This window comes from Nocardia gamkensis NBRC 108242 (genome assembly GCF_001612985.1).
Classification (GTDB): domain Bacteria; phylum Actinomycetota; class Actinomycetes; order Mycobacteriales; family Mycobacteriaceae; genus Nocardia; species Nocardia gamkensis.
In genome coordinates, this window is the sequence record NZ_BDBM01000031.1 from 57,204 (window position 1) to 108,483 (window position 51,280).

The following is a 51,280-nucleotide window of genomic DNA, read 5'->3' on the forward strand; positions in this document are numbered from 1 at the left end:
ATCACGTTCCATAGGGGTGAGGCGGAAGGGATCCACTCGATCGCAGAAGAGGAGGGGTTCCTCGGCTGTGACGCAGTTCTTTCCAGTTTCACCTACTACTACACCTTTCACGACCGGCCTTCTCTCCACCGCGCCGTATTCGACGTTCTCGGAACCGGCGGTAGATGGGCATTCAACCTGACCAAGTATCTCGGTGAGATCAGAATCGCGGGAAACGAATACAATGAATTCGGCAAGATTTATGTCGACCAGCTCAAGGCTACCGTTGCGCGTCATGGTATCGATCCCGGTATCCGGAACGACGAGTCATCCGGTCAGTTCACGGATACGGCATGGGAAGCGGCGGAGTTACAAGCGGCCGGATTCGTCGACGTCGAGATCGAGGCCTGGCCATTACCATTGACTCCTAGTCAAGCATTTCGCTTCACACTCGATGGTTTCTATAGTCATGGATCGCGAGTCACCTTTCTGCCGGCGCTGATGAACGTACCGATCGGCAAACGCATCGCGCTCATGCAGGAAGCTCTTGCCGACTGCGCGGACGAGCTCGACTCCCACTCTGCCCCGTATGACTCCCACTCTGCCCCGTATATAGCCAATTTCGTCGCCCGCCGTCCTGAAATTCATGGCGACGCGGCCCGATCCGAATGAGATTTTCCGCAGCCGTGCGAACCATCATCGCGGCGGGCAGCCGAACAGCGAACCGGCATCACCCTCGCCCGCGTGCAAGCCATAGCCGAACAGCTGCGGCACCCTCGAGATCGACGACCGCTGCGGGATCCGGTTCGGATCGCATCCGAAGCGGTACGAGCTATCAGCAGGATTGAACGGCCGATTACTGATCGACGCATGCGGCCATCCGTGCCCGAAATGCGGGTGGCGCGAACGTTTCCGCGTGGGCGCGGACGATGTGCGGGTCGTAATGGGCGGTGTCGAAGTCGGCCATTGCCGCGGCCAGGCGTGTGACGACGTCCGGATCGGCGCCCGGAGCGATGTGTTCGCCGGTCGTGCCCGGTCGTACCGTGTCGAGCGCGCCGCCTGCGCCGATGGCGATCACCGGGGTACCGCAGGCCATGGCTTCTACCGGGACGATGCCGAAGTCTTCCACGCCGGGCATGAGGAGGGCTCGGCAGCGTTGGTACATCTCCCGCAGGATGTCGGTAGAGGTGGCGCCCAGAAAAGTTGTCTCGGGTCCGGCGAGGGCTTCGAGCTGAGGCCGGAAGCGTCCGCCGCCCAGCACGACCAGCCGTACGCCGGCCAGTTGCGCGGCTCGTATGGCGAGATCGGCGCGTTTGTAGGGAACGAGGCGACCGGCGCAGAGAAAGAAGTCCTCCCGGGCACGTGTGGGATCAGGGGCGAAACGGTCGACATCGACGGGGGGATTGATCACGGTGGCGGTCAGGCCCCACCAGTCGCGGATCCGGTCGGCGACGGCGGTCGAATTGGCGATCACGCGGGTCAGGCGCGGCGCGGCTCGCAGTTCTGTGCGGCGGGCCAGTGCGCCCAGGGCGCCGAGGGCGAACTGGCCGGCCCGTCCGCCGGCTTCGCGGATGCGGAACTCTCGATCCCAGGCCCATCGCGCGGGGCTGTGCACATAGGCGATCACGGGCGCGTCGGTGGCCAATGCGGCCTGTGTGGCGAACGAGTGGTGGCTGACGACCACGGCGTCATAGCCCCGCAACGGCATACGACGCAGGGAACTGGGGACGAACGGCAGCAGCGGGGCGTGCCGACCGCGGGTCATCGTGTGGGCGCGGGAGAGCCAGGTGTCGTGGACATGCCGGACGGGCGGGCGGATTCCGTCCGGCGTGACGATCGGGGCGTAGATGTCCGCGCCGGGCCAGGTGCGGGCGAACTCGCCCACGACGGCTTCGGATCCGCCGAATTCGGTGAACCGTTCGTGGACGATGGCGATGCGGGGTGTGGTCATCGAGATGTGCTCGTTTCGATCAGCCGCGGTGCGGCGGTGCGGCGAATCGCGGGAGCGACCGATCGTCCGCGCAGCAGTCCGTCGACGGTGCCGCGTTCGAGGGCGGTCCGGTACACCTCGGCCGCGGCCGCGCAAGCCGACAGGGTGGTGGCGATCGCGTCGTGATCGTGTGCCGCCGAGGTGACGAAGGATTGCCCGAGTACTCCGCGTTGGAGCAGTTCTTGCAGGAACAATGTGCGGAATGCCTGGCTGGGTTTTCCGTGGGAATCGAGGGTTTCGAAGATGAGACAGGAGGAGCGACCGCGGACCCGGAGGTGATCACCGATGCCGAGTTCGTCTGCCAGCGCGGCGAATCCGGTCGCCAATGCGGCGCCGGCCGATTCCATACGGGAGATCGGTTCGCCGGTCCGGTAGGCCGCGGCGACCGCGCGGAAGGCCGCGAGCCCGCTGGTTTCCGGGCCGTGCGTGGTGGACAGCAGGAAGACGCGGTCGGCGCCGGTGCGCAGGCCGCCCCGCTCGAGGTATTCGCGTCGCCCGGCGAGCGCCGAGATGGGGAATCCGTTACCCATGGCCTTGCCCCAACAAGACAGGTCGGGAGTCACGCCGTAAACGGATTGCGCGCCGCCTGCGGCCCAGCGGAATCCGGTGATCATCTCGTCGAAAACCAGCAAGGTGCCGTGCCGATCGCACAGCGCGCGTACCGCTCGGAGGTAGCCGGGCTCGGGTTCCGCCGTTGCGGTGGCCGCCTCCATGACGACCGCGGCCACGCTGTCGCCCGCCAGGACCGCGGCGAGAGCGTCGACGTCGTTGTAGGGGAACCGGACGATATCGGCGCCGACATGATCGGGGATGCCCGCCGACATCGGTGTCGTCGCGATGAACCAGTCGTCGACCGAGAAGAACGGCTGCTCGCAGACGGCGATCCGCCGGCGGCCGGACACGGCCCGGGACAGCCGGACGGCGGCGGTGGTCGCATCCGAGCCGTTCTTGGCGAACTTGACCATGTCCGCACCGGGAACGAGGTCCAGGAAGTCCTCGGCCGCGAGCAGTTCCAGTTCGGTCGGCCTGCTGAAGTTCACTCCGTCGGCGATCGTGGTCGTCACGGCGTCCAGAACCGGTGCGTAGGCATGGCCGAGGGTGACCGAACGTAAGCCCATTCCGTATTCGACATACTGGTTGCCGTCGGCGTCCCACACGCGGCATCCGTTGCCTCGCACCAGTATCGGCGCCATGTGCTCGGGGTACTGGTCGGCTCCGCGGGCATAGGTGTGAGCGCCGCCGGGCACCAGGTCGTGCAGCCGACGCTGCAGCGCATTGCTGCGGGCGAACCCGCGGTGCGGTGGGACGTCGGGGTGCAGGTTCATCTGGTGCTCCGTATGCGGTGCGGGCGGGATACCGGCAGGAAGCCGGGATAGCAGAGCGGTGCCGGCGAAGTGTCGGACGGGGATACGCTCCGGCGTCGAGCGGATCGCGAGACCGGCCGGAGGCGTTGTGGTCGTGCGTCGGGATGCACCCGGTCGCCGAACTCACGGACTCGGCCCTCCACGGGTCGGTTCGTCATCGGGGGCAGCCGTGCCGGCCGGATGACTGTACGCCCAGAGGTCGTGGTCGCCACGGGGTCCGAAGACATCGAGGTGCCCGCGCATCCGCCCCTCCTCGGCGAACCCGGCCGCGGCGACCGCGGCCGCGGCGGCCGGGTCGGATACCGGGATCGCGGTGGCGATGCGGAGGATTCCGAGCCGTTCGGTCGCATGGTGCACCAGCAGGCGGAGCACACGTGCGCGGAGTTCCGGGCGGGCCGAGGCATCGGTCCAGACGCTGAGCCGGACGTTGCGATCGAACATGTCCAGCCCGTGCAGCCGGGCTTCCCCAGCGAAGCGGCCGTCGTCGAGGATCGTCAGCGTCAGCCCCGGCCGGGAGCGCAGGCCGGGCCTGGCTTCGGCGAGTTCGGCCAGCCAGTGGCGCAGGGAATGCCGGCGCAGCCAGGCGGCGGGTGACATGTGCGGATCACGTGCCAGCGTCACACGGTTGCGGATACGGGCAGCGCGGCGCTGCCGGAAGTCGGAGACACGGCGTGATCGCACCAGCACCCCGCCGCGGTCATCGGAGTCGGTGATTGCGATGGCGGCGCTGCCCCGCACCCACCGGAACACTCGCCGCAATCGGGATAGCTCGTACCTCAGACGGGCAGCCGCGATGCTCATGGGGGGCGGCCCATGCGGGACGGCAGAGGCGGCGGGCAGTCGCGTCGTCGTCGGGTGGCGGCGCTGGCGGTCCAGATGGACGGCGGTGAACCCGCGGTCGGGCCGATCCGCGCGGGTCACCGCCCACAGCTCGTGGTCGCGGCGTGCGCCACCGGAATCGAAATAGGTGCGCATCCGGGCTTCGTACCGCAGGCCCGCCGCGGCCGCGATCTTGGCCGCGGCGATGTTGCCGGGCGCGATCGGTGCGCTGATTCGCATGAGGCCGAGGCTGTCGAATCCGAAGTCCGTCATCATGGTCAGGGCGAGGGCGCCGATACCGCCGCCCGCGACGGCGGAGCCGGTCCAGATGCCGAGTTCGGCGCTGCCCGCCGCCACTTCGATCGAGGCCAGTTCGACCTGTCCGGCGAACCGACCGGCCACCTCGATGACCATGCTCATCCGCCGCCCGGCGCGTGCGTCGGCCCGGTTGTCGAGGCATTCCCGCACCCAGTGGCGGGCGGTGTGGCGGGCGGGCCATTCCTGTTCCGAGCTGACCCAGTAGGGCTCGATGATCGCGCGGTCACGGAGCCGGATCCGCCGCCACTCCGTGAAATCGTCGAAGCGCGGCGGTCGCAACCGCACCGCCGTACCGAGGGGACCGGTGACGGTCGGCGGCGCTTCGATGCGGCGGTGCCGTGTTCGGGTCATGCGCCGGGACGCTTCCTGCCGAGCGCTACCGTGCTCAGCTTCCCGTCGTCGGAGACGGTGAGCCGCCAGTATCCGCCGTCGGGCGCCTTGAGCACGGGACCGTTGTCGGCGTGCTCGCAGACCCAGGTTCCGTCGGCGGTCACCGCCGCGCGGACGGCGCCGTCGCTGCTCTGTGCCTGGAACACGTCCGCGCCGTGCGGCCCCGCTTGGGACACCACGGTGCCGGTGAAGCGCGGAGTGCGCATGCCCTTGCGGCCCATGACGTTCCAGCCGGTCGGAAACGTCTCGACGGGGATATCGTCGGTGATCCCGGAGATCAATCCGACCGCGGTGCCTTCCGGACAGCCGACGGGATCCACGCGTACCGGGATGCCCGGCGGCCGCGACTCCGCGTCGAAGATCACGTTCGCCAGATACGGCTGTCGGCAGTAGTTCAGTTCGAGTCCGACCGAACGGGCCGCGACCTTCGCGTTGACCATGCCGAACTGCGCGGGACCGCCGCGCCCGTTCTCGCCGACCGACAGGGCGACCTCGGCTCCTTCGAACCACACGTTGGTCAGCCACCAGTCGTTGGCGGCGCCGTCGACCCGCAGGTGGCGGTCGGTGGTGAGCGGGTTCTGGTCGGAGACGAATTCGACGTTGGTGAGTGCCAGCCCGGCGTTGTGGTCGTTGCCGGTGCCGAGGACGCCGGTGTGATTGCTGGTGAACTTCGAGGAGGTGACGTAGTTCTGGATGCAGGATGTGGTCAGCCCGATCCCGAAGTTGTTGATATCGCAGTTGATGAAGGCGGTGCCGCCGGTGTTGTCGCGCAACACGACGCCGCGCTGGGTCAGGTACTGCGGATGGTTGTCGCTGAGGTGGTTGCCGCGCAGTACCACCGCGTCGAAGGAGCAGCGAAAGCATTCCGACAGCTCCACCGCGGTCGAGCCGGGACCTGTGGTGAAGATCCCGAGCCTGGCGAACCGGACCCGGCTGCGCTTGCGCAGCCGCACCAGAGTGCCGTTGCCCGCGTAGACGATCGTGGTGACGTCGGCGCCGTCGCCGAGAATCGTGGCATAGTCCGGCAGATCGGGCATCGACTCGACCCGGTAGTGCCCGGCGGGCAGGTAGAGCACCAGCGGGCCGTCCGGGTCCTTGGCCACGGCTGCGGCCAAAGCCTTGGTGTCGTCGGCGATGCCGTCTCCGACGGCTCCGAAGTCTCGGACGTTGCGCGCCGCAGGCGCATCGGTGGTGGGGGACCGGAACTGCGGGTCGTCCGGCTCGGCTGTGGTGCAAGCGGCTGCGATCGGAAGTACGGCCGCCGCACCCAGAGTCGCGGCGAGCAAGCGGCGCCGCCGGAGAATGTCGTCGCTCATACCCTCAACCATCCCACCAGTCGGTCTGCCGTCGATCCGGGCGTGTGGTAGCCGATCACGCCGGTCGGCCCGGACGTGCCGAACGCGGTCAGGGCGGTACGCAGCTGCGGTTCGGTGAGTCTGCCGAGATCGGCGACGCCGAGGACGGCATCGGACAACGGCGCCACGGTGACCGCGTCGGCGGCACAACCGACCGGTGCGGTCTCGATGACCACGCGGTAGTAGCGCTCGCGCAGATCGGCGATGAGATGGGCGAAGTGTTCCGAGGCGATCAGGTCGGAGGTGTCCGGCTCGATGTGCCCGATCGGCAGCACCGCGACCCCGGTCCCGCCCCAGTCCTGGGTGATCGCCCGGTCCAGCGGTACGCCGCCGCGCAACAACGTCGTGAGGCCTGGACCGGGCACCGTGCCGGAGCTTCCGTCGCCGGAGGTGTCGGCGTCGACGAGGATCACCGGATGACCGGCATCGGCGAAGGCCAGCGCCAGGGTGTGCGCCACCTTCGATTGTGATCGGTCGGTGAGGCTGGTGCATTCGATGGTCTGGGCGCCCCGCAGGTGATTGCGCAGTCGCCGGGCCGCCTCAGAGGTGGATTCTCCGTGGTCGAAGGTGGCGACCACCGGCACCGGCGCGACCTCGGCGAGGTTGCTACTGGTGCGGATACGCCGGTCGGTGCGTTCACGCAGAAATGCGGCTGCGAAGCCGAGCAACAGTCCACCGAACAAGCCCATGGCGACGAACCGGCTCGTGCCGGGGCCGGACGGAGCGGCCGGTAGTCGGGCACGGTCGACGACCGAGACGCGGGCGGCGGGAGCAGCGCCGGTTTCGATGGATTCGAGACTGTCGACCAGAACACGGAACTGGGCGACCGTGGCGTCGGTGAGATCACGTGCCCGCTGCGCGGTGGGCGCGGAGACCGCGATCTCCAGGATCGTGCTGGCGGGCGGCGACGAGGCGGTGATCCGGCCGCGGAACTCCTCCGGCGATTCCGTCAGCCCTTGGTCGTGGACGACCCGCTCGGCGACCGCGGCGCTGGTGGCCAGTTCGAGATAGGACCGCACGCGCTGCTGGGCCGCCAGGCCACCCTGGTAGGAGTCGTTGACCGAGGTACCGGTGGCCATCGAGACGTACATGGTGCTGCTGGCCACGTATGTCACGGCGCGGGAGGAGGCGTACCAGACGCCGGCCACCGTGACGGTCAGCGCGATCGCGGCGATCAGCACCCACCGCCGCCGGACGATGTGCCAGATATCGATCAAACCCATGAATTGCGACCTCATGTCTTCGTAACTGCTGAAGCGTGCGCCGGTGCCGGGAGCGGCGTCGGGCGGCGGCGGAATTCCGTGACGATCAGATGGACGAACCAGGCGAGCACGGCCGACTGCGCGAATTTGCCGAGATTCTCGAAGCTGCCGAGGATGCCGCGTTCGAACAGGGTGGAGGCGCCGGTGATCGCGAGCCCCAACACCAGGACGGGGAAGTACCGCGAATACAGCGATCGCTCCCAGGCGAGCAGCAGCAGGAAGGTGAACACCACGGCGACGACCACGCCCGCCTCGCCGCCGAACAGATAGCCTTCGTTGACGTTGCCCTCCGCGAGGGACACCGACACGGTGCTCATATCCACCGACGCGCCACGCACGTCGTTCGCCCAGGCCGTGCCGGATTGGAGCTTCTCGGCGCCGAGCACCTGCGCCGGGATCAGGCTGAGGCTCGCGTGGTGCAGTACTTCGCCGGGGGACAACCAGCCGCCCGGGCCGACGAAGTAGGCATCGGTGGCGGCTTCGAGCAGGTCGAAGCGCCGCAGGATACTCAGGAACGGCCGGACGTCGTCCGGGTAGCGGGAGTCGACGACGGTGGCGTCGAGCGCGGCCGTGCCGGAGTTCTTGAACGACTGCAGCCAGCCGAATCCGGCGACGCCGAGAACGCCGATCAGCGCCACACCGATGGTGGTGCGCCGGTTCCAGCCGAGCATCGAAAACCGTACGGCCAGAGCGAGTGCGGCGGCGAGGATCGGTGTCTTGGACTGCACGGCCGACGACCAGTACAGTTCGCCCGCGAACAGCGCGCCGAGCACCAGCGCCGTGGTCTGCGGCCGGGCCGGTCTGAGGAAGACGATCATCCCGAGCGCCGCGATCCCGGCGAATGTGGCGACAAAACTGAGCAGGGGGTTGCCGCTGCTGACCTCACCGGCAGCGCCCAGCGATCCGGTGGCCACCGAGGCCGCCCGGCCCAACAGCCCGAGGGCGTAGAGCACCAGCAGCGTCGGCATCACGTCGGAGTCCGCGACCGCGGCCGGGACGGGGCGAGGCGGGTGCCGACGCCGCCAGAGCGCGTAACCGATCACCAGCAGCGCGTAACACCACAAGCCGAGCACGACGTGGTCGAGCACCAGACCGATTCCGCGGTCGTACCCCAGACCAGCCAGCCGGGGGTCGGAGATGTTGTCGCCGTAAGACGGGTCCGGCTGCACCGCGAGCAGCACCAGCGGCCGCGCCACGTAGGACAGCGACCAGAAAAGGGCCTGCGCGATGAAGAACACGCGGGCGATGCCGGGAACCCACAGTGCGGCCGCGGCGACCGTGATCAATGCGGCCGCGACGGCGGCTATATCGGTGTAGGCGTTCAGTTCGCGACCTCCGCGGCGAGGCCGACGATCTGCCGGGCGCGATCCACGTAACGATGCCCCCCGGCGACGATCCGCCGGTGCCCGGCCGCCGCGACCTCTGCCGCCTGCTCCGGATGGGCGGCAACCCAATCGAGAACCGAGACAAGCTCGTCGGTGCTGTCGAACAGGAAGCACTCGACGGTGTCGCGCAGCAGGTCGGCGTGTTCGCCGGTGCGTTCACCGACGAACAATCCACCGGCCGCGGGCACCTCGAAGGTACGGCAGGTGTGGGTGTCGCGGTTGCCGGAGTTCAGCAGCACCAGATTGGCTGTCACCTCGGCGATCGCGGCCGAATACCCGGGACCGTACACCGCGCCGCCGACGACGGCGCGGGTGGTGCGCAACTCCGGAACCCGGCGCCAGCCGGGGCCGCGGACCAGCAGGCGCGGTCCGTAGCGGCGTGCCAGGGACGCCAGTTCGGCGCGGCGGCCGGGCCGGCACACTCCGATGAAACCGACCAGGTAGTCACCGGCGCCGCGGCGCGCCGCCGGATGATGCCAGGCCGGGTCGTAAGCGCTGAGTACGAAACCGGCCTGCGCGCCACGCGCCCGCAACTCCGGCACGTTGTGCTGTTTGGTGGTGACGATCAGGTCCCAGCCGGGTTCCGCGGCCAGGTAGGCGTCGGTGAGGTTCTCGGGGTTGGACACGTCATCGGGGCTGTAGTGCACATGCAGTGCGGCGGGCAGGTCGAGCAGTCGCTGCTGGTCCAGATGAATCCCCTTGAACACGAACAGCATGTCGGGCCGGAACGTGGCAGCGTTGCGTTCGATCCGGGTGTGAACTCGTTCGACCGTGCGACGGTCGCGCCGACCGGTCGCCTTCGCGTACACCCACGGTGGCGAGAACCTGGCCGGGAGGGTCACCGGTGTGGAGTCGACCACGAGCACGTCGTGCCCGGCCTGCCGGAAGCCGTCGGCCAGCGAGCGTGCGTTGCTGCCGAGCCAGTCGTCGCCGACGAACAGAATTCTCATGGTCAGGTTTCCTTCCGGGGCACGATAGGCAGCGGCACGGTGTCGGCTTCGGCGTGGTCGCGGCGGGCCAGGAACCGCATCCGCAGCAGATGCCAGGTGGCGACGGTGATTTCGGCCAGCAGCAGGCCGTAGACCAAGGTGTGCACCGAGCGGGTCCAGACGGTCAGCAGCAACGCCCCGATGGCGACGAGAGTCCCGAGCAGCGCGCCGATCAGTACCCCGGTGGTGTCCTGGCGCACCGGCAAGATGGCCGTGGTGATGAACGAGGTGACCGTCGTGGCGGGCAGGATCATCGCCTCGATTCGCAACAGACCGGTGGACGCGGCGAATTCGGCACCGAAGACCAGCCGGATCAGCAGGGGCGCGGCCAGCCAGACGCCAGCAGAAGCGAGTGCGGCGACGGCGACGGTGACGGCCAGCGCCTGCGTGCTGTACCGCCAGAACCCGAGATGGTCGCCGCGTCGAGCCATGCGTGGCAACAGCGCGAAGCCGATGGCGTCGAGCAGTGATTGGACCGCGCGCACCAGGCGGTCGCCGGCCGAGTACAAGCCCAGCGAGACGGCGTCGAGCACGGCCGAGTACAGCGTCGCCGCACCCTGCCCGTAGCCGGTGACCAGCAACCGGGAGACGAACACCGGCACGCTGCGGCGCAGCACGACGCCGTAGTAGCGGGGACGGGCCGGTGACCCGTACCGGCGCCAGGCATCCCACCATGTCAGTGCCACCGTCGGCACGGAGGACAGCAATAGGCACAGCAAGGCGACGTGCGGGTTCGGCAGTTGCGGAAGCAGGCCCACGAGCAGCCCGAGATAGCACAGCCGTCCGATGCTCTGATACGCGGCGGAGGTGCCGAACCGCCCCTCACCGATCAGCAGCCAGTCCTCCGACAGGGACCAGAAGCCACCGACGAACAGGCCGAGCAGCACCATCTGCGCGGCTTCGGGCACGCGCACGGCAAAGGCTACGGCGAGCGCGACGCCGAACAGCGTCGCCGTGGCGAGGCGGATGGCCAGGTAATCGCCACGCAGCTGGTTCATCTCCCGGAACCGGGTGTCCTTGCGCGCGTTGATCTCCGGCACGCGGGCGGACAGGAACTGCGTGACTCCCAGATCCACGACGAGCGAGCCGATGAAGTAGGCCGACATGCCGATGGCGAGCAGGCCGAGGCCGTGGGCGCCGAGCACCCGGGCGATCAGCGGCACGGTGACGACCGTGACGATGTACTGACCGTATCTGCCGAAACTCACCAGTGCGATATCGCCGAGTACCTCGAACCGGCTCGGCTTGCTGTGCGCGCCACCACCGCCCGGCCCGCGAGCCCCGTCGGTGCGACGGTGCACCCCGCCGGGAGGCCGGGGCAGTTCGACCCGAGGGAAGACGTCGGTGGTCAGCGTGGCGAGGTAGTCGGGTTCGGTCACGGCGGCGCCACCTCGTCGAGGAAGCGGGTGACCACGCGTGCCGTGGTGCCGATGTCGAAGTCGCGGGCGCGGTCGGCGCCTGCGGCGGCGATCCGGGCGCGCGCGGCCGGATCGCCGAGCAGTTCGGTGAGAGCCGTGGTGAGCGCGGCTTCGTCACCGGCGGGCACCAGCCGGCCGGTACGCCCGTCGGCGATGATCTCGGCCGGGCCGCCGGGCACCGTCGCGATCACCGCGCAGCCCGCGGCCATACCTTCCACCACCACCTGCCCGAACGGCTCGGGCAGCACCGAGCAGTGCACGAGCACGTCGGCCTCGGCGAGGTAACGGTCGGGGTCGTCGACGTGACCGGTGAAGGTCACGGCCAAACCGAGTTCGTCGGCGAGTCGTTCCAGGTACTGCCGGAACGGCTGTTCATCGAAGAACGTCCCGCCGACGAGATACACCGCGGCGGGCCGGGTGGGCACCGTCGCCAAAGCTCGCAGGAACACGTCCTGACCTTTCCAGGGGCTCAGCCGTCCCACGACGACTACGACCGCCTCGGCCGCCGCACGGCCGCGCGGCGGCGGCGGTACGGCGGGCAGGGCGACACCCGGATAGGCGACGGCCACCGGGATACGCGAGGGCAGCGTGTCACGGGTGCCGTGACTGTTGGCGAGCAGTCCCCGGCAGACCAGGGCGGCCAGCAGCCGGATGGTGGTGGCCGGGAGCAAACCGAAGTAGTCCCGGGACACTCGGTCGTGGACCTGCCAGACGAGCGGCACCCGCGCGCGGCGGGCCGCAACCGCTCCCAGCACGAGCGCTTTGCTGCTCTCCGCGACCAATACCCGAGCGCCCAGCTCGCGGACCACGCCTCCGATCGTCCAGCCCAGCCGCAGCAGCGCGAGAAACCCGGTGATCAGCCGCAACGGACCGGATGCTGTGGTCATCGCCCGGCTGTCGAATCGGCCTGTCACCACACGGGTTTCGATCCCGGCGTCGCGGGCACGGGCCATCACCGGGCCGTCCTCGGTACACACCAGCGCCACTTCGGTGCCCTGCGTCCGCAGTGTGCGCAGCAGCCGCAGGGTGGCCAATTCGGCCCCGGAGGGCGCGGCGGTGTGGCCGAGGAAGACGGCGGGCCCACTCATGCGAACTCCCGGTACAGCGCCGCGTGCCGCCGTGCGGCGACCTGCCAGCTGAAGGTCTCCGCGTGGGCGCGGCATTGCGCCGGTGTGGGCCGACCGCCTGCGATCGCCGCGCTGATCCGAGCCGCGAGCGCGGTGGGGTCGCTGGGCGGCACGATCAGCGACGGATCCAGGCCCTGCACGGCGTCGGGCAAACCGCCGCACCGGGTGACCACCGGCGCTCGGCCCGCGGCGAGGGACTCGAGGGCGATCAGGCCGAATCCCTCGAGGGCTATGGTCGGCACCACGGTGAGCGCGGCGGAGGTGTAGCGCACGGCGAGTTCCTGGTCGGGAATCCGGCCGGTGAACTCGACGCTGCCGTCGAGCCCACTCTCGGTGGCTCCGCGCCGGAGATCCGCCTCGGCGCTGCCGGTTCCGACGATGACCAGACGCGCCTCCGGGTGCTCGGCGAGCACGCCGGGCCACGCGCGCAGCAACACATCGATGCCCATCCGGCGCTCCAGCCGCCGCACACACAAGACGACCGGCGGGGACCCGGGGACCGGGGCGGGACGGAACCGGGTGAGATCGACCCCGGGCGCGATCACCTCGATGCGATCGGGCGCAATGCGGTAGTTGTCGCACAGGACGTCGCGAAAGTGTTCGGAGAGCACGACAAAACGATCCGCGCAAACGTATCGCAAACGTTCGATGAGGTATTTGGCGAAGGCTGTGACGGGATGCTGTCCGTGCATTCGGCTTTCCGCCGCCCACGGGCCGTGGAAATGCACGACGAGTGGTAGCCGTCGACCCCGCCGGTCCCGGGCGGCCGGGCCGTAGAGGCAGAAGTGGCGATCCACGACCGTGCCGCGGTCCAAGGCATCGCGAGCGCAGAACGCGGTGCGGGCGCGGCGCAGTGTCGAGCCGCCGACCGGCCCCCACGACCGGGTCCCGCCATGCGTCCGGTCGGGCGGGCCGAACGCGGCGGCCGACATCGAAATCCCTGGAACGTCCAGCAAAGCGCCGTGCAAGTCCGTGAAATATCGGCCAAGGCCGCCGGGCGCGGCGCCGAACCATTCCGATCCGGTCATGTGCACCCGCACCGCGCCGGAAGCGCTCGTCATGACGCGATCCCTTCGTCCCGTTCGCCGGACCGCGGAGTCGTCCGCCGAACTCGTTCACGGCCGGAAAGTATAAGGCTGCCCACCGAATTCATGTTCATGCTGGTCGCGCAGATGTGCGGTAACCGATATCCAGCACTGGGAATTCCGCATCCAGATGCCAACTCGCGGTGAAATGTGGCATAGTTTCGGCAATTACGAGGCAATGTGCGATCGAGATTCTGGCAAAGGGGCAGCTCGGGATGCGGAAACTGTCGGTGTGCGTGCCGGCCTACAACGCGGAAAGAACTCTGTCCGCGACCCTGGACTCGGTGCTGGCCCAAGATCTCGATTTCGAAGTCGTGATCCTGGACAACGCGAGCACCGACCGCACCGGTGACATCGCGCGAGCGCGGCGCGACCCGCGCGTGCGTGTGCTGCGCAACGATCGGGTACTGCCGATCGGCGCGAATTGGGACCGGGCGATCCGGGAATCCACCGGGGACCTCGTGAAGGTGGTCTGCGCCGACGACATCCTGCGTCCCGGCGCCCTCGCCGCGCAGTCGACGGAGTTCGACGACAACGCGGTCGCGTTGTGCGCGGGCAGATTCGACGTGATCGACGAGTCCGGCGACATCCTCGAGACCGGACTGGGGCTGCCGCAGCTGGTCGGCAGGCACGGCAGCCGCCGACTGGCCCGGGTGATCGTGCGTCGCGGACCGGCCGACTTCGGCCCCACCGCGGCCGCCATGTTCCGGCGCGCCGACTACGACGCCGTCGGCGGACTGCGCGGCGACCTCGTATTCCCGATGGATGTGGACCTGTTCGCCCGCGTCGGCAGCCGCGGCGCTTTCGTCGGGCTCGGCGACATCGTGGCCGCGTGGCGGAACTCCTCGTTCAACCTGTGCAGTCGCACGTCGACCCGTAGCAAGCTCACCGAGCAGCTGCGATTCCATCATCGCCTCGGCGCCGATCACCCGGACCTCGTGCGTCCGGCCGACGTGCTGGCTGGTGATCTGCGTCTGGTCCGGGCGTTGGGGACGCGGCTGCGGGTGCGCGCGCGGGGCATGGTCGGCCGCTGAGACAGCCACGACCATCGGCGCGGTGGCCGGTTCGACCGAGTAAGCCGGCGCGTGCGGCCGGAGTCGGCGCATCCGAGGGGTGGTATTCATGGGTACGGCTGTCTTTCGCTTGTGAACTGCTAGCCGGGGCGGACCGGGGGTGTGGCTGTCGGGATGAAGTCACAGGGTGGGGGTTCCGTCGTCCACATCTCCTTTTCTGGGTCCGCGGGGATCGTCCACGAACCAGCGACCGTCGAGTTCTGGAAGTCCGGTCGACACTTCATCCAGTAGGTCGGGCAGCGTCAACAGCACCCGGTCGGGTGCTGCCGCGATCAGATCCTGCGGGCTGATGATCGGGATGTCGGTGCCCGGCATCCGGCGTCCCCGTTTGGCGGGCGCGGCGTCGGCGACTCCGGCGACAAGTCTCCGGTGCGCACCGGCCAGCGACAGCAGGGCAACCGCCCGGGACGCGGCGCCGTAGGCGTAGACGCGCTGTCCGGCCGCGGCCGCATCGATCAGCCAGTTCCGCAGCGCGCGCACATGGTCGTCCACGAACCGCTGGAGTCGGTGCAGCGATTCCGGGGTGATGAGTTCGCGTTCGCGGGCCAGGATCTCCCGCACGGTGCGGTCCGGCTCGGTAGGGCCGCGCCGAGCTGCTACCAGCACCGTCCCGCCGTAGAGGTCGAACTCCCACGCGGTGGTCACGCCCATGCCAGCGGCGGTGAGCGCCAGGCTCAGCGCATGCAGGGAGTAGTACGCGAAATGCCCGTGCCGCAACGCGTTCCACTGCCGTTGTGCCACGATGGCGGCCAGCGAGTGGAACTGCAGCAAGAGCAGACCGTCCGGTGCGGTGGCCGCGGCGCGTGCGGCGAACGCGGCCCGCTGGTCGGGTTCGTGCATGATGCCGAAACAGTCCACGACCAGGTCCGCCCGCGCCGCGTCGGCTTCGGCGCAGCCACGCTCGGCCAGCAAAGGCAGCCAGGAACCACCGTGCGGACTACCGAACTCGATCACCGTGCGCCCGCGCAGCAGACCGGCCGCGTCGACCCGGGCAATCGCATCGGCCGCTTGGTCGCGCAGGGCCCGCGGCTCCACACCACGGGGTTCGGCGGCCACGGTGTCGTCTTCGGCGAGCTGTGCCAGCTCGCAGTGCCGGCACCGCACCATCCGCAGCGGGTGCGTGGTCTCCGCCGGTGTGACCGGCAGTCCCGCGGGCGGGAAATCATCGGCTGCGGGCACCGTCCCGAGATCGAGGACGGTGTGCAGAACGGCGCCGGAGCAGGCGCGGCAGCGGCCGGTCATGACACGATGTCGGTGTGCGTATCGAGCAGACCGACCTGGTCGACGTGGTGGTGCTGGTCCCAGCGCCCGTCCGGGACGACCGGGGCCTGTTCACCCGGACCTTCGATGCCGCGGAATTCGACTCCTATCTGGGGATTCCGGGGATCTCGGCCGGTTTCGTGCAGGACTCGCAGTCCCGGTCGCGCCGCGGGGTCGTGCGCGGCATGCACGGCCGGTCCGGGCGCGGGGAGGCCAAACTGGTCCGCTGCGCACACGGCGCGGTGCATGACGTGCTGGTCGACATCCGGCCGTCGTCGCCGACGTTCGGCCGGACGCAGGCGTTCCGGCTCGACGACGAGGAGTTCCGGCACCTGTACGTGCCACCGGGCTTTCTGCACGGATTCCAAGCACTCACCGACACCGCCGATGTGTGCTACCGCATCGATCGGCCGCACGATCCTGCCGAGGATCTCGGCGTCGCCTTCGACGATCCGGACTTGGCGATCGCCTGGCCGCTGCCGGTGACGGCGGTGTCGGATCGCGACGCGAACGCCGGACGATGGAGCCATCTGCGGGCTATCCTGTCACCGGCGCGGTGACCGCACGCAGTCGCGGGTCCAGAGCGCCGGACGCACGCAGCCGCTGCAGCCGCGCGAGCCGGGTGAATCGCTGGGAGAAGGCATCTCGGGTGAGGCCACGCTCGGTGTACTCGCGGTAGAGTTCGGCGGCGCCGTCAGGCACCGACCACTGCGCCTCGAAACCGAGCACTGCGCGGGCGGCGGAGAAGTCGACCCGGTAGGAGCGGGGGTCGGCGCCGGTCTCCCCGGTGATCAGCAGTCGCGACCCCGGCACGGTGGCCACCACCGACTCGGCGATCTCGGCCACGGTGAGGTTGTTTCGCTCCGTGCCGATGTTGAACGCCTGGCCGGCGACGGCCGACGCCGGTGCGGTGAGGCAGCGTTCGAAGGCCGCCGCGATGTCGCGGGCGTGGACCAGCGGCCGCCAGGGCGTGCCGTCGGAGAGCACCTTGACCGTACCGGTGAGCACGGCGTATCCGACGAGGTTGTTGAGCACGATGTCGGCGCGAGGACGAGGGGAGAATCCGAACGCGGTGGCATTGCGGAGGAAGACGGGAACGAAGTCGTCGTCGGCCAGCGCCGCGACATCGTCTTCGACGCGCACCTTCGACTCGGCGTAGGGGGTGATCGGCCGCAGCGGCGCCGACTCGGTCACCAGTTCGTCTCCCGCTGCACCGTACACCGAGCAGGTGGAGGCGTACAGGAACCGGGACACACCGGCTTCTTTCGCGAGCCGAGCCAGACGCACCGAGGCGCGATGGTTGATCTCGTGGGTGACTTCCGGCGCGAGCGCGCCCAGGGGATCATTGGACAGCGCGGCGAGATGGACGACCGCATCGATGCCGCGGAAGGCGTCGATCTCCACCGATCGCAGGTCGAGGCGCAGGCCCTCCGGGTCGCCGGCGAACTCACCGAGCAGGCAGTCGGCGAACCAGCCCGTGTCGAGCCCGACGACCTCGTGCCCGGCGGCTTGCAGTATCGGAACCATGACGGTGCCCAGGTATCCTTGATGCCCGGTGACCAGGACTCGCATCGTTGTCACTCCTTTTCCCATGAGATGACGGCCTTGTCCACCACGAAGGCTTCGGCGTACTCGGTGCGGCACTGCACGCCGCGGATCCGCGCGGACGCCAGGAACGCGGTTTCGTCGAACCAGTCGCGACCGGTCTGCGACGGGTAATGCCGGTGCAACAGTTGTGATTTCCGCTGGACCAGTTCCGCGTCGACCGGGTGGAATACGGTCGGCGCCGGTGTGTCGACCTCCGCCTTGAGGATCTCGTAGCCGAGGATCAGGTGGTCGCGGAACTCGGTCGGCACCAGCTTCGCGAGCGTGCGGTGATCCTGGTGCGCGTCGCCCGGTTGCGGGGCGAACACCAGGTCCGGTTCACCCGCACGGCGAAACTCCGCTACGGCCGTCTTGATCCGATCCCAGTGCGCCGGCGCGCGTCCGTCCGGGACGTCGAGCACCGTCAACTCCGGTGTCCGTCCCGCACAGAAGGCGGTGAGCGCTGCCCGTTCCTCTCGTTCGCGCTCGGTGCCTGCGCCGGACAGGACCAGCGCGCGCACCCGCATACCCGGATGGGCACGGGTCAGCGACAGCAGCGTGGCTCCCATGCCGATCGGGATGTCATCGCAGTGCGCGCCGAGCAGGGCGATCTCGGCGGGCCGTGGGGAAAGCAGAGCGATCACTGCTCCCACACCATCCATGGCCGGTGTCCGCTGCGGTAGGCCGCATCGAGTTCGGCGCGCTCCTTGAAAGTATCTGCCGGCTTCCAGAATCCGTCGTGGCGGTAGCCGAACAACCGGCCCTGGCCCGCGAGCGTCCCGCAGGCGTCTTCCACCAGATCGCCACCTGGTGGCAGCAGGTCGAATATCTCCCGGCCGAGCACGAAGTAGCCGCCGTTCTCCCACAGGGGCATACGCGCCACGGGAACGATGTCCTTGACCTCGCCGGTAGCACTGAGGTCCACGCAGTGGAACGACGATTGGGGTGGCACCACCAGCAGAGATGCCGCGGCCCCCGAAGCGTGGAACTGGGTGATCATCTCGTCCAGGGGAGCGTCGGTGAGGACGTCGGCGTAGTTGGCCAGGAAGTACTGGTCGTCACCGAGGTGCTCACGCACCCGGCGCAATCGCTCGCCGATGGCCGACTCCACGCCGGTATCGACAAAGGTGATCGTCCAGTCGTCGATATCGCTGCCGAGCAATTCGACCCGGCCGTTGCGGATCACGAAGTCGTTGGAGGCCGACTCGCGGTAGCCGAGGAAGAAATTCTTGATGTGCTCGGCGCCGTATCCGAGGCACAGGATGAATTCGGTGTGACCGTAGTGCGCGTAGTACCGCATCACGTGCCAGAGCAAGGGGCGGGGGCCGACGAGTTGCATCGGCTTGGGCACCATGTCATCGGTGCTGCCGCGCATGCGCATGCCGTAGCCACCGCAGAACAGGACGACTTTCATCGGCGCCGGTTTCCTTTCGACTCGGCTCCGGCCGGCACGGTCGGGGCCGGGGACGCCGGGTCGACCACGTGCAGCTCGGGCAAGGGATAAGCGAGCCGGCCGCCCCACTCGGCGACATGCCGCAGCTGTGCGGTGATCTCGTGCTCGAGATTCCAGGGCAGCACCACGACCACGTCCGGACGATCGGCGTCGAGCCGCGACGGCGGGTGGATCGGGATTCGCGTTCCTGGCGTGAATCTGCCGTGTTTGTAGGGATTGCGGTCGACGGTGTACTCGAGTAGGTCGGGCCGGATCCCGCAATAGTTGAGCAGTGTGTTGCCCTTGCCCGGCGCACCGTATCCGACGACGCGTTTGCGCCGGCGTCGGCAGTCGAGCAGGAACCCGAGCAGCTCATGCCGCACGGACTCGGTGCGCCGGCGCAGCGATGTGTAGCCGTCCGCCGAGTGCAGTCCCGCAGACCGCTCGAGGTCGAGCACGTCCCGCACCCGGTCGCTCACCGCCGCCACGGCGGCATCGGGCCGCACCCACAGCCGGATCGACCCGCCGTGCGTCGGCAGCTGATCGACATCGACCACGGTCAATCCCGCGACAGCGAGCGCACGTTGCGCCGAAAGCACGGTGTAGTACTGGAAATGCTCGTGGTAGATGGTGTCGAATTGGCCGAGTCCGACCAAGTTCAGCGCATGGTGCACCTCGATGGTCAGCATGCCGTCGTCCGCCAGCAGGATGCGTAGCGCACGGGTGAATCCGCGCAGATCCGGGATATGGGCATAGACGTTGTTGGCGACCACAAGATCCGCGGGGCCGTGTTCGGCACGGATCCGGCCAGCCGAATCCTCGTCGAGGAAGGTGGTTTCGGTGGGTACGCCCGACTCGCGAGCCGCTGTTCCGACGTTGACCGAGGGCTCGATGCCCAGGCATCGGATGTCGCGGTCTACGACGTGGCGGAGCAGGTATCCGTCATTGCTGGCGACCTCCACCACGAAGGAGTCCCTGCCCAGCCCCAGCCGGGCGGCCGCGGTGTCGACGAACTCGCCCGCGTGGCGGACCCAGCTGTCGGAGTAGGAGGAGAAGTAGGCGTATTCGGTGAAGGTCTCCTCCGGTGTGATCAGCGCCGGAATCTGCAGCAGCAGGCAGTCGGCGCACACCCGCAAATGCAAAGGGTAGGTCGGCTCGGGCAGGTCGAGCTGGTCGGCGGCGAGGAACGATTCGCACGGCGGCGTGGCGCCGAGATCCACAACGCTGGACAGTCTGCCGGAGTCACAGAGTCGACAGCGCACAGATCCGATCCTTTGCTCGAAACGTCCCGGCCCCGTCGGACCGCCTGTCGCGGCGCACGGAGCATGAGCTGCCCGGCGTATCACGAGATGCGCGCGACGAGAACGTCATTCGTGGTACGGGCCGCACTGTCGCGACCGTCAGCGTACCGACGGCAATATCGGATGGATTACACATCCGCGTTACAAACTGTGATATAGGGCACATTACATATTCACCTTCATGGTGTTATTCCAGATGGGTATCGAGATCGGTCGCCGGGGGGATTCGGATCAGTTAACATCCCGATCACGCTGCTTCGCGCATACATTTGATCGGCGAGAGACGTTGTGACACTTGCCGATCAAATGCCGATGAAGCGCTCGGTAGAGGCGGTCGGGACGCTGCCGGGAAAGACGATCTCCGGATCAGGTAGCAATTCCACCGTTGCCCCAGGAGGGGTGTTTTCTTGATGAAATCGAAGGCTGTCCCGGAATGGACTGGGACCGCCGAAATCCCACGATCCTTCGCGGTCCCGCCGGATACCGTCTCGACCCGCAAGGCCTGGCGATCGGAGTACGTACGCCATCTCGCCATCACCGATTTCGCCGCCGTATCCATCGCTGTGGGGAGTGCGCAGCTGATCCGTTTCAATGGGGGCGGCGCTCCGCCGCTGGCCTGGGAGGGGCCGTATCGGGTCGGTTACACGATGGTTTCCGGGGCGCTGGTCGTGGGCTGGTTCGCGATCCTCGGTAGTGCGGGCAGCCGTGCGCCGCAGCTGGTCGGCAGCGGTGTCGAGGAATTCCGGCGGCTGATGTCGGCGACGATGCACCTGTTCGGCGTACTGGCATTCACGTCACTGGCACTCGAAATCAAGTTCGCCCGAGGATATCTCGCGATCGCCTTTCCGGCGGGTGTGCTCGCGGTGGTCGGTGGACGACTGTGGTGGCGCCACCAGCTTGCCAGGGCACGCCGCCGGGGATGCCATCGTTCGGCCGTACTCGTGGTCGGTACGGCCGAAGCGGCCGCCGCGATGTCCGCGGCGTTCGCCACAGACCCGGGTGCCGGGTACAACGTGGTGGGTGCCTGCGTGCCTGGTGGGCAATCAGGCGATACGCCGCTGGCGTACGCCGGCGGCACGGTGGCGGTCGTCGGTGACGACAGCGCCGTGCTGCGAGCGGTCCTGCACACCCACGCCGACACTGTCGCCATCGGTCCCACCCGGCATCTCGGGCCGACCGAGCTGCGCAGGCTGGCGTGGGAACTCGACGCGCTGGGAGTCGAGTTCATGCTGGCGCCAGGGGCGATCGACATCGCCATATCCCGGCTCACCAATCGGCAGGTCGCGGGAATGCCGATGATGCACATCGCCGAACCGCAGTACGAGCGGGCTCGGTCGGTCAGCAAAACGGCCTTCGACATCGGCTTCGCGACGATGTGCCTGCTGTTGCTGCTGCCGGTGTTCCTCGCGATCGCGATCGCTGTGAAGACTACCAGCCGCGGCCCGGTTTTCTACCTGTCGGAACGCATCGGCCGATACGGCCTGCCCTTCCGCATGATCAAGTTTCGCAGTATGCACGAGCATGCCGACCGATATGCCGAAGCTTTGATCGCGCAGCAGGGTGGAAACCCGGTCTTCTTCAAGATGAAGATCGACCCCCGCGTCACGCCGGTCGGGCGATTCCTGCGCAAGTACAGTCTCGACGAGCTGCCGCAGTTCCTCAACGTGCTGCGTGGCGACATGAGCGTGGTCGGGCCGCGACCGCAGGTTCGGCGGGAAGTCGACACCTACGACCACATGACGCGCCGACGCCTGTTGGTGAAGCCAGGGCTGACCGGCTTGTGGCAGGTCAGTGGCCGGTCGGACCTTCCACTCGAAGACGCGGTGCGGCTCGATCTGTCCTACGTGGAGAACGTGTCCATGCGGATGGACCTGCGGCTGATCGCGCGCACGGTCGGTGTCGTGGCCCGGGGTGACGGAGCGTACTGAAGCCCCCTGATCATGGGGCAGGTGCTGACCGCCGGCGCTGGGCAGATCCCGGCGCGGCAGGCGGCAGCGGGGATCCCCATGAGCACACCGGTGTTGAACTTCAACAAGGTATGCCTGTCGAGGCAATCATCCTGGCCGACCAATTCGTCCGGTCCGGCGGTGCGAGGTGTCGTGGCCGGGGGTATGGAGTCGATGAGCCTTGCCGATGACCGGAGTCCGGTCCCGCCCATCGGCCGGCTCGTTGACAACCAGTTGCCAACGGCCGAGCTTCAGCAGCAGTTCGCTGAGTTCGGCCGGCATGGTGATCATGCAGTCGTGGCCGGTCGGCAACTCCCACACCTGCGCAGCGGAACCGTTGGGCTGTATCGCGGGAACGGCTCGCCGGGTGATGCCCGCTGGAGTAGCGCCGACGCAGTGGATGTGTGTGCGCGGGATCGCGTGCACGGCAGGGTTGTCCAAGTGGGCCGGTTGCTGTAGGCAACGTACCGGCTGATCCGAGAGCATCGTGCGCAGCCAGGCGATGTCCGCCGGGTCGGTGACCCCGAACAGGCCGAAAGGCGCTGGCTGCTCCGGCAGCGGGGGAATGCGCCAGCCGCTGCCCGAGCTTACGGCGAGGTCGATCAGGTGCTGGCTCATGGGTTGGACGTCGACCGCGGTCTCGCCGTCCTCGGGGACCATCGCGTCGAGATACACCAGGTGCGCGATGCGGTCGGGAATCTGGTTGGCGGCCGAGGAGATGACCAATCCCGCGTAGCTGTGCCCAACGAGGACCACATTCGTGAGGTCCTTGTCTTTGATCAGCTCGATGACGTCGGCGACGTGGGTGTCGAGCCCCACGTCGGAGCCGAGAAGATTCGCCTTGTCGCCGTAGCCGGTCAGCGATGGCGCGTGCACCTGATGCCCGGCCGATTCCAGCAGCGGTACCACTCGCTGCCAGCAGCTACCACTGTGCCAGGCGCCGTGGACCAGTAGAAAAATTGACATGATCGTCCTTTTCGACGTGCGGTAGCGCACCGACGCCGGTAGTTACTTTTCATACCTCGGTACACTTTGGGAACCACGATCAGTGTGGTGCGCTGGACATAGACCGGGCAATAAGGCACTTTTCGGTGCCTCGGTTCCCAGGAGGTAACCATGACCGCCACAGCGGGCAGGCCGCCGCAGAGCCACGACGATGCGTGCCGGACACGGGAAGTGCTGGACATCGTCGGGGACAAGTGGTCACTGCTGGTCGTGCGACACCTCAGTCATGGGCCACGCCGGTTCAGCGAACTCAAGCGCGATATCGACGGAATCAGCCAGCGCATGCTCACTGTCACCCTGCGCGCCCTGGAACGCGACGGCATCCTGACCCGGACGGTGCGCAATGTCATGCCACCCCACGTCAGCTACGAACTCACTCCGATGGGCACGAGTCTGCGCGCAGCGGCCCTACCCCTGCTGGAGTGGAGCATTACGCACCTGGCGCACATCGACGCCGCCCGCGCCGAATACGACACACGCGTCGACGCCACGTCCACCTAGTGCGGAACCGGCCCCGCGCGTCTTGCCGCCTGTGCTGACCGACAGTGTGTCCACGGCGCCGACGGCCGCACGTCCATCTTCGCCCGCGGCGCCTGCGCGGCGGTGACCGGGCCCAGCGGCACCGGGAAAACCAGCCCGCCTGGCCGACTTCTGCTACTGCTGCTCAACCCCGGTCTCGGCGCCCGCTCCTCGAGCGAACAGCCCGACAGGTGAACCCACTCGCCCTACGGGTCGTGCGCGGGCGATCGCGCCGGAAGATACAGCGACGCGAGGTGGGCGTGTCTGCTGGGGTGCGGGTCGGCGGGCTGCAAGCATGGGCGCCCATGTCCGGTGCGAAGAAGAAGCCGACCCGCCGCCGTGCCAGCCGATCCGGCGGGGACGTGACCTGGGGCTCACCGCGTGGCGAGGCGGCGTGGGTCGAGGCGATGCGCGCGCACATCTGGCATCGCCGATACCCGCCGTCGTCGGTGATGCAGGCGCTGGGCACACCCTGCGGTCACCCCGTGCCCGCGGCGGACATGCGGGTGTTCGCCGGGCTGGACATCATGATGCGAGTACGCGGCTGGAGTTTTCTCGGGGAATGCTCCGGCCCGGAAGTCCTCACCTGGATCTACGAACCCTCCGACGCCGGCGAAAGCCATCTCGACCGCGGCCTGGAACCGGTCACGACGATCGCGGCCACCCTCGACCGCTCGCTACCGACCGATACCGTGCGCGACTGCGAAGTCGAAGTCCTGCTCGTCGGCACCCCCTACAGCCAAGCCCGCCTCACCGGCCTGACCGGCCTCACACCACACCTCGCGCTCATCGAGGCCCACCGCCCCGGCGACCCCATCACCCTCCCGTTCCCCCTCGGCCGCGCCCGCGCCACCGACCGCGCCCACCAGCCTCATATCGGCGCCGATCGATGATGCGGCAAGGTTGTGACCAGCGATAAGATCATGAACAGGTGGGGGAACCGCAGAAGATTGGATCTCGGAAGGAGATGAGATCGATGGGCCCCTTCGGCCTCGATCTCGGCGTCGGCCTCCACATGTTCCTCAGATGGCTCGCCATCACGTTCGGAATCGGATACGGCCTCAGCTGACGGCGTGGCTCTTGATTCGCGTGGGCTCATCGGCGAGGTGGCAGCACCTTTGCCGGGGCGCTTCGCAGGGCGTGTCGTAGTTCTGTTCGGTCGTCGAAGGCGAGTGTCACGGCGCCGTATGTTTGTACGGGGTCGTGTCCGCGGCCGGCGACGACGAGGACGTCGCCGGGTTGTGCGAGGGCGACGGCCATGGGCGGTGTCGTGCGGTGCGGTTCAGGTTGTCCCACGCACTTCGACGCAGCATTCGCCGTCCCGTGGCGCGAGTACCGCGTGGACGCTGTCGGTGCCGAGCCCGGTGAGTATGCCGGAGCAGAAGGCATGGTTGAGACCGCACACCAGGTCGGGGGCGGTGGTTGCCAGCGGGTGGAAGGGGCAGTTGCGCAGTCGCACGCAAGTCGGGGCTTCGCGGCTGGGTTCGAAGCCGTGTTCGGCGAGCACGCCCTGCATCAGGGTCAGCGCGCGCTCGGCTCCCAGCCGGCCGGGCTTGACCCGTTCCCGCTCGGCGCCACCGAGTTCCTCGCCGCGTCGCCGCGCGACCCGCATCGCCGCCTCGCGCGCGGTTTCGTCCTCGCGCTCGCTCAGCACGGCGCCCATCAGGATCTCGGCCAGCACCTCGTAGCGGCGTTCGGGAATGCTCACCCGGACCTCGGTATCGGTGGGCTCGTAGACCTTCGGGGCGCGCCCGACGCGGCGAACGCCGCCGACTGCCTCGTACCGAGCGCGCAGCAGTCCGGCGTCGACCAGCTTGTCCAGATGGAACGCGGCCAGCTTGCGGGAGATCCCCACCTCGGCGGCGGCTTCGTCCCGGGTGACGGGCCGACGTGCTCGCCGGATGAACCAGTACATCCCGCGCCGCGAATCGTCCTCGAGAACCGCGACGGCGCCGATCGCCGCTTCGTTGGTCACCCGATCACAATAACGCTTATCGAAGTAGGTGAAAACACTCGCATCCCGCCATCACATGCTCTGGGTTGACCTCAGACTCAATTACGCCAATAATTTTTGTCGATACTCGACTCGATGTGGAGGGTGTGATGAGCGGCGAACCGCAACAGGGCAAGCAGCCGGTGAGCGCGGTGCTGACCGGGCCGTACGGGCACCCGTTCCACCCGATCCTGGTGACGGTCCCGATCGGCACGTGGGTCGCGAGCGTGGTGTTCGACCTCGCCTCCCACGTGGTGGCAGACCCGGCGTTCCTGGCCGAAGGCGCGCAGTGGCTGATCGCGATCGGTGTACTGGGCGCGCTGGCCGCCGCGGCGGTCGGCTTCCTGGATCTACTGGGGATCCCGACCGGCACCCCCGCGTTCCGCACCGGCCTGCTCCACATGAGCTTGAACCTGGCCGTCACCGTGGCCTTCGCCGCCGATTTTCTGTGGCGGCGATCCATCGACGACCTGCACCGTCCGGTACCGGCCGGGCCGGTGGCGCTGTCGGTGGCGAGTGTGGCCGCGCTGGCCGTCTCCGGTTACCTCGGCGGAAAACTGGCATACCACTACGGCGTCCGGGTGGCCGACGAAACCACCCAGGCCGCAGGATTCCGGCACTGAACGTCCTTCCATCCGTACTTACAAGGAGCACATGATGGGCATCGCGGCTTTGATCACCTGGCTGTTGACTGCCGCCGGCGGGTTCGTCCTGCTGGGCACGTGGATCGCCAAGGGCGGAACCCGGCAACCGGCTACCACCCACTTGCCACCGCCGGTGGTGTTCGGTCATTTCCTGCTCGCCGTCGCCGGGCTCGTCGTCTGGATCGCGTATCTGGTCGCCGACTCCGACGCGCTGGCCTGGACCGCGTTCGCACTGCTGGTGCCGGTCGCCCTCCTCGGATTCACCATGCTGGCCAGGTGGCTTCCGGTCTACCGCGACCGCACCACCACAGCGCAGGATCCCCCGGCCGAACGACACTTTCCAATCGCGGTCGTCGGCGGGCACGGTGTGTTCGCCGTTGTCACCGTTGTGCTGGTGCTGCTGACCGCTCTCGGCGTCGGTGGGAGCTAGCCCGTGTCACGCCCTGCTCTACGCGTCATCCACGAACCGGTCAACACCATCGACCTGGTCGCCGCCGAACGCGCGGCTGGTGAGTTCCTCACCGCGCTCGGTGTCGGACTCGACGACGAACACCTGCATGCCACCCCGGGGAGAATGGCCCGCGCCTACGCCGAACTGTTCACCCCACGCCCGTTCGACCTGACGACCTTCCCCAACGACGAGGGCTACGACGAACTCGTGCTGGCTCGCCGCATCCCGCTGCGATCGGTGTGCGAACACCACCTGCTGCCGTTCGTCGGCGTCGCCCACGTCGGCTACCTGCCGGGGGAGCGCATCCTCGGACTATCCAAACTCGCCCGCATCGTCGAGCACTTCTCCCGCCGCCCCCAAGTCCAGGAACGACTCACCAAACAGGTCGCCGACTGGCTCGCCGAACACCTGCAACCCCAAGGCGTCGGCGTCGTCATCGAAGCCGAACACACCTGCATGACCCTGCGCGGCGTGCAAGCCACCGGCACCACCACCGTCACCTCGACACTGCTCGGCACCCTGCGTGAAGACGCCCGCTCCCGCCAGGAATTCCTCTCCCTCACCGGAATCGCACCCTGATGCCCACCCCCACATGGCCGCGAGCGCCACCGAACCCGCCGTAGCTCCCGCGGTCGCGGGAGGAAACAGAATTTGCTCAGCAATGGGTCAGGAGGTGATGAACATGATGATGTCACCGATGCTGATGCAGATCGTGGACATGGCGCGCAACATGTGGAACATGATGTTCCCGACCATGCCCATGTAGTGACATCGACCCAGCGACTGGACAGAAAACCACGCAACCACGCGAAAAGCTCTGTCCAGTCCACCCTGCCGGACACCCGCCCGCGCTGCTGGCATCGCAGGCGGTGGGACTATCTCGCTAAAGGTGTTTCCGGCGGTTTCTCTCAGTAGGTTCGGGCGTCGGGCCAGCGGTCGGCGAAGGTGATCGCGAACGCGTTGACCGCGGGCTTCCAGCGCATCGTCCATCGTGCCCGACCGGCGCCGGTCGGGTCGAGCGAACGAGTCACCAGATACAGGCATTTCAGCGCTGCTTAGGTTCAAGGGGTCAATGCAACACCCGTCATGACGAGGGGTTTGTGTTGGGGCGTCCTGCGATTTCGGTTGAACCCGGGCGCGCGGACGATATGGGATCGGGCACTGCCGGCACACCTGGGGTTCGTGCGTTCGCTGCTGGAGGCCCAGGCCTGCCGGCTCGCGGACACCTCGCGAGAGACCGGGTGACCGTCCATCTTCCGATCCATTGACCGGGAATCGACCGGCCGGACAACCAGCGGCCCGCCCCCTTCTGCCCCTGAAACGATCGACGTCGTGAACACCGCCCACCATCCGGAGTCAGCTGTGAGCCATGGGAGTCGTAGGATGTCCACCGAAAGCAGAACCACCGTGCCAGGCCGGGCGGCGCTGCGCCTTTCAGCGGTACTGCTGATAGGCGGGAGTCTCCACTTCATCGCCCCGAGGTTCTTCGATGGCATCATTCCGCCTGTGCTGCCGGGCAATCCACGCGCGTACACTCGCGTGTCCGGAGCAGCTGCACTCGGTGTCGGCACCGGCCTGGCCATTCCGCGAACCCGCCGAATCTCCGCCTTCCTCGCGCGGATATTCTTCATCGCCGTCATGCCGGCCAAGATCCAGATGGCCGTCGACTGGCTACACAGCGACACCAAAACCCGGGCCGTCAAGATCGCTGGCATCATCCAGTTGTTCTGGCAGATCCCCCTCATCACCGAAGCGCGCAAAGCCCAGGGAACCGAGCCGATTTGCCCGCGTTGAGCACGGTGCGGGCCACTCGGCCGCACTCGGGCAACAGTTGAGTACAAGCGAGCGATAATGCCGCTTATCGAGCGGTCGCAGGCATTCCGCGCCGCATGAAAGTGTTCCTCCGGGTGGCGGAGCAGGGCGCATCCCCTAGTTTCGCCGGATGGGCCGCAGAGTTCGGCCCAGCGCTGGCTGCGGGTGTGGTGACCAGGTGCAGCGGTCGGATGCACACCCGAAACCATCACCACAGCAAGCGCATTCGCTGCCCGCGCTTCCCCGGCGGGTGTCGGAGAACGGACGAAATCGGACAGTGGAACGCTGGCCCGAGGGCTGATGGTGCGAGTTAATGGAAGGTGCGGGCCCGCAACCGAATCCGAGTAATCGCTCGGGGAGCATCATCAGCTAGGAGGGCTGCGTTATGCCTATTTCACCGAATCAGGGGTCGACCGGGGGCGGGACCACGGTCACCATCACCGGCACGAACCTCGCGGGCGCCACCGCGGTGCGCTTCGGTTCCAAGTCGGCCACCATCACCGCCAACACGGCCACGTCGGTCACCGTCATCTCTCCCTCCGGAGCGGGAACGGTCCCGGTGACCGTGACCACTCCAGGGGGGACCAGCAACCCGCTGTCGTTCTTCTATGTCGGGGCGCCGTTCAAGGCCGCATTGTCCCCGGTTTTCGGTGTCACCGCGGGCGGTGACACGGTGACCATCACCGGGACCGGCCTGTCCACGGCCACCGCGGTGGCGTTCGGCGCCAACTCCGCGACCCCGACGGTGGTCAACGACGGCACGTTGACGGTGACCGTGCCCGCGGGCGCGGCGGCCGGGCCGGTGGGTGTCAGCGTCACTACCGCCGGCGGCACCAACAACGGCCTGTCCTACACCTATGTCGACGCGCCCACCATCGGGACCCCGTCCCCGGCTTCGGGTCCGACCTCCGGCGGCACCGCGGTGACCATTCCGGGCACCGGCCTGACCACCACCCAGTCGGTCACCTTCGACGGTGTCGCGGCACCGTTCTCCGTCATCGCCGACACCTCGGTCACCGCGGTCACCCCGCCGGGAACCGCTGGTGCCGTCGATGTCGTGGTGACCACCAGCGGAGGCAGCGTCACCGGGACCGATGCCTTCACCTACGTCGCCGGACCGGGTATCTGACCTGGTCATCCGCGCGGCGCAGCGCGGTCATCGGATGACCGCGCCGCCCGGCCCCCGGGGCAGGCAAGCCACCATCTGCCTGCCTGGGGGCCGGATCCCCGTCGGCACCGCGAGTTGCCTTGCCCGAAGATCCTGCCACGGCTGGGCGGGGGCCGTGGTCCGCTTGTGAAGGAGCATGTCTCATGGCCCCCACCATCACCTCCCTGTCCCCGACCGGGGGACCCACCGCGGGGAACAACAATGTCACGATCACCGGCACGGGGTTCAGCTTCGTGACCAGTGTGCGGTTCGGCACGGTGGCAACGACTTTCACCGTCGACTCCAGCACGCAGATCACCGCCATCGCCCCACCGGGAGGGGGGACGGTGCAGGTCACCGTCATCACCAGCCCGGGCGGCACCAGCAACGGCGTCCCCTACACCTACGCCGGGGTGCCCACGCTCAGCGGCGTGAATCCCGGTCAAGGACCACTCACCGGCGGCAACACCGTCACCCTCACCGGCACGGGCCTCACCGGCGCCACCGCGGTCACCTTCGGCACTACCGCGGCCACCTCCTTCACCGTCGTGTCGGCCACGCAAATCGCGGCCATCGCGCCACCCGGCTCCGGCACGGTGCAGGTCACCGTCACCACCCCGGGTGGCACCAGTAACGGTGTCTCCTACACCTACATCCCGGTCCCGACCCTGAGTTCGATCACCCCGAGTTCGGGTCCGGCGGCCGGGGGAACCACGGTCACTCTGACCGGTACCAATCTCACCGGCGCGACAGCGGTCACCTTCGGCGCTACCGCGGCTACTTCGTTCACCGTGAATTCCGGCACTCAGGTCACTGCTGTAGCCCCGCCGGGGTCGGGGGCGGTGCAGGTTACTGTCACCACTCCTGGCGGTACCAGTAACGGTGTCTCCTACACCTACGTCGCGGTCCCGACCCTCACCTCCATCACCCCGAGTTCGGGTCCGGCGGCCGGGGGAACCACGGTCACTCTGACCGGTACCAATCTCACCGGCGCGACAGCGGTCACCTTCGGCGCTACCGCGGCTACTTCGTTCACCGTGAATTCCGGCACTCAGGTCACCGCTGTAGCCCCGCCGGGGTCTGGGACGGTGCAGGTTACTGTCACCACCCCCGGCGGCACCAGCAACGGCGTCCCCTACACCTACGTCGCGGTGCCTTCACTGAGCGGCGTGAGTCCCAGTCAAGGGCCCACTGCGGGCGGCAACACGGTCACTCTCACCGGCACCAATCTCACCGGCGCCACGGCAGTCACCTTCGGCGCCACTGCGGCTACTTCGTTCACCGTGAATTCCGGTACTCAGGTCACCGCCGTCGCCCCGCCCGGCTCTGGGACGGTGCAGGTTACTGTCACCACCCCCGGCGGGACCAGCAACGGTGTCTCCTACACCTACATCCCCGTCCCCGCTCTCACCTCCCTTACTCCGAACTCGGGTCCAGCGACCGGGGGAACCACGGTCACTCTCACCGGCACCAATCTCACCGGCGCGACAGCGGTCACCTTCGGCGCCACCGCGGCCACCTCGTTCACCGTGAACTCCAGCACCCAGATCACCGCCGTCGCGCCACCCGGCTCTGGGACGGTGCAGGTCACTGTCACCACGCCCGGCGGGACCAGTAACGGTGTCTCCTACACCTACATCCCCGTCCCCGCTCTCACCTCCCTTACTCCGAACTCGGGTCCGACGGCCGGGGGAACCACGATCACTCTGACCGGCACGGGATTGGCAACGGCCACCGCGGTCCGATTCGGGGCGACCGCGGCGTCGTTCACCATCGTCTCGCCAACGCAGGTCACCGCCGTCGCGCCACCAGGGTCCGGGACGGTGCAAGTGACCGTCAGCACTCCTGGGGGTACCAGCAACGGGATCTCCTACTCCTATGTCGCGGTGCCTTCGCTGAGCGGCGTGAGTCCCAACCAAGGGCCCACCGCGGGCGGCAACACGGTCACCCTCACCGGCCTGAACCTCACCGGCGCCACGGCGGTGACCTTCGGCGCCACGGCGGCTGCCTCGTTCACCGTCGTCTCGCCCACGCAAATCACCGCGACAGTTCCGCCGAGAACCGCTGGCGCTGTGAATATCACCGTCACCACCTCCGGTGGCGCGGCCACACTGCCCAGCTCCTACTTCTACCTCGACATTCCAGCCCTTACCGGCATTTCACCCAGCTCGGGGCCACTCGTCGGCGCAAACACCATCACTCTGACCGGCACCCACCTCCTGGGCGCCACCACGGTCAAGTTCGGTACCGCCGCCGCGACTGCCTTCACGGTGGTCTCCGACACCCAGATCACCGCCATCGCCCCTACGGCAGCCGCCGGGACGGTGCAGGTCACCGCCACCACACCCGGCGGCGTCAGCAACAGTGTCTCCTACACCTATCTGACCGCACCCACCATCACGAACCTGAACCCGAATCAAGGACCCACCACCGGCGGCAACACCGTTACCATTACCGGCACCAACCTGGCCCAAACCACCACCGTGCGGTTCGGCACCACACCGGCTGCGTTCACCGTCATCTCCGACACCCTGGTCGTCGCGGACGCCCCACCCGGGGCCGCCGGACCGACCAACCTCACCGTCACCACCCCAGGCGGCACCAGCTCAGCAGCGACCTACACCCGAGTCTCACCACCCGCCATCTGACCACTTGGGAGTCTGGTGGCAGGGCGGAATGTCTTGCTGCCCATGGCCAACGCAACGTAGTGCACCGCGCACGGAACACTGCAGTCCAGCAGCCGCCGCCCGTGAGGCAGCCCCCGGTGGGAACAACTGCTTCATCCGCGACAGGTGAGGTGGAGGCCGCAGCGCCCACTCACGATGGTTCCATGGCCGAGTCATCGAACCTGGGTCCGGTGGAGGTGGTGGTTTTCACCTTCCCCGGTGCGCGCGTGAGCGAGCACGTCCGGGCGGGTCTGTCGGGTGTCGTCGAGGGTGGATATGTCACCGTGTTGGATCTGGTCTATCTCGCCAAGGACGCCAATGGCTACCTGCGGCGAGTCGAGGTCGGAGACGAACTCGAGGAGATCGGCTTGGCCGGGGTGCGGGTGCAGGCTCTCGGCCTGCTCACCGAGCAGGACCTGGCAGCGGTGGCCGGGGCGATGCCGGTGGCCACCTCGGCGGTCGTGGTCGTCTACGAGCAGACCTGGACCCGCGCGATCGCCGATCAGATCGCCGGGTCCGGTGGCGAGCTCGCCCTTCATCTCCAGATGCGGTGCCCGAACTCATGCCAGGCGAACCCGTCCGTGGCGTCGATGATTCTCGGCGCGCGGGCCGACACACCAGGACTGCTGGCCACCAGCGGCGTCGCCGTCGCGGCCGACAGCGGCCGGACCGCACACGCGATCACCGAACGAACCCGGCACATCGCCGCAGCTCACACCAGCCTCGGGTAACACGACCACCCGCACCCCGCGGCCACTGCCGGGCTCGAGACCGAGGGCCACGGCGATTCGAACCACCACCGCATCCCAGCGAGAACACCCATCCAACGGCGGGTGTTGAGAATCGAATCGGTTCTCCGACATCCCTGGGGGTTTTCACCCGTTAGAGGTGATCCATGCCCCTGGGAGGTGCTCATAACCTGTGGTTGAGCACCACGTATAGGTGGGAGCCACTGTACGGGTCTGCCGTGTGCGCTGACTCGTTCGACCGGCTCAGCGCGACACGGCTCGGGAATCTCGGATGATCTGGCCGGGTTCGTGTCGTCGATGGCAAGGCCCAGTGCACGATCTTGTTGGAGGGGCAATGACCAGGACCGATTCACAGAACTTCACCACCCTGCTCGACACCATCGCCCAGCGCCGCAACGCAAGCGACGGCACAGTTTCGGCGGAGTCCTCCACGCACATCCCCGAGGTCAAAGCGGCGAATGTTCCGCAGGAGGTCAAAGACGCCGTTCAACCCGCCGAGACCGGCATGCTCGAGCAGCTCGGCCACACCGGCGCCGCCGCGTACACCTACGCTCAGCGCGTCCTCGCCGGTGACATCTCACGCGAACAGTTCGAGAACCTGATCAGTCAACTGATGGACAGCGCCCAAACCCAGTTCCATCAGCTGCAGGACTCGACCGTGGCAAAACTCAAAAGCCTCGGCAACCAGCACCCCGACTGGCAGCAGGCGATCCTCTCCGTATTCCAGGCGGTCAGTGACCTTCTTATCGAGGTGCTGAACAAGGAATTCGGCTTCCTCACAACACTGATGACGGATACGCCCCAGCAGGCAGGTCAGGTGAACGGATTTTTCAGCGGCCTGGTGCGCTACCTCGAGGACGGGTGGAGTCAGATCGTGGGGTGATACCGGCAGCTCGGCGTGGGCTCGATAGGTCGAGGTAGTGCCTATGCTGCGCAGGGCGTAGAAGAGGTGGTCTCATATCGGGGTTGCAACGAACAGCTCGTCGTAGTCACTGTTCAGCTCAACCTTCTGCCGTCGTTCCTGTTCACGATTGCCAGGCTCACGAATAGCATTCGCGTACCGCGCCGCGGTCCGCGGCCGGGCACGCGTGCGTCCGGACCGGGTACTGGCGGACAAGGCGTATTCCTCGGCCGCCAACGATGCCGAGATCGGCCATGTTCTGCGTGACATGTTCATGCAATGCCGGATCGTCGATGGCATGGTCGATGAACTCGGTGCGGACCAGGCCCGGGGAAATCGATGTCGTCCGCAGCACGCCGTCGGTGCTCTCCTGTCGCAAGCTTTCCAGGAGAGTGCGGACTGCGTTCTTCGTTCCGGCGTACACCGCTTGTGTGGGGACGATTTTCAGGCCGGAAACCGACAGGACCGTGACCAGGTGACCACCGCCCTGAACACCGGTAGCGCTGCGGCGATACCGTGCAGAACTCCCTTGACGTTCACATCGACCATCGCCGACCATCCCTCGACGTCCAGGTCGGCGATAGGGCTGATTTGCTGATCCCGGCGTTGCCCACCAGAACGTCCAGCCGCCCGAAGCGCTCGATAGCCACGGCGACGAGCGAGTGGAGGTCTTGGGGATCGGTGACGTCGACCCGCGCGGCGGCCGCCTGCCCACCGGCGGCTTCGATCTCGGCGACCAGCCGTTCCAGCCGGTCGGTGCGCCGGGCGCCCAGCACGCAACCGCGAACGGATCCTCCGAGCAGCACGCGAACTCGTGCGCGAGCCGGGGGAACTGAAGCTCAACGCGGTCGCGAAGGCCTGCGGCATCGGCCAAGGCACGCTCTATCGGCATTTCCCGACGCGAGAGGATCTCCTCGCCGAGGTATACCGCCATGAAGTGGACGAACTGGTCGCTGCGGCGGCCGGCTGCACGGCGCACCCTCGCCTGTCCGCTGGTGACCGGCTCCGACAGCTCGACCCGAGCCGAGGAAGGCCCCGATGGACTGCGCCCCGCAGTCCCGGCCCCCATCGCGATGCAGCTAAGTTCGGGTCTTCAGGCTGGTGACCTGTACTTCGAGGTCGCCCCGAGTTCCCCCGGATACTGCGACCAGGCCCAACCAGGTGCTTGCGCTCACGTTCGAGGGGGGAGCGCGACGGCGAACGCGCCCTTTCACAGAGCCACTCTTCGGCATTTCGAACCCGACTTCTCCGACGCCGTGCACACCAAGCAGTGCCAGCGGAACAAGAAGGACCCGCGGGCTGCGCCTTCGTCTCGGACTCCCCGAGGCTTCGCCCGCCGTACCGCGGCGCGTTGGACTTCGGTATACGCGGCGGGTTGACCTTCGGTGTATTCGATGACGGCATGCCAGTTCTCGTGCGCTACAACAGGGCGTGGACAACTGGGAGAGGATCGAGCATCCCTGAGGGGTACGCCTGGCACCTCGAAAAGACGCTCACTCAACGCATCCAGTGCATTGTTGAGGAGTATGCGTCCATCATGTCGACCGTCCCAGGGGGGTTGTTGTCACGAAATTCCCGAGGTGTGGGCCTCGGATGATCAGGTAGCGGGGTCGCGGTGGCTTGTCAGCCAGGTTGATCGTGTCGGTGGCGGGGTTCGTTCTGCGGTGGCGGTTTCCGGTGGTGGTACGGCGGGCCAGAGTGCGCGGAGTCCACGCTCTAGTGCGGTGAGGTTCCAAGATCCCAACCATGGCGTAGCAACATTGCAATACATTTTGTTGCTGTGTAGTTTGGTGGCATGGCCCCCACCGATGACGCGACGAAGCGTCTCTACCGCGACGAGGCGCACGCGATCAACGCTCGCGATGTGCGTTTCGACTTCGATTCGGTGCCGATGCACTACATCCCCGGTGAGGTGCTGGCGACCCACATCGTCAACGTCATGCACCTGGTGCTGCCAGTGGGGGAGCGGGCGATGGCCGCCGCGCTGTCGGAGGCGCTGCCCTGCATCGAGGACGAGCGGCTGCGGGAGGAGGTGGTGGGATTCGTCGGGCAGGAGACGATGCACGCCAACAGCCACGAGGCCGCGCGCCGCCACCTCCAGTCCATCGGTCTGGGCGTGGACTCCTACGTCGCCGAGATCGCCTGGCTGGTCGATCGCGTGCTGGGTGATCACGGGCTGGGCGGACGTGCGAAACAGCAATGGCTCAAAGAGCGGCTGGGCTTGTTCGCCGGTATGGAGCACTACACCGCGGTGCTGGGGGAGTGGCTGCTCGATGCCGAGGTCCTCGAGGCCAGGGGTATGCATCCGGCGATGCTGGATCTGGTGCGCTGGCATGGCGCCGAGGAGGTCGAACATCGCAGCGTAGTCTTCGACGCCTACATGTATCTGGATGGCGGTTACGCCCGCCGGGTCCGTACCGCGCTGCTGGCCGCCGCGACGCTGCTGCCGTTGTTCGTCTTCTCCGCCGAACCCGACGCAGACCGCACCCACGTCGTGTGGAGGATCGACTTCGACATCACCACTCCACTCATCGGCGCAACCCTCACCCGGCTGGGGCATGCACTGCTGGGCGTCGGATTCCGGCTGATCCTGCACACCGCCGCCCGCGAAACCACCCGCGCGCCACGCTGATACCGGCTGTCCCGGCCAAGACGCAGTGAACTCCCTCCCGCGGCGCCTGGGCGGCATCCTCGACCGGATACGGCCGGTCGTGTCGGCAGGGTCTGGAGAAAGTGGTCAACCAGGTTCTGGGCTTTCACGACCACCGGGTCGCTTCACGTTCATCCCCTGGCGGACGAAGGTGCGCGGGAAACGCCGCCACTTCGCAACCTGCCGGGTCCGCAGTGCCACTGCGACCATCCATCCGTCATTGCGGCTTGCGATGTGACTGCTCTGCTACCCAGGCCGCGATCTGCGCCCGCGAGGTGAAGCCCAGTTTGGCCAGGATGTGCTCCACGTGTCCTTGCGCCGTGCGTTGGGCGATCATCAGTCGAGCGGCGATTGCCCTGTTGGTGAGGCCTTCGGCGACGAGTTCGGCGACCTGACGCTCGCGTTTCGTCAATGTCACCGAGTAGCGATCCGTCGGTGTGACGCGAGCTTGCTGGCCTAGCACGAACTCGACCGCAGCGTCGAAACTCATCGCCGATCCGTTTCGGCGCTCCGCTTTGTATGCTCTCGTCCCCAGAACCTGGACCGCGCGATGCTCGCATTCCTCGTGATACTTGGATAGAGCGGAAAAAACGATTCCGGAACCGCCTAGCGAACGCCCGAGTTGCTCGGCGATACCCAGCAGAACGGCGGCGCGCCGGGCGTCGCCGTCCTCGGCGGCGATCCAGGCCAGAACCTCTGAGCTGATCGCGGCTACGATCGGGTCGATCACCAGCCGCGACAGTTGAACAGCGTTCCCCAGATAGTGCACAGCGCGATCGGACTCACCCTGCAGCCAGTAGGTAAGTCCCTTCACTCCTTGCACATAGGATTGGTAGACCGTCTCGCCATGGGAATCGGCGATGGCCAGCGCCTGTTCGACACGCGCGAGCGCTTCGCGCGTATCCCCTTGCAGAGCGTAAGCCAGTCCCAGCGCGAGCAGTGCCCTCGAATGCGTCGTGAGTTCACCGCGGGCGCCGAATGTATCGGCGGCATCTTTCATGAGAGCGCTGGCACGGATCGGATCGCCGCAGACCAGAGCGATGAAGCCGTCGGCGTACGCAAGCAGGGCACCGCTGATGGGCTCGGCCGTCCGTTCGGCGAGTACCCTGAGCTCGGCCAGCCGGGAAGTTGCGGCCCCGAAGTCCCCGAGCGTCGCAGCCAGCATGACAGCCGCCACCAATGCCTTGGCTCGATCTGCGTTCGGTATGCCCGACGACCGGCTCAAGGCGCGGTCACACCAGCGACGCCCCTCGCTGGGCCGGCCGCGCACCAGCCAGAATGGAAACAGTGCGTGCGCTATGCGCAGAGCGTGTTCACCTTGCTCTGTCAGGCTGGACTCCATCGCCTGTCGTAGGTTCGGCAGTTCCCGCTCCAGGCGGGCGATCCACTTCAGTTGGCGTGGGCTCATCCATTCGGCTTCGGCAGTGATCGCCAGCTGCTCGTACCAGTCCCGGTGACGACGAGACAGCTGCGGGTAGTCCCCAGTGCCTTCGAGTTGGTCTCTTCCATACTCCTGCACGGTCTCGAGCATTCGGAACCGGACGGTGTCATCGACGTCTTCGCGTATCAAGATCGACTTGTCGACCAGCGCAGAGATCGAATCGAGCAACTCCGGCTCGGCCAGATCAGCGCCGCACACCTGCTGGGCGGCGTCGAGTTCGAAACCTCTGGCGAACACCGACAGTTGATTCCACAACCGTTGCTCGGTCGCGGTGCAGAGGTCGTAGCTCCAGCCGATGCACCACCGCAACGTCTGCTGTCGCGTCGGTGCGCCCCGCCTGCCACCGGTCAACAGGGTGAAACGATCCGTCAGCCGCAGGAGCAGTTGCTCGGGTGACATCATGCGCAGCCGCGCGGCGGCCAGCTCGATCGCCAACGGCAGCCCGTCCAATCGGCTGCAGATACCGACCACACTGAGTCTGTTGCTGTCGGTCAGCTCGAAGCCCGGGACTGCTGCGGCAGCTCGCTGGGCGAACAGCGTCACCGCGTCGAATGCGGCCAGGCTCCGTAACGACGGTGAAGATAGTGGATCCGGAAACGTCAGCGGCGAGATCGCGACGACCGATTCCCCGGCGATACCCAACGCTTCACGACTGGTCGCCATGATCCGCAACAGGTGGCCGGCTTGCAACAGAGACTGGGCGAGCTCGGCGACCTCTTCGACGACTTGTTCGCAGTTGTCCAGCACCAGCAGTCGCTGGCGTGTGGAAAAAAATTCCACCAGTACCTCGAGCATGGGCCTGCCGGCATGGTTGCGCAAACCCAGCGCGGCGCCGATGACATCGACCAATGACGCGGCATCGCGCAACTCACCCAACTCCACCAGCCACACCCCACCCGGGAAATCGTCTTGAACCTTGTGGGCAACGTGTAGCGCGAGCCGTGATTTGCCGATTCCCCCTATCCCGGTCAACGTGATCAGGCGCGATCCCGACAACAGGTTCTTCACCTCCGAAACCTGGGTCCGCCGACCGACAAAGCTGGTCAACTCCAGGGGCAGATTGCCCGCAATCGGGTGTCGCGGTCGCGCGATTCGATCGGAGACGATGTCATCTTGGAAGGCAGGTGCGGCGCCTGGAGACGATGCGGGTGTTGCTCTCGTGTCTTCGGGCAGAACCATCTCGTCGACGGTGAAACCGTGCGCGAGCTGAACCCGCTGCAACTGCTCACCCAATTCTGCGGCGGTAGGGCGGTCCCGCGGTTCACGTGACAGGGTCTTCTCGATGACGGCACATACGTCCTCTGCGAAGCCGCTCTCACGCAGGTCTGGAACCGGCTGGGTCGTGAGCCGCACGAACTGCGCGACCACCTCCTCGCCTCGCCGACGTTCGAATGCCGCATGCCCGGTCAGGGCGCAAAATAGCGCGGCACCCAGGCCGTATACATCTGACTCGCGACTCGGGCCAACCCCGCCGAGCACCTCCGGCGCGGTGAACGCCGGTGAACCAGTGAACGCGCCGGTTTCGGTTTCGAACCCGCCAGCGATGCGGGCTATGCCGAAATCTGTCAATGCGGGCTCACCGTAATCGGTGAGCAGAATGTTGCCCGGTTTTATGTCCCGGTGCAGAACCCCGGCCTGATGCGCCGCTTCCAACGCGCCCGCCAGTTTCACACCGAGACGGAGTACCTCCTCCACCGAGAGCGGGCCATTGTCTCGGATCCTCGCGTCGAGCGATCCCAGGCGGTGAAAGGGCATCACCAGGTACGGACGCCCTGTCTCGGTTTCGCCGACGTGCAGAACGCCGACGAAATTCGGGTGCCCGGTGAGGCGAGCCATCGCCCGCTGCTCGCGGAAGAAACGCTCCCGGTCGTCCTCCAGTTCGCCGGTCAGAACCTTCACCGCCACCGTACGATCCAACGCCAGCTCGGTGCAGCGGTAGACGACGCCGAAGCCACCGCGACCGACCTCCTCGGCGTCCGCGAACCCCGCAGCGCTCAACTCCGTGACGATGTCTTCGCCAACATCACGCTGTGTCGTGAAGGGATCGCTTTCGGTCATTTCTACTCGCGACTCACCGGTGGTCGCATACCAGTCAGAATATCGCCGCTCGTACCCTCGGTGGTACGGCAGAACTCCACATCGGCCGTCAGCGCAGGTGGAAACGCCGCCTGTCCCTGGCCACGGCTTTCGATCCTCTCCGACGCGGTGACCCGAAGTCGTCGCTGGGGGTCGGTCGTCAGCGCTGTGCAGGACATAGTGGCCGCACGGGCGGCGGCGACCTAGCTTGCGAATTCGCGGTGGAGTTCGGGAAGGAACGTGGCCAGATGGTTCATTTCCTGTCCGCAGTGCAGCAGAAGCTCGCGGGCCATATCCAGCCCGAGCATCAGATCGGCGGGATCGGCAGCGGCTCCGCGCGCTACCGCCCGCGCGGCCTGCCCCGCATCGGGAACGCGCGGGCCGTACAGATTCAGATAGAACCGACTGCGCATCTCGCACCCGCCGGGCACGGGGCGGACCTGATGCGCCAGCCACCCCACATCCAGCGGAGCCACGCTGCTGCCCACCCGGCCGGAAATGATCGTGTGACCATCGGGCACTTCCAGGCCCAGCAACGCCGGGTCATGAAAGCTGATGGCCAATTGCTGCAGCTTGGCGCCGATGTACTCATCGACATAGACCGTGTTGCCGATGTACTTGTCACGGTCACCGAGCCCCGACCCGCTCCGCGACTGCGCGGCACCGACATACAGATGGGCATCGGGATGCCAGAGCTTATAGCGAGCCGACTCGGCGATATGCCAGCCGAACCACCAGTCCCACATCGCCGCACTGACCCTCGGCATCACCGTCCGCACGGCAACCCACATCACGCCCGAGCGCGTATGCCCGTATCCGGTCTCCACCGGGGAGTATCCGCTCGGGCTCAGATCGCTGGGCAGACAGTCGAACTCCGGAATCAGCTGCGGATCGGTCGCCGGCCCCGCATAGGCCACGGCGACCTCCGCGGGTGCGGGCAGCGTGCGCTCGGTGAAGAACCGCGCATAGGGCAGGAGCCGGTCCTCGGGGCAATACCCCCGATAACGCGTCTCTCCCCCAGGGGCGGCATGCCCGGCGCCGGTCGATTCTTCGATCATCAATATCGCCCCCACAGTCGTGATCATCGACAACATCGCGCGCCGCGACATCCACCAGCTTCTCAACACGCGTTGAGGTTAGAAGAGGTGCGTCGGCACCGCTGGCTGTCGACCCAGCTCTGTGACACACCACAGGCCCTGAGCTCGCGCACTGGCCGACACCCCACATGACCTCGCCCGCCAGCGCCTGACGACGGTGCCGATCCGGGCTCTCCGCGACAAGGCGTCCATGCCTGTCGGCCCGTCGCTGCCGGTGCGTTCACCGACGCGAACGTCGCGTGTGCCCGGTTCCCGCGGCACCGGATCACAACTGCCGGCTTCGAGGCTGCGTCTCGATCACGCCGGTCGCTGGTCGCGCCTCTGGCTTCCACCCGTTTTCGACAACCAGCAGCGATGGCGCCGCCGCAGCTGCGCTCTACGATGCCGTCATGAGCGAGCCCCCCCGTCCGGACGTGGCCCGGCGGCGCCGCAGCATCGCCTCGGCGGCGATCGATGTGCTCGCCGACCACGGCGTGCGCGGCCTCACCCACCGGGCAGTCGACGCCGCGGCCGGGATGAGCCCAGGCGCGGTCAACTATCACGCGCCCACCCGCGGCAAGCTCGTCGCTCTGGCTGTGGAAGAGCTGTTCTCCCGCGACTACGAACTCGTTGTCACCCATTTCACCGATGTGTCGGCCCTCGACCCGACCTCGATCCCGCAACTGGCCGAGTTCATGGCCTCCTTCATCGAAGCCATGACCACCGGACCGGCACGTCGGCGGGCTCTGGCAAGACATCTACTACTGGGCGAGGCCCAGTTCCACCCACAGCTGCGGGACCTGTTCGATCAGCAACGCCGCGCCTTCGTGCAGTTCACCCAACGGCTACTCGAAACGCTCGAGGTGCCCGAACCCGCTCTGACCGCCGAGACCGTTACCGTCGTCGTCGACGGACTGATCCAACGCCAAGTCATGATCGGCGCCGCCCCCTTACCGCCGGCCGAACTGTGTCAAGTCCTCACCCGACTGCTACAGCCCTGGAACCAATGATGCTGATCGTGCCCGATGGTCGCCGTGGCGACGCCGGCAGGTAATCGGCATCAAGTTCTGACGGGCAAGCAGTGGGAGTTGCTCGACCTGCTTCTACCGAAATTCGATGGCCACGATCTGGTGCCACCCCTCACGCAGCGAAGCCGCAGCCTGGTGTGCCTCGGAACGAAAGCGAACCAGCAGGACACCCGCTCATGAGTGGGTTTCGCGCGCTGTTCGGTGTGGCGGCCCGCGCGCCGAGGTTGGCCGGGCACATGCCGTACTACGCAGTATGGGAACGAGGGTCATTACCGATCGGGAGGATGACGGAGCGCGGATGAGTACTGAGGGGAAGGTGCGATGACCGTCGTCAACGGTGACGAGGCGGAGATCATCAGGCGCCGTATCCTGGACGCTGCAGCCGAACGTTCATGAAGCAGGGGTTCCTGGGGAGTCGCCGACTGTTTGCACGAGCGCTTTGGCCGGGTCACCGTCGACGCCGAGCTTCACCATGCGGAACACGCTCACCCCGCCCGCGACCAGGTGAATCAGAGAGCCCTCCTCGAACTGCACGAGTCCGAGCCCAGCGAACAACACCATCCGGTCGGTATTTGCCCGAGATAGGCTCAATGGTGTGTCTATCCCAGCACCGATGCTGGCGACCGCCGGGAGGCCGCCCGATAAACCAGGCCGTTGGGCGATCGAGATGAAATGGGACGGGATGCTTCTCTGAACTTGGCAAGTCTGCGGGACGGTCTGCCGATGACGAGCAGGGGAACCGTGGTGTCGCCGCCTCTCGCGGCGGGGAGGTCAGTGTGGTTCGGGGCGGTGGGCGGGAAGTAGTCCTGCGGCCAGGGCGCGGGTGGCGACGCCTGCGCGGCTGCGGGCGTCGAGTCGGGTGATGATGCGGCCGACGCGGTCTTTGATGGTGTGGATGCTGAGGTGTACTCGTTCGGCGATTTCTTGGTTGGAATAGCCGTCGGCGACGAGTTCGATGATGGTGATGTCGGTGTCATCCATGCCGGCGTTGCGGGCGAGTTCGGTTTTGAAGGTGTTCTCGACGATGTCGAGGACGCGTTCGATGTGGTGGGGTTGGCTGGAGACCTGGCTGCTGAGGAAGCTGAGTCGGCGGTAGATGTCCATCGCCGTGCGTTGTTGGTCTTCGATGATGGCCAAGCGGCTGGTCTTGTCGGCGAGTTCGGTTTGTAGGCGTTTGATTTCGGTGATGTCGCGGCCGATGCCTTGGCGGCCGATTATTCGGCCGTCTCGCAGGACGCTGCCGGCGTGGACTTCCATTTCGCGGATCTGGCCGTCGGGGCGCAGGATCTTGGTCTCGAAGTACGGACTCGTTCCGGGGTTGGCGATGCCGCGGTGGAACTGGTCGAGCGCGGTCTGTCGCGCGTCGGGGGCGATGACTTCGGAGAAGTGGTGGCCGAGGAGGTCGGTGAGTGGTCGTCCGAACATTTCGGTGCCGGCTCGGTTCAGGTAGAGGAAACATCCCTCGGCGTCGAGGACGTAGACGACGTCGACCAGACGCGCGAGGAGGCCCTCGTAGTCGAGCGAGGGGATCTGACCTGCCATTGCGCGACTCTACGAGACGGAGGGGCCGAATGGTCCAGCGACTCCTCCGAGTCTGCGCGACCCGTTTCGCGGAACCGCTCGATCTCGGATCCGCCACCAAAGGGGGTCACCGCACGACTTGCGGGGGTGTTCGGCGGTCGATAACGCCACCGAGGATGTGATCCATGCCATCACAGAGCGAGACTATTGCGCCGGTCACTACCCCGGAAGCGGGGTTCGTCGATTTCGGTAGCGCGCGCACGATGTGCGATCTGTTGCTGAGCACGGCATGGCAGCATCCGGATCGGGTCGCGTTGCGCTCGTTCGAGACCGGCGTGGCGTGGACCTACGCCGAGGTGATGGCTCGAATCGGTGCTGTGCTGGAGCGTTTGCGCGGCCTGGGAGTCGGCAGGGGCGAGGCGGTGGCGTTGATGATGCGCAACGTCCCGCAGTTCCACGTCGTGGACGCCGCCGTGATGCTGACCGGTGGGGTTGCGTTCAGCGTCTACAACACCCTGCCGCCCGAACAGATCGAGTACGTGCTGTCGAACGCGGGCGCGCGGATCGTGATCGCCGAGTCCGGTTTCGTGCCCGTGCTGCGGGCCGCGATCGTGCTCGGCGCGTCGATCGAGCAGATCCTGGTGGTCGACGAGGCGGTCGAGGGATGCGCGGACCTGACGGCGGAGTTGGCGGCGCAGCGGTGCGGGTTCGACTTCGCGTCGTTGGAACCGGTCGATCCCGACGACCTGCTCACCCTGATCTACACCTCGGGCACGACCGGCCCGCCCAAAGCGGTCGAGCTGACGCACGCCGGAATGCTGGCCCAGCTACGCGGGGTGCACGCCGCGGTCCCGGTTCCCGACGGCGGCCGGCAGGTCAGTTTCCTGCCCGCCGCGCACGTCGCGGATCGGTGGACGTCGCACTATTCGGCGTTCATGACCTACGGAAACACCCTGACGTGTGTGGCGGAGGCGACGAACCTGGCGGCGTGCGTCGCGGCGACGAAGCCGACGGTGTTCGCGGCGGTGCCGCGGGTGTGGGAGAAGTTCAAGACCGCGATCGAGAACAGCTATCCCGGTGACGTGCTCGCCGACGCCGCCGCGGACCCGGCGATCGGCGCGGCGCTGCTGGACGGTCTCGGGTTCGGGGAGATCGCGTGGGCGGTGACCGGCGCCGCGCCGACTCCGCCCGCGGTGGTGTCGTTCTTCGTGAAGCTCGGGCTGCCGCTGTGCGAGGGACTGGGCATGTCGGAAGCCTCCTGCCTGGTCGCGGTCAACACCCCGGCCGCGCTACGCGCCGGTAGCGTCGGTCGGCCGTTGTCGTCGGTGGAGGCGGGGACCGCCGCCGACGGTGAGCTGCTGCTGCGCGGCCCGCAGGTCATGCGCGGATATCGCGGGCAGCCCGAGCGCACCGCCGAGGCCATAGACGACGACGGGTGGCTGCACACCGGAGACATCGCGCGCATCGACGAGGACGGGTTCCTGTGGATCGTCGACCGCAAGAAGGAACTCATCATCACCGCGGCCGGGAAGAACCTGTCCCCCGCCAACATCGAGATGGCCGTGCGCTCGGCGGGCAACCTCGTCGCACACGTGTGCGTGATCGGCGAGGCACGCCCCTATGTGGTCGCGTTGCTGTGCCTGGACCCCGTGGCCGTGGGCGGGCGCTCGTTCGACGACCTCGAACTCCTGGCGATGGTCCAGGAACAGATCGACCGCGCCAATGCCACCCTCGCGCGCGTCGAACAGATCAAGAAGTTCGCGGTCGTGCAGCGGGAATGGACGCCCGGCGCCGAACTGACCCCGTCGATGAAACTGCGCCGCGCGGCCATCGCCTCCGCACACGCCAGAGAGATCGAGGCCCTGTATGCGACCGGCCGATAGCCCACTTCCGGTGTGCTCGCGTGAGCGGAGGCCCTCACTGAACGACGACAGCGACTGACCGACGCCGGTGCGTCCGCGCGCGAACGATCAGCGCGGGACCGGCATCCACCGACAGGAAGGTTCCCTCACCGTCGAGGGGCACCCATGAGTTCACGACACATTCTCCGCGGGCACCGGATCGTCTCGACGACCGCCGCCGCCGCTCTCGCTGTGCTGTTCGTGCCGACCGCGACGCTGTCGGCCCAACCCCCGGCTCCCGGCTCCGTCGAACAGATCAGCGCGTTGAGCGATGTCGCCGCCGCCCGCGCGGAGTGCGGGCCGGGCTCCGATCCCGCGGCGGGACCCGAAACCGGTCTGCAAGGCGATGTTCCCGCCGCCGACCGCGACAACCGGCGCAGCGCCCAGGGCTACAGCTGCAACATGCGCATGCTCGGCAACTATCCCGGCCAGGGCGGGGGCATCAACTCGATCACCTTCGAGCACTGCGCCTACATCGGCACCACCTTCCCCGGCAACCTCATGAGCGAGGCCCAAGGGGTTCAGGTGCTCGACGTCTCCGACCCGCGCGCGCCGATCCGGACCGCAGTGTTGAACGAACCGGCCATGCGCGCGGGCACCTGGGAGAGCCTCAAGGCCAACCCACGCCGCAAACTGCTCGTCGGCACCGGCGTGCCGTTCATGACCGGCGCTGGCCTGCTCTCGGTCTACGACATCTCCGACTGCGCGCACCCGCGCCTGCTCAACCCCGGGCCCGGCACCGATCTGGGAATGCCGCTGCCGATCACCGGCCACGAAGGCGGATTCTCCCCGGACGGCAACACCTACTGGGCCTCGGGCACCGCGCCGGGACTGGTCAGCGCCGTCGACCTCACCGATCCGGCCACCCCGCGGGTGATCTGGCAAGGACTGCCAGGGATGTCGATGCACGGCATGGGATTCTCCCCCGACGGGACCACCCTGTACCTGGCCGACAACATCGGCGGCCTGATGGTCCTCGACATCGGCGCCATCCAACGCCGCGACCCGAACCCGCAGGTCCAGCAACGCTCGCACCTCACATGGACCGACGGCTGGGCCACCCAGCACAACGTCCCGGTCACCTACCACGGTGTGCCCCACCTGTTCTCGGTCAACGAAGCCGGTTCGGGCGGGGTGAAGATCTTCGACGTCGCCGACCCGACGCGCCCGCGACCGGTCAACACGATCAAACTCGAGATCAACCTGCCCGACAACCAGGACGTCCTGCTGGCCTCCTCGGGCGGCGGTTCACTGTTCAGCTACGACGCCCACTACTGCGCCGCCGACCGGCCCGCCGACCCCACCGCACTGGCCTGCGGATGGACCTCCTCGGGCATCCGCGTCTTCGACGTCAAGGACCCGACGAAGATTCGCGAGATCGCCTACTACAACCCACCCGCCCGCGCCGACCGCAAGGACCTGCTCACCAACTCCTCGCACGCGATCGCCTCGGTCATCGGCCTGCCCGTGCTGGCAGCGCCCACCGTCCTGCAAGCGATGGTGGAGGGCCGCGTCGACCTCGGCCAGGCCCTGTCCGACCGGACCGGGATGCTCACCGCCGATCTGACCACCGACTGGTGCTTCTCACCACCGGAATGGCGCGGCAACCAACTATGGACCACGTGCTCGGACAACGGATTCCTCACCCTGGAACTGTCCCCGACCGTCTACACCCCACCCGCCGACCAGCATTCCCACATCGGCTCATGAACCCCACCCGCCTGCTGCGAACCGCGGCCGTCGCGAGTCTGGCCCTGATGCTGGTGGTCCTCGGCGCTGCGCTGCGCCCGGCGTTCGTCCCCGAGCCGTCGAGCGCGGTCCCCGTTCTGAGCGAGGTCGAGACCGGCTTCGTCCAGGACATGCTCGCCCACCACAACCAGGCCCTGCTCATGATTGCGCGCCTGGACTCCGGCGTCGACCCCATCGTGGCCGTGGCGGCCCGACAGATCGCCGAGTCCCAACGCACCGAGATCGGCATGATGGTCGGCTGGCTGCGCATGGCCCACGCCGCCACCATCAACCCCGACCCCATGTCCTGGATGCACCCCGACACCCCCCAGCATCACCGGCATTCACCCGCCGCACCGGCCGACACCATCGCAGCCGCCCACGCGGCGACGATGCCGGGCATGGCCACCCAGACCGATCTGGACGCACTCGCCGCGGCCCGCGGCCGCGACGCGGAGGTGTTGTTCCTGGAACTGATGCGACGCCACCACTACGGCGGGATCCAGATGGCCCAAGCCGCCGACCGCCTGCTCGACGGCGGCATCGTCGAACAGGCGGCCCGTGAGATGTATGACACCCAGGCCCGCGAAGCAGGACTGCTCGCCCTGCTCCTGGACCAACGGCCCCACTTCGCGAACGACCGCTGACCGGACCCGACGACCGCACCGGCGAGCGGAGAACATCGGCCCGGCAGCGAGAGAACGGAGCCGCTCACCGTCGGCGGTACCGAACAGGCGACCCGAGATGGACAGTTGTCCATATAATCGATCAGTCAATTGTCCGGGATTGGGAGCCTGGACGGCGAGTCGAGGCGGCGGTGCCCGCCGAGATCCGAACAACAGCAAGTCTCACCGTCGAGGAAGCCCCATGACCACACCACTGTTCGCCAGTTTTCGGAAGACCGCCGCACTCGTGGCGGCCGCGACGCTTCTTCCCGTCGTCGTCGTGGTGGGCCCCGCACCCTCGGCGGCCGCGGAGGTGCAGGCGCTGCCCGAAATCGCGGGCCGGGCCGTCCCGCGAGCCAATTGTGGTGCGGGTGCGGCGCCGGAGACGGGATTGCAGGGCGACGTCCCGGCCGCCGACCGCGAGAACGGCCGCAGCGCCCAGGGCTACAGTTGCAACATCACCCGCGTCGGCAACTACGGCGGCCTCGGCGCGGGCGCGGTGTCGGCGGCCTTCGACTCCTGCGTGTACCTGGCCAGCTTCTTCCCCGGCAGCTTGAACGGCCCGGCGCCCGGAGTGGAAGTTCTCGATGTCTCCGATCCCCGCAACCCGATCTTTTCCGTCTCGCTGACCGAGCCGGCGATGCTGGCAGGCACGTGGGAGTCGCTGAAGGTCAACCCCGCCCGCGAACTGCTGGTCGCCACCGGTGCCCCGATCGTCACCGGCGCCGGACTGCTCTCGGTCTACGACATCTCCGACTGTAAGCATCCCCGCCTGCTCAACGCCGACGGCCCCGGCAGTTCGCTCGCCGTGCCGCTGCCGATCACCGCCCACGAGGGCGGGTTCTCGCCGGACGGCAACACCTACTGGTCCTCGGGCACCGCGCCCGGCCTTCTCAGCGCCGTCGACCTGACCGACCCCTCCCGGCCGCGTGTCCTGTGGCAAGGGTTGCCGGGAGTCTCGATGCACGGCATGGGATTCAGCGACGACGGCAATCGCCTGTACCTGGCCAACAACCTCGGCGGTATGACGATCATGGATGTCTCCGCGGTCCAGCGCCGCGACCGCGACCCGGTGGTGCCGGTGCTCTCGGAGACGACGTGGGCCGACGGGTGGGCCACCCAGCACGTGGTTCCGGTGACCTACGACGGCACGCCGTATCTGTTCGTCCCGAACGAAGCGGGCTCGGGCGGGGTGAAGGTCATCGATGTCTCCGACGCCACCCGCCCCCGGGTGATCAACACGATCAAACTCGAGATCAACCTGCCCGAGAATCAGGACTCCGCCCTGGCCTCCAGCATGGGCGGTTCGATCTTCTCCTACGACTCGCATTACTGCACCGCCGACCGCCCCGTCGACCCCACTGCACTGGCGTGCGGCTGGTTCTCCTCCGGCGTGCGCGTCTTCGATGTGCGTGACCCGCGCGAGGTCCGTGAGATCGCCTATTTCAATCCCCCGGCGCGCGAGAACGACGAAGCCCTGGCGCACGCCAGTCGCAGACATATCACCGTGATCGGCGCACCCATCCTGAGTGCCCCGGCGCTGGCTCAGGCGATCGGCACCGGCGTCTTCGATCCCGCCCAAGCCGCGAGCCCGCGCAGCGGCAAGATCCTGTTCGGCGACCTGACCGCCGACTGGTGCTCATCCCCGCCGCACTGGGTCGGCAGACAACTGCGTGTCAGTTGCGCCGACAACACTTATATGACGCTGGAGCTGGATCCGGCCGTCTACACCGCGCCCGCCGATCAGCAGAGCACCCTGGGCGCATGACCCGACGCCGAGCGATCACCGCCGCCGCCACTCTCGGTTTGGCACTGCTGCTGCTGGCGATGGGCGCCGCGGCGCGTCCGCTGTTCATCGAGCAGCGCCCGCCATCGACGCCGGTGCTGAACTCGACCGAAATCGCGTTCGCCCAAGACATGCTCGCCCACCACAGCCAGGCGCTGATCATGATCGCGCGCCTGGACCAGGGGGCCGATCCCACCGTCGTCGCCCTCGCTCGCCGCATCGAGGCAACCCAACGTGAGGAGATCGGCGAACTGAAGGGGTGGCTGCGCTTGGCGGGAGCGTCGACGGTCAACCCCGCCCCGATGGCATGGATGCACCCCGACACCGGCGTCGCCCACCACCACGCAGCCGCCCCGAGTGGCGCGGCAGTCGGCGGCGTCATGCCGGGGATGGCCACACAATCCGAACTCGACGCACTCTCGGCCACGCGAGGGACCGACGCCGCTCGATCGTTTCTCCAGATGATGACGCGCCACCACTACGGCGGGGTCCAGATGGCGCGCGCCGCGAACGACCTGCTCACCGGCGGGATCGTCAAGCAGACCGCGCGCGACATGATGACCAGCCAGGCCCAGGAAGCCGGACTCATGGAAATCATGTACAGCTCACTGACAACCGCACGGTAGTGAACGGGACCGATAGGCATGACGATCACCCCCGCACCCGTCCCGGTTTGCGTGCCCCTCGGCGTCGAGGGGCGACCTCGGAAGGCCGGGACGGCATGACCGACGGCCACACACGGCGACGCGGGCTCTTTCCCTCCTGGGATGGAACTGTGCCGACGCCATCGCGGGCGGCTACGGCGATCGAACAGAGCCTCATCGAACTCATCACAGAAATGCCCGTCACCGCCCGCACGACCGAACAGGCAACCCGGAACATCAAGGGCACAGACGACCTCGTCGCGGCGATTCGGCGCATAGTGGACGGCGAGCCCGTTCCGGCCCGATATCCACATCTGCAGCGGGCCGCGCATCGTTGGGCGCGCCGCGCCGTTCCACCTCGAGCCGTGCTCCGGGTGGTGCACCTGGTCCTTGCGATCTGCTCGATCGCCTCGCCGAGGGCACGCCAGACGGTGCGGAGCGAGGGCGCGGGTCGGATGAACTCGAACTGTTCGGAGGCCGTGTGGCTTCCGTATTGGACGTGTTGGACGGGCTCACCGCCGCCATATCGATCGGATACGCCTGCGTCGCCTCCGTGTCGAGGCATGCCCGATCGTGCGCGCTTCTCTCGGTCGAGGTACCGGTTCGTTTGTCAGGTGAACGAACATCGCCCGGCGTCGACCCCTCGACTCGATTGCGCATGCCTGGGTGCACAACCGGCTCGCAGGGCAAATAACCAGGCCTGATGAGGGTGGGCTGGCCCTCCGGTGGCCCCGGGCGAAGAACACCTTCACCGGCCGGAAAAAATCTGCACTGATGGATGTAGACATACTGGGAACACC

At 67.4% G+C, this 51,280-nt stretch carries 45 protein-coding genes and 2 pseudogenes (1 of these 47 running past the window's edge); 23 read left to right on the forward strand and 24 right to left on the reverse strand.

Annotation, left to right across the window (positions count from 1 at the left end; all coding sequences use genetic code 11):
* Positions 1 to 651, forward strand: the 3' portion of a protein-coding gene (locus NG1_RS23570; protein WP_084499129.1) for a class I SAM-dependent methyltransferase. It extends 291 nt beyond the left edge of the window; 651 of the gene's 942 nt are visible here — the last part of the coding sequence; its start codon lies off the left edge, out of view; it ends in the stop codon at positions 649 to 651.
* 184 nt (positions 652 to 835) lie between these two features.
* On the opposite strand, the gene NG1_RS23575 is transcribed toward NG1_RS23570, so the two are convergent.
* The 10 genes from NG1_RS23575 to NG1_RS23620 all read right to left on the reverse strand — a co-directional run bounded on the left by NG1_RS23575 (position 836) and on the right by NG1_RS23620 (position 13,430).
* Entirely contained in the window at positions 836 to 1,930 is a 1,095-nt protein-coding gene (locus NG1_RS23575) for a glycosyltransferase (protein WP_062974198.1), read from the reverse strand.
* Positions 1,927 to 3,294 (reverse strand): glutamate-1-semialdehyde 2,1-aminomutase, encoded by a 1,368-nt coding sequence (locus NG1_RS23580; protein ID WP_062974200.1) that lies wholly within the window; start codon positions 3,292 to 3,294, stop codon positions 1,927 to 1,929. Before NG1_RS23580 ends, NG1_RS23575 begins: the two co-directional genes overlap by 4 nt.
* A 162-nt stretch (positions 3,295 to 3,456) precedes the next feature.
* Complete coding sequence (locus NG1_RS23585; RefSeq protein WP_062974202.1) at positions 3,457 to 4,821, reverse strand: GNAT family N-acetyltransferase; 1,365 nt, start codon at positions 4,819 to 4,821, stop codon at positions 3,457 to 3,459.
* Positions 4,818 to 6,176, reverse strand: coding sequence for a glycosyl hydrolase family 28-related protein (locus NG1_RS23590; RefSeq protein ID WP_062974205.1), 1,359 nt, complete (start codon positions 6,174 to 6,176; stop codon positions 4,818 to 4,820). Before NG1_RS23590 ends, NG1_RS23585 begins: the two co-directional genes overlap by 4 nt.
* On the reverse strand, positions 6,173 to 7,438 hold the full coding sequence (locus NG1_RS23595) for a Wzz/FepE/Etk N-terminal domain-containing protein (RefSeq protein ID WP_062974207.1): 1,266 nt from the start codon (positions 7,436 to 7,438) through the stop codon (positions 6,173 to 6,175). The genes NG1_RS23590 and NG1_RS23595 overlap by 4 nt, the downstream gene beginning before the upstream one ends.
* 11 nt (positions 7,439 to 7,449) lie before the next feature.
* Positions 7,450 to 8,763, reverse strand: coding sequence for a hypothetical protein (locus tag NG1_RS23600; RefSeq protein ID WP_245660015.1), 1,314 nt, complete (start codon positions 8,761 to 8,763; stop codon positions 7,450 to 7,452).
* A 35-nt stretch (positions 8,764 to 8,798) separates the two neighbouring features.
* Positions 8,799 to 9,812, reverse strand: a complete 1,014-nt coding sequence (locus NG1_RS23605) for a CgeB family protein (protein WP_062974209.1) — start codon at positions 9,810 to 9,812, stop codon at positions 8,799 to 8,801.
* Between the two features lie 2 nt (positions 9,813 to 9,814).
* The gene (locus tag NG1_RS23610) at positions 9,815 to 11,068 is read right to left on the reverse strand and encodes a lipopolysaccharide biosynthesis protein (protein ID WP_062974276.1); all 1,254 of its coding nucleotides are present in this window, start codon (positions 11,066 to 11,068) and stop codon (positions 9,815 to 9,817) included.
* Positions 11,069 to 11,226: 158 nt separating this feature from the next.
* Entirely contained in the window at positions 11,227 to 12,357 is a 1,131-nt protein-coding gene (locus tag NG1_RS23615; RefSeq protein ID WP_062974211.1) for a glycosyltransferase family 4 protein, read from the reverse strand.
* Entirely contained in the window at positions 12,354 to 13,430 is a 1,077-nt protein-coding gene (locus tag NG1_RS23620; protein ID WP_245660018.1) for a glycosyltransferase family 4 protein, read from the reverse strand. Before NG1_RS23620 ends, NG1_RS23615 begins: the two co-directional genes overlap by 4 nt.
* A gap of 266 nt (positions 13,431 to 13,696) precedes the next feature.
* On the opposite strand from NG1_RS23620, the gene NG1_RS23625 reads away from it, so the two are divergent.
* Complete coding sequence (locus NG1_RS23625; protein WP_062974213.1) at positions 13,697 to 14,515, forward strand: glycosyltransferase family 2 protein; 819 nt, start codon at positions 13,697 to 13,699, stop codon at positions 14,513 to 14,515.
* 159 nt (positions 14,516 to 14,674) lie between these two features.
* Here the strand turns inward: NG1_RS23625 and NG1_RS23630 are convergent, their stop codons facing one another.
* Complete coding sequence (locus tag NG1_RS23630) at positions 14,675 to 15,796, reverse strand: class I SAM-dependent methyltransferase (RefSeq protein WP_062974215.1); 1,122 nt, start codon at positions 15,794 to 15,796, stop codon at positions 14,675 to 14,677.
* A gap of 14 nt (positions 15,797 to 15,810) precedes the next feature.
* Between NG1_RS23630 and NG1_RS23635 the strand changes: the two genes are divergently transcribed.
* Positions 15,811 to 16,374 carry a dTDP-4-dehydrorhamnose 3,5-epimerase family protein gene (locus tag NG1_RS23635; protein ID WP_062974217.1) on the forward strand — a complete coding sequence of 188 codons (564 nt, stop codon included), beginning with the start codon at positions 15,811 to 15,813 and terminating at the stop codon, positions 16,372 to 16,374.
* Here the strand turns inward: NG1_RS23635 and NG1_RS23640 are convergent.
* Genes NG1_RS23640 through NG1_RS23655 form a run of 4 tightly spaced genes read right to left on the reverse strand, consistent with a single transcriptional unit; the run spans position 16,352 to position 20,092 of the window.
* On the reverse strand, positions 16,352 to 17,386 hold the full coding sequence (locus NG1_RS23640) for an NAD-dependent epimerase/dehydratase family protein (protein ID WP_062974280.1): 1,035 nt from the start codon (positions 17,384 to 17,386) through the stop codon (positions 16,352 to 16,354). The two genes, NG1_RS23635 and NG1_RS23640, sit on opposite strands and share 23 nt — an antisense overlap.
* Positions 17,387 to 17,391: 5 nt before the next feature.
* Complete coding sequence (locus NG1_RS23645) at positions 17,392 to 18,042, reverse strand: PIG-L deacetylase family protein (protein WP_062974219.1); 651 nt, start codon at positions 18,040 to 18,042, stop codon at positions 17,392 to 17,394.
* A complete protein-coding gene (locus NG1_RS23650) occupies positions 18,039 to 18,812 on the reverse strand; it encodes a sugar phosphate nucleotidyltransferase (RefSeq protein WP_062974221.1) in 774 nt (257 codons plus the stop codon). Before NG1_RS23650 ends, NG1_RS23645 begins: the two co-directional genes overlap by 4 nt.
* Positions 18,809 to 20,092: a class I SAM-dependent methyltransferase gene (locus tag NG1_RS23655; protein ID WP_062974224.1), complete on the reverse strand. Its 1,284-nt coding sequence runs from the start codon at positions 20,090 to 20,092 to the stop codon at positions 18,809 to 18,811. The genes NG1_RS23650 and NG1_RS23655 overlap by 4 nt, the downstream gene beginning before the upstream one ends.
* 449 nt (positions 20,093 to 20,541) lie before the next feature.
* Between NG1_RS23655 and NG1_RS23660 the strand changes: the two genes are divergently transcribed.
* Positions 20,542 to 22,059: a sugar transferase gene (locus NG1_RS23660; RefSeq protein ID WP_084499133.1), complete on the forward strand. Its 1,518-nt coding sequence runs from the start codon at positions 20,542 to 20,544 to the stop codon at positions 22,057 to 22,059.
* 12 nt (positions 22,060 to 22,071) lie between these two features.
* Positions 22,072 to 22,227 (forward strand): annotated as a pseudogene (locus NG1_RS35865) (thiolase family protein); the annotation flags it as partial.
* Here the strand turns inward: NG1_RS35865 and NG1_RS23665 are convergent.
* Complete coding sequence (locus NG1_RS23665) at positions 22,186 to 23,043, reverse strand: alpha/beta hydrolase (protein ID WP_084499134.1); 858 nt, start codon at positions 23,041 to 23,043, stop codon at positions 22,186 to 22,188. The pseudogene NG1_RS35865 and the gene NG1_RS23665 sit on opposite strands and share 42 nt — an antisense overlap.
* A gap of 150 nt (positions 23,044 to 23,193) precedes the next feature.
* On the opposite strand from NG1_RS23665, the gene NG1_RS23670 reads away from it, so the two are divergent.
* Together NG1_RS23670 and NG1_RS23675 are read left to right on the forward strand one after the other, a co-directional pair.
* Positions 23,194 to 23,583: a winged helix-turn-helix transcriptional regulator gene (locus NG1_RS23670; protein WP_062974226.1), complete on the forward strand. Its 390-nt coding sequence runs from the start codon at positions 23,194 to 23,196 to the stop codon at positions 23,581 to 23,583.
* A gap of 278 nt (positions 23,584 to 23,861) precedes the next feature.
* Positions 23,862 to 24,494 (forward strand): hypothetical protein, encoded by a 633-nt coding sequence (locus NG1_RS23675; RefSeq protein WP_157114188.1) that lies wholly within the window; start codon positions 23,862 to 23,864, stop codon positions 24,492 to 24,494.
* Between the two features lie 389 nt (positions 24,495 to 24,883).
* Here the strand turns inward: NG1_RS23675 and NG1_RS23680 are convergent, their stop codons facing one another.
* Positions 24,884 to 25,576, reverse strand: coding sequence for a helix-turn-helix transcriptional regulator (locus tag NG1_RS23680; protein ID WP_062974230.1), 693 nt, complete (start codon positions 25,574 to 25,576; stop codon positions 24,884 to 24,886).
* A 128-nt stretch (positions 25,577 to 25,704) separates the two neighbouring features.
* Here NG1_RS23680 and NG1_RS23685 point away from each other — a divergent pair, with 128 nt between their 5' ends.
* The 3 genes from NG1_RS23685 to folE are packed head-to-tail and all read left to right on the forward strand — an operon-like array spanning position 25,705 to position 27,268.
* On the forward strand, positions 25,705 to 26,217 hold the full coding sequence (locus NG1_RS23685) for a DUF2231 domain-containing protein (protein WP_062974284.1): 513 nt from the start codon (positions 25,705 to 25,707) through the stop codon (positions 26,215 to 26,217).
* A gap of 34 nt (positions 26,218 to 26,251) precedes the next feature.
* On the forward strand, positions 26,252 to 26,668 hold the full coding sequence (locus tag NG1_RS23690) for a hypothetical protein (RefSeq protein WP_062974286.1): 417 nt from the start codon (positions 26,252 to 26,254) through the stop codon (positions 26,666 to 26,668).
* Between the two features lie 3 nt (positions 26,669 to 26,671).
* Complete coding sequence (folE, locus tag NG1_RS23695; protein WP_062974231.1) at positions 26,672 to 27,268, forward strand: GTP cyclohydrolase I FolE; 597 nt, start codon at positions 26,672 to 26,674, stop codon at positions 27,266 to 27,268.
* Between the two features lie 329 nt (positions 27,269 to 27,597).
* On the opposite strand, the pseudogene NG1_RS36895 reads toward folE, so the two are convergent.
* A pseudogene (locus NG1_RS36895) lies at positions 27,598 to 27,744 on the reverse strand (IS256 family transposase); the annotation flags it as partial.
* A 328-nt stretch (positions 27,745 to 28,072) separates the two neighbouring features.
* Here NG1_RS36895 and NG1_RS23700 point away from each other — a divergent pair.
* From NG1_RS23700 to NG1_RS23720, 5 genes are all read left to right on the forward strand, one after another.
* Positions 28,073 to 28,483: a DoxX family protein gene (locus NG1_RS23700; RefSeq protein WP_062974233.1), complete on the forward strand. Its 411-nt coding sequence runs from the start codon at positions 28,073 to 28,075 to the stop codon at positions 28,481 to 28,483.
* A gap of 403 nt (positions 28,484 to 28,886) precedes the next feature.
* On the forward strand, positions 28,887 to 29,630 hold the full coding sequence (locus NG1_RS23705) for an IPT/TIG domain-containing protein (protein WP_062974235.1): 744 nt from the start codon (positions 28,887 to 28,889) through the stop codon (positions 29,628 to 29,630).
* 182 nt (positions 29,631 to 29,812) lie between these two features.
* Positions 29,813 to 32,296, forward strand: coding sequence for a beta strand repeat-containing protein (locus NG1_RS23710; RefSeq protein ID WP_062974237.1), 2,484 nt, complete (start codon positions 29,813 to 29,815; stop codon positions 32,294 to 32,296).
* Positions 32,297 to 32,478: 182 nt separating this feature from the next.
* Positions 32,479 to 33,045 carry a DUF6325 family protein gene (locus NG1_RS23715; protein ID WP_174554917.1) on the forward strand — a complete coding sequence of 189 codons (567 nt, stop codon included), beginning with the start codon at positions 32,479 to 32,481 and terminating at the stop codon, positions 33,043 to 33,045.
* A gap of 352 nt (positions 33,046 to 33,397) precedes the next feature.
* Positions 33,398 to 33,946: a hypothetical protein gene (locus NG1_RS23720; protein WP_062974241.1), complete on the forward strand. Its 549-nt coding sequence runs from the start codon at positions 33,398 to 33,400 to the stop codon at positions 33,944 to 33,946.
* Between the two features lie 157 nt (positions 33,947 to 34,103).
* Here the strand turns inward: NG1_RS23720 and NG1_RS39255 are convergent, their stop codons facing one another.
* Positions 34,104 to 34,523, reverse strand: a complete 420-nt coding sequence (locus NG1_RS39255) for an SDR family NAD(P)-dependent oxidoreductase (RefSeq protein ID WP_373686189.1) — start codon at positions 34,521 to 34,523, stop codon at positions 34,104 to 34,106.
* Positions 34,501 to 34,770 (reverse strand): SDR family NAD(P)-dependent oxidoreductase, encoded by a 270-nt coding sequence (locus NG1_RS39260; protein WP_373686190.1) that lies wholly within the window; start codon positions 34,768 to 34,770, stop codon positions 34,501 to 34,503. The genes NG1_RS39255 and NG1_RS39260 overlap by 23 nt, the downstream gene beginning before the upstream one ends.
* Before the next feature lie 8 nt (positions 34,771 to 34,778).
* Between NG1_RS39260 and NG1_RS37890 the strand changes: the two genes are divergently transcribed.
* Together NG1_RS37890 and NG1_RS23730 are read left to right on the forward strand one after the other, a co-directional pair.
* Complete coding sequence (locus NG1_RS37890) at positions 34,779 to 35,069, forward strand: TetR/AcrR family transcriptional regulator (RefSeq protein WP_245660016.1); 291 nt, start codon at positions 34,779 to 34,781, stop codon at positions 35,067 to 35,069.
* A 690-nt stretch (positions 35,070 to 35,759) separates the two neighbouring features.
* Positions 35,760 to 36,596 carry a metal-dependent hydrolase gene (locus tag NG1_RS23730; RefSeq protein WP_084499135.1) on the forward strand — a complete coding sequence of 279 codons (837 nt, stop codon included), beginning with the start codon at positions 35,760 to 35,762 and terminating at the stop codon, positions 36,594 to 36,596.
* Between the two features lie 235 nt (positions 36,597 to 36,831).
* Here NG1_RS23730 and NG1_RS23735 read toward each other — a convergent pair whose 3' ends face one another.
* Both NG1_RS23735 and NG1_RS23740 read right to left on the reverse strand, forming a co-directional pair.
* Positions 36,832 to 40,113, reverse strand: coding sequence for a protein kinase domain-containing protein (locus NG1_RS23735; protein ID WP_062974243.1), 3,282 nt, complete (start codon positions 40,111 to 40,113; stop codon positions 36,832 to 36,834).
* A 221-nt stretch (positions 40,114 to 40,334) separates the two neighbouring features.
* Positions 40,335 to 41,258 (reverse strand): DAPG hydrolase family protein, encoded by a 924-nt coding sequence (locus tag NG1_RS23740; protein WP_245660017.1) that lies wholly within the window; start codon positions 41,256 to 41,258, stop codon positions 40,335 to 40,337.
* 359 nt (positions 41,259 to 41,617) lie between these two features.
* On the opposite strand from NG1_RS23740, the gene NG1_RS23745 reads away from it, so the two are divergent.
* Positions 41,618 to 42,217 carry a TetR/AcrR family transcriptional regulator gene (locus tag NG1_RS23745; protein ID WP_084499136.1) on the forward strand — a complete coding sequence of 200 codons (600 nt, stop codon included), beginning with the start codon at positions 41,618 to 41,620 and terminating at the stop codon, positions 42,215 to 42,217.
* Between the two features lie 408 nt (positions 42,218 to 42,625).
* Here the strand turns inward: NG1_RS23745 and NG1_RS36900 are convergent, their stop codons facing one another.
* Positions 42,626 to 42,796 carry a hypothetical protein gene (locus NG1_RS36900; protein ID WP_157114189.1) on the reverse strand — a complete coding sequence of 57 codons (171 nt, stop codon included), beginning with the start codon at positions 42,794 to 42,796 and terminating at the stop codon, positions 42,626 to 42,628.
* A gap of 210 nt (positions 42,797 to 43,006) precedes the next feature.
* Positions 43,007 to 43,777, reverse strand: coding sequence for a PAS domain S-box protein (locus NG1_RS23755; protein ID WP_062974251.1), 771 nt, complete (start codon positions 43,775 to 43,777; stop codon positions 43,007 to 43,009).
* 164 nt (positions 43,778 to 43,941) lie between these two features.
* Here NG1_RS23755 and NG1_RS23760 point away from each other — a divergent pair, with 164 nt between their 5' ends.
* From NG1_RS23760 to NG1_RS23780, 5 genes are all read left to right on the forward strand, one after another.
* Positions 43,942 to 45,639, forward strand: coding sequence for an AMP-dependent synthetase/ligase (locus NG1_RS23760; RefSeq protein ID WP_084499137.1), 1,698 nt, complete (start codon positions 43,942 to 43,944; stop codon positions 45,637 to 45,639).
* Between the two features lie 144 nt (positions 45,640 to 45,783).
* Positions 45,784 to 47,367: an LVIVD repeat-containing protein gene (locus tag NG1_RS23765; RefSeq protein ID WP_062974253.1), complete on the forward strand. Its 1,584-nt coding sequence runs from the start codon at positions 45,784 to 45,786 to the stop codon at positions 47,365 to 47,367.
* Positions 47,364 to 48,032 (forward strand): DUF305 domain-containing protein, encoded by a 669-nt coding sequence (locus NG1_RS23770; RefSeq protein WP_062974255.1) that lies wholly within the window; start codon positions 47,364 to 47,366, stop codon positions 48,030 to 48,032. The genes NG1_RS23765 and NG1_RS23770 overlap by 4 nt, the downstream gene beginning before the upstream one ends.
* Before the next feature lie 220 nt (positions 48,033 to 48,252).
* Positions 48,253 to 49,818 (forward strand): LVIVD repeat-containing protein, encoded by a 1,566-nt coding sequence (locus NG1_RS23775; protein ID WP_062974258.1) that lies wholly within the window; start codon positions 48,253 to 48,255, stop codon positions 49,816 to 49,818.
* Positions 49,815 to 50,462: a DUF305 domain-containing protein gene (locus NG1_RS23780; RefSeq protein ID WP_062974260.1), complete on the forward strand. Its 648-nt coding sequence runs from the start codon at positions 49,815 to 49,817 to the stop codon at positions 50,460 to 50,462. The genes NG1_RS23775 and NG1_RS23780 overlap by 4 nt, the downstream gene beginning before the upstream one ends.
* Positions 50,463 to 51,280: the final 818 nt, after the last annotated feature.

What these genes read in the sequence shown, in the direction of transcription:
- NG1_RS23735 (WP_062974243.1), bottom strand. Translation starts at nt 40,113, where the DNA reads ATGACCGAAAGCGATCCCTTCACGACACAGCGTGATGTTGGCGAAGAC.
- NG1_RS23660 (WP_084499133.1), top strand. Translation starts at nt 20,542, where the DNA reads ATGAAATCGAAGGCTGTCCCGGAATGGACTGGGACCGCCGAAATCCCA.
- NG1_RS23720 (WP_062974241.1), top strand. Translation starts at nt 33,398, where the DNA reads ATGACCAGGACCGATTCACAGAACTTCACCACCCTGCTCGACACCATC.
- NG1_RS23780 (WP_062974260.1), top strand. Translation starts at nt 49,815, where the DNA reads ATGACCCGACGCCGAGCGATCACCGCCGCCGCCACTCTCGGTTTGGCA.
- NG1_RS23625 (WP_062974213.1), top strand. Translation starts at nt 13,697, where the DNA reads ATGCGGAAACTGTCGGTGTGCGTGCCGGCCTACAACGCGGAAAGAACT.
- NG1_RS23745 (WP_084499136.1), top strand. Translation starts at nt 41,618, where the DNA reads ATGAGCGAGCCCCCCCGTCCGGACGTGGCCCGGCGGCGCCGCAGCATC.
- NG1_RS23730 (WP_084499135.1), top strand. Translation starts at nt 35,760, where the DNA reads ATGGCCCCCACCGATGACGCGACGAAGCGTCTCTACCGCGACGAGGCG.
- NG1_RS39255 (WP_373686189.1), bottom strand. Translation starts at nt 34,523, where the DNA reads ATGGTCGGCGATGGTCGATGTGAACGTCAAGGGAGTTCTGCACGGTAT.
- NG1_RS23605 (WP_062974209.1), bottom strand. Translation starts at nt 9,812, where the DNA reads ATGAGAATTCTGTTCGTCGGCGACGACTGGCTCGGCAGCAACGCACGC.
- NG1_RS23700 (WP_062974233.1), top strand. Translation starts at nt 28,073, where the DNA reads ATGTCCACCGAAAGCAGAACCACCGTGCCAGGCCGGGCGGCGCTGCGC.
- NG1_RS23705 (WP_062974235.1), top strand. Translation starts at nt 28,887, where the DNA reads ATGCCTATTTCACCGAATCAGGGGTCGACCGGGGGCGGGACCACGGTC.
- NG1_RS23585 (WP_062974202.1), bottom strand. Translation starts at nt 4,821, where the DNA reads ATGACCCGAACACGGCACCGCCGCATCGAAGCGCCGCCGACCGTCACC.
- NG1_RS23690 (WP_062974286.1), top strand. Translation starts at nt 26,252, where the DNA reads ATGGGCATCGCGGCTTTGATCACCTGGCTGTTGACTGCCGCCGGCGGG.
- NG1_RS23685 (WP_062974284.1), top strand. Translation starts at nt 25,705, where the DNA reads ATGAGCGGCGAACCGCAACAGGGCAAGCAGCCGGTGAGCGCGGTGCTG.
- NG1_RS23710 (WP_062974237.1), top strand. Translation starts at nt 29,813, where the DNA reads ATGGCCCCCACCATCACCTCCCTGTCCCCGACCGGGGGACCCACCGCG.
- NG1_RS23575 (WP_062974198.1), bottom strand. Translation starts at nt 1,930, where the DNA reads ATGACCACACCCCGCATCGCCATCGTCCACGAACGGTTCACCGAATTC.
- NG1_RS36900 (WP_157114189.1), bottom strand. Translation starts at nt 42,796, where the DNA reads ATGGTGTTGTTCGCTGGGCTCGGACTCGTGCAGTTCGAGGAGGGCTCT.
- NG1_RS23650 (WP_062974221.1), bottom strand. Translation starts at nt 18,812, where the DNA reads ATGAAAGTCGTCCTGTTCTGCGGTGGCTACGGCATGCGCATGCGCGGC.
- NG1_RS23670 (WP_062974226.1), top strand. Translation starts at nt 23,194, where the DNA reads ATGACCGCCACAGCGGGCAGGCCGCCGCAGAGCCACGACGATGCGTGC.
- NG1_RS23630 (WP_062974215.1), bottom strand. Translation starts at nt 15,796, where the DNA reads ATGACCGGCCGCTGCCGCGCCTGCTCCGGCGCCGTTCTGCACACCGTC.
- NG1_RS23580 (WP_062974200.1), bottom strand. Translation starts at nt 3,294, where the DNA reads ATGAACCTGCACCCCGACGTCCCACCGCACCGCGGGTTCGCCCGCAGC.
- NG1_RS23770 (WP_062974255.1), top strand. Translation starts at nt 47,364, where the DNA reads ATGAACCCCACCCGCCTGCTGCGAACCGCGGCCGTCGCGAGTCTGGCC.
- NG1_RS23760 (WP_084499137.1), top strand. Translation starts at nt 43,942, where the DNA reads ATGCCATCACAGAGCGAGACTATTGCGCCGGTCACTACCCCGGAAGCG.
- NG1_RS23640 (WP_062974280.1), bottom strand. Translation starts at nt 17,386, where the DNA reads ATGCGAGTCCTGGTCACCGGGCATCAAGGATACCTGGGCACCGTCATG.
- NG1_RS23615 (WP_062974211.1), bottom strand. Translation starts at nt 12,357, where the DNA reads ATGAGTGGGCCCGCCGTCTTCCTCGGCCACACCGCCGCGCCCTCCGGG.
- NG1_RS23595 (WP_062974207.1), bottom strand. Translation starts at nt 7,438, where the DNA reads ATGGGTTTGATCGATATCTGGCACATCGTCCGGCGGCGGTGGGTGCTG.
- NG1_RS23590 (WP_062974205.1), bottom strand. Translation starts at nt 6,176, where the DNA reads ATGAGCGACGACATTCTCCGGCGGCGCCGCTTGCTCGCCGCGACTCTG.
- NG1_RS23765 (WP_062974253.1), top strand. Translation starts at nt 45,784, where the DNA reads ATGAGTTCACGACACATTCTCCGCGGGCACCGGATCGTCTCGACGACC.
- NG1_RS23755 (WP_062974251.1), bottom strand. Translation starts at nt 43,777, where the DNA reads ATGGCAGGTCAGATCCCCTCGCTCGACTACGAGGGCCTCCTCGCGCGT.
- NG1_RS23665 (WP_084499134.1), bottom strand. Translation starts at nt 23,043, where the DNA reads ATGTCAATTTTTCTACTGGTCCACGGCGCCTGGCACAGTGGTAGCTGC.
- NG1_RS23715 (WP_174554917.1), top strand. Translation starts at nt 32,479, where the DNA reads ATGGCCGAGTCATCGAACCTGGGTCCGGTGGAGGTGGTGGTTTTCACC.
- NG1_RS23775 (WP_062974258.1), top strand. Translation starts at nt 48,253, where the DNA reads ATGACCACACCACTGTTCGCCAGTTTTCGGAAGACCGCCGCACTCGTG.